General features: G+C 64.7%; 43 protein-coding genes and 1 pseudogene. 25 read left to right on the top strand and 19 right to left on the bottom strand.

Features of this window, described 5'->3' with window-relative positions; genetic code table 11:
* Nucleotides 1-120 precede the first annotated feature (120 nt).
* Entirely contained in the window at nt 121-618 is a 498-nt protein-coding gene (locus G9C89_RS23000; RefSeq protein ID WP_172152662.1) for a metal-dependent hydrolase, read from the bottom strand.
* Between the two features lie 117 nt (nt 619-735).
* Nucleotides 736-1,167 (bottom strand): hypothetical protein, encoded by a 432-nt coding sequence (locus G9C89_RS23005; RefSeq protein WP_172152664.1) that lies wholly within the window; start codon nt 1,165-1,167, stop codon nt 736-738.
* A gap of 566 nt (nt 1,168-1,733) precedes the next feature.
* On the opposite strand from G9C89_RS23005, the gene G9C89_RS23010 reads away from it, so the two are divergent.
* Nucleotides 1,734-2,465 carry a substrate-binding periplasmic protein gene (locus G9C89_RS23010; protein ID WP_172152666.1) on the top strand — a complete coding sequence of 244 codons (732 nt, stop codon included), beginning with the start codon at nt 1,734-1,736 and terminating at the stop codon, nt 2,463-2,465.
* A gap of 140 nt (nt 2,466-2,605) precedes the next feature.
* On the opposite strand, the gene G9C89_RS23015 is transcribed toward G9C89_RS23010, so the two are convergent.
* The 4 genes from G9C89_RS23015 to G9C89_RS23030 form a co-directional block, all read right to left on the bottom strand.
* Nucleotides 2,606-3,931 carry a TldD/PmbA family protein gene (locus tag G9C89_RS23015; RefSeq protein ID WP_172152668.1) on the bottom strand — a complete coding sequence of 442 codons (1,326 nt, stop codon included), beginning with the start codon at nt 3,929-3,931 and terminating at the stop codon, nt 2,606-2,608.
* The gene (locus G9C89_RS23020; RefSeq protein ID WP_172152670.1) at nt 3,931-5,373 is read right to left on the bottom strand and encodes a TldD/PmbA family protein; all 1,443 of its coding nucleotides are present in this window, start codon (nt 5,371-5,373) and stop codon (nt 3,931-3,933) included. The genes G9C89_RS23015 and G9C89_RS23020 overlap by 1 nt, the downstream gene beginning before the upstream one ends.
* A gap of 341 nt (nt 5,374-5,714) precedes the next feature.
* Nucleotides 5,715-7,094 carry an ATP-dependent RNA helicase DbpA gene (gene dbpA, locus G9C89_RS23025; RefSeq protein WP_172152672.1) on the bottom strand — a complete coding sequence of 460 codons (1,380 nt, stop codon included), beginning with the start codon at nt 7,092-7,094 and terminating at the stop codon, nt 5,715-5,717.
* 87 nt (nt 7,095-7,181) lie between these two features.
* A complete protein-coding gene (locus G9C89_RS23030; RefSeq protein WP_172152674.1) occupies nt 7,182-8,087 on the bottom strand; it encodes an acyltransferase in 906 nt (301 codons plus the stop codon).
* Nucleotides 8,088-8,367: 280 nt separating this feature from the next.
* Here G9C89_RS23030 and G9C89_RS23035 point away from each other — a divergent pair, with 280 nt between their 5' ends.
* The 6 genes and pseudogenes from G9C89_RS23035 (at nt 8,368) to G9C89_RS23060 (ending at nt 15,396) form a co-directional block, all read left to right on the top strand.
* Nucleotides 8,368-9,588, top strand: a complete 1,221-nt coding sequence (locus G9C89_RS23035; protein WP_172152676.1) for an HD-GYP domain-containing protein — start codon at nt 8,368-8,370, stop codon at nt 9,586-9,588.
* Nucleotides 9,589-9,698: 110 nt separating this feature from the next.
* Nucleotides 9,699-10,199, top strand: coding sequence for a retropepsin-like aspartic peptidase RloA2 (gene rloA2, locus G9C89_RS23040; protein ID WP_172152678.1), 501 nt, complete (start codon nt 9,699-9,701; stop codon nt 10,197-10,199).
* 136 nt (nt 10,200-10,335) lie between these two features.
* On the top strand, nt 10,336-12,369 hold the full coding sequence (locus G9C89_RS23045) for a methyl-accepting chemotaxis protein (RefSeq protein WP_172152680.1): 2,034 nt from the start codon (nt 10,336-10,338) through the stop codon (nt 12,367-12,369).
* A gap of 323 nt (nt 12,370-12,692) precedes the next feature.
* A complete protein-coding gene (gene creB, locus G9C89_RS23050) occupies nt 12,693-13,385 on the top strand; it encodes a two-component system response regulator CreB (protein ID WP_172152682.1) in 693 nt (230 codons plus the stop codon).
* Nucleotides 13,385-14,819 (top strand): annotated as a pseudogene (gene creC / locus G9C89_RS23055) (two-component system sensor histidine kinase CreC). Before creB ends, creC begins: the two are co-directional and overlap by 1 nt.
* A 142-nt stretch (nt 14,820-14,961) precedes the next feature.
* A complete protein-coding gene (locus G9C89_RS23060; RefSeq protein ID WP_172152684.1) occupies nt 14,962-15,396 on the top strand; it encodes a CBS domain-containing protein in 435 nt (144 codons plus the stop codon).
* Between the two features lie 26 nt (nt 15,397-15,422).
* Here G9C89_RS23060 and G9C89_RS23065 read toward each other — a convergent pair whose 3' ends face one another.
* Nucleotides 15,423-15,932, bottom strand: coding sequence for a DinB family protein (locus G9C89_RS23065; protein ID WP_172152686.1), 510 nt, complete (start codon nt 15,930-15,932; stop codon nt 15,423-15,425).
* Nucleotides 15,933-16,088: 156 nt separating this feature from the next.
* Here G9C89_RS23065 and G9C89_RS23070 point away from each other — a divergent pair, with 156 nt between their 5' ends.
* A complete protein-coding gene (locus G9C89_RS23070; RefSeq protein ID WP_172152688.1) occupies nt 16,089-16,238 on the top strand; it encodes a DUF3096 domain-containing protein in 150 nt (49 codons plus the stop codon).
* A gap of 37 nt (nt 16,239-16,275) precedes the next feature.
* Here the strand turns inward: G9C89_RS23070 and G9C89_RS23075 are convergent, their stop codons facing one another.
* Both G9C89_RS23075 and G9C89_RS23080 read right to left on the bottom strand, forming a co-directional pair.
* The gene (locus G9C89_RS23075) at nt 16,276-16,764 is read right to left on the bottom strand and encodes an OsmC family protein (RefSeq protein WP_172152690.1); all 489 of its coding nucleotides are present in this window, start codon (nt 16,762-16,764) and stop codon (nt 16,276-16,278) included.
* 17 nt (nt 16,765-16,781) lie between these two features.
* A complete protein-coding gene (locus G9C89_RS23080; RefSeq protein ID WP_172152692.1) occupies nt 16,782-17,117 on the bottom strand; it encodes a hypothetical protein in 336 nt (111 codons plus the stop codon).
* Between the two features lie 235 nt (nt 17,118-17,352).
* On the opposite strand from G9C89_RS23080, the gene creD reads away from it, so the two are divergent.
* Entirely contained in the window at nt 17,353-18,726 is a 1,374-nt protein-coding gene (gene creD / locus G9C89_RS23085; protein ID WP_172152694.1) for a cell envelope integrity protein CreD, read from the top strand.
* Nucleotides 18,723-19,028: a hypothetical protein gene (locus tag G9C89_RS23090; RefSeq protein WP_390623861.1), complete on the top strand. Its 306-nt coding sequence runs from the start codon at nt 18,723-18,725 to the stop codon at nt 19,026-19,028. Before creD ends, G9C89_RS23090 begins: the two co-directional genes overlap by 4 nt.
* 248 nt (nt 19,029-19,276) lie before the next feature.
* Here the strand turns inward: G9C89_RS23090 and G9C89_RS23095 are convergent, their stop codons facing one another.
* Both G9C89_RS23095 and G9C89_RS23100 read right to left on the bottom strand, forming a co-directional pair.
* Nucleotides 19,277-19,906 carry a glutathione S-transferase gene (locus G9C89_RS23095; RefSeq protein WP_172152696.1) on the bottom strand — a complete coding sequence of 210 codons (630 nt, stop codon included), beginning with the start codon at nt 19,904-19,906 and terminating at the stop codon, nt 19,277-19,279.
* Nucleotides 19,907-19,976: 70 nt separating this feature from the next.
* The gene (locus G9C89_RS23100; RefSeq protein ID WP_172152698.1) at nt 19,977-20,933 is read right to left on the bottom strand and encodes a Vgb family protein; all 957 of its coding nucleotides are present in this window, start codon (nt 20,931-20,933) and stop codon (nt 19,977-19,979) included.
* A 318-nt stretch (nt 20,934-21,251) separates the two neighbouring features.
* On the opposite strand from G9C89_RS23100, the gene G9C89_RS23105 reads away from it, so the two are divergent.
* From G9C89_RS23105 to trhP, 3 genes are all read left to right on the top strand, one after another.
* Complete coding sequence (locus G9C89_RS23105) at nt 21,252-21,518, top strand: DUF4212 domain-containing protein (RefSeq protein ID WP_172152700.1); 267 nt, start codon at nt 21,252-21,254, stop codon at nt 21,516-21,518.
* A 10-nt stretch (nt 21,519-21,528) separates the two neighbouring features.
* Entirely contained in the window at nt 21,529-23,298 is a 1,770-nt protein-coding gene (locus G9C89_RS23110) for a sodium:solute symporter family protein (RefSeq protein WP_172152702.1), read from the top strand.
* A 143-nt stretch (nt 23,299-23,441) separates the two neighbouring features.
* Entirely contained in the window at nt 23,442-24,758 is a 1,317-nt protein-coding gene (trhP, locus tag G9C89_RS23115) for a prephenate-dependent tRNA uridine(34) hydroxylase TrhP (protein WP_172152704.1), read from the top strand.
* 184 nt (nt 24,759-24,942) lie between these two features.
* Here the strand turns inward: trhP and G9C89_RS23120 are convergent, their stop codons facing one another.
* The 5 genes from G9C89_RS23120 to G9C89_RS23140 all read right to left on the bottom strand — a co-directional run bounded on the left by G9C89_RS23120 (nt 24,943) and on the right by G9C89_RS23140 (nt 32,252).
* The gene (locus G9C89_RS23120; RefSeq protein ID WP_172152706.1) at nt 24,943-26,601 is read right to left on the bottom strand and encodes a cation acetate symporter; all 1,659 of its coding nucleotides are present in this window, start codon (nt 26,599-26,601) and stop codon (nt 24,943-24,945) included.
* Entirely contained in the window at nt 26,598-26,912 is a 315-nt protein-coding gene (locus G9C89_RS23125; protein WP_172152708.1) for a DUF485 domain-containing protein, read from the bottom strand. Before G9C89_RS23125 ends, G9C89_RS23120 begins: the two co-directional genes overlap by 4 nt.
* Before the next feature lie 328 nt (nt 26,913-27,240).
* Complete coding sequence (locus tag G9C89_RS23130) at nt 27,241-27,948, bottom strand: 3'-5' exonuclease (protein WP_172152710.1); 708 nt, start codon at nt 27,946-27,948, stop codon at nt 27,241-27,243.
* The gene (locus G9C89_RS23135) at nt 27,945-29,876 is read right to left on the bottom strand and encodes a putative nucleotidyltransferase substrate binding domain-containing protein (protein ID WP_172152721.1); all 1,932 of its coding nucleotides are present in this window, start codon (nt 29,874-29,876) and stop codon (nt 27,945-27,947) included. Before G9C89_RS23135 ends, G9C89_RS23130 begins: the two co-directional genes overlap by 4 nt.
* Before the next feature lie 198 nt (nt 29,877-30,074).
* Nucleotides 30,075-32,252, bottom strand: a complete 2,178-nt coding sequence (locus G9C89_RS23140) for a malate synthase G (RefSeq protein ID WP_172152723.1) — start codon at nt 32,250-32,252, stop codon at nt 30,075-30,077.
* A gap of 351 nt (nt 32,253-32,603) precedes the next feature.
* On the opposite strand from G9C89_RS23140, the gene G9C89_RS23145 reads away from it, so the two are divergent.
* Both G9C89_RS23145 and G9C89_RS23150 read left to right on the top strand, forming a co-directional pair.
* On the top strand, nt 32,604-33,062 hold the full coding sequence (locus tag G9C89_RS23145) for a GNAT family N-acetyltransferase (RefSeq protein ID WP_172152725.1): 459 nt from the start codon (nt 32,604-32,606) through the stop codon (nt 33,060-33,062).
* A gap of 68 nt (nt 33,063-33,130) precedes the next feature.
* Entirely contained in the window at nt 33,131-33,649 is a 519-nt protein-coding gene (locus tag G9C89_RS23150) for a glycine cleavage system protein R (RefSeq protein WP_172152727.1), read from the top strand.
* A 285-nt stretch (nt 33,650-33,934) separates the two neighbouring features.
* Here the strand turns inward: G9C89_RS23150 and rarD are convergent, their stop codons facing one another.
* The 3 genes from rarD to G9C89_RS23165 form a co-directional block, all read right to left on the bottom strand.
* The gene (gene rarD, locus G9C89_RS23155) at nt 33,935-34,828 is read right to left on the bottom strand and encodes an EamA family transporter RarD (protein ID WP_172152729.1); all 894 of its coding nucleotides are present in this window, start codon (nt 34,826-34,828) and stop codon (nt 33,935-33,937) included.
* A gap of 269 nt (nt 34,829-35,097) precedes the next feature.
* Entirely contained in the window at nt 35,098-36,072 is a 975-nt protein-coding gene (locus G9C89_RS23160; RefSeq protein ID WP_172152739.1) for a serine/threonine protein kinase, read from the bottom strand.
* 130 nt (nt 36,073-36,202) lie between these two features.
* Nucleotides 36,203-36,937 carry a ComF family protein gene (locus tag G9C89_RS23165; RefSeq protein WP_172152741.1) on the bottom strand — a complete coding sequence of 245 codons (735 nt, stop codon included), beginning with the start codon at nt 36,935-36,937 and terminating at the stop codon, nt 36,203-36,205.
* A gap of 79 nt (nt 36,938-37,016) precedes the next feature.
* On the opposite strand from G9C89_RS23165, the gene bioB reads away from it, so the two are divergent.
* The 10 genes from bioB to G9C89_RS23215 all read left to right on the top strand — a co-directional run.
* The gene (gene bioB, locus G9C89_RS23170) at nt 37,017-38,072 is read left to right on the top strand and encodes a biotin synthase BioB (protein WP_172152743.1); all 1,056 of its coding nucleotides are present in this window, start codon (nt 37,017-37,019) and stop codon (nt 38,070-38,072) included.
* Nucleotides 38,073-38,164: 92 nt separating this feature from the next.
* On the top strand, nt 38,165-39,337 hold the full coding sequence (bioF, locus tag G9C89_RS23175) for an 8-amino-7-oxononanoate synthase (RefSeq protein WP_172152745.1): 1,173 nt from the start codon (nt 38,165-38,167) through the stop codon (nt 39,335-39,337).
* Nucleotides 39,330-40,061, top strand: coding sequence for an alpha/beta fold hydrolase (locus G9C89_RS23180; protein ID WP_172152747.1), 732 nt, complete (start codon nt 39,330-39,332; stop codon nt 40,059-40,061). Before bioF ends, G9C89_RS23180 begins: the two co-directional genes overlap by 8 nt.
* Before the next feature lie 81 nt (nt 40,062-40,142).
* Nucleotides 40,143-40,946: a malonyl-ACP O-methyltransferase BioC gene (gene bioC / locus G9C89_RS23185; protein ID WP_172152749.1), complete on the top strand. Its 804-nt coding sequence runs from the start codon at nt 40,143-40,145 to the stop codon at nt 40,944-40,946.
* A gap of 1 nt (nt 40,947) precedes the next feature.
* Nucleotides 40,948-41,637: a dethiobiotin synthase gene (gene bioD / locus G9C89_RS23190; protein ID WP_172152751.1), complete on the top strand. Its 690-nt coding sequence runs from the start codon at nt 40,948-40,950 to the stop codon at nt 41,635-41,637.
* Between the two features lie 96 nt (nt 41,638-41,733).
* The gene (locus tag G9C89_RS23195; RefSeq protein ID WP_172152753.1) at nt 41,734-42,033 is read left to right on the top strand and encodes a hypothetical protein; all 300 of its coding nucleotides are present in this window, start codon (nt 41,734-41,736) and stop codon (nt 42,031-42,033) included.
* Nucleotides 42,034-42,087: 54 nt separating this feature from the next.
* Nucleotides 42,088-42,843 carry a putative metalloprotease CJM1_0395 family protein gene (locus G9C89_RS23200; protein WP_172152755.1) on the top strand — a complete coding sequence of 252 codons (756 nt, stop codon included), beginning with the start codon at nt 42,088-42,090 and terminating at the stop codon, nt 42,841-42,843.
* Between the two features lie 426 nt (nt 42,844-43,269).
* Complete coding sequence (locus tag G9C89_RS23205; RefSeq protein WP_172152757.1) at nt 43,270-45,075, top strand: phenylacyl-CoA dehydrogenase; 1,806 nt, start codon at nt 43,270-43,272, stop codon at nt 45,073-45,075.
* Nucleotides 45,076-45,397: 322 nt separating this feature from the next.
* Nucleotides 45,398-47,194, top strand: a complete 1,797-nt coding sequence (locus G9C89_RS23210; protein ID WP_172152759.1) for an acyl-CoA dehydrogenase C-terminal domain-containing protein — start codon at nt 45,398-45,400, stop codon at nt 47,192-47,194.
* Nucleotides 47,195-47,364: 170 nt separating this feature from the next.
* The coding region (locus tag G9C89_RS23215; protein ID WP_172152761.1) for an acyl-CoA dehydrogenase family protein at nt 47,365-48,569 on the top strand (1,205 nt) is incomplete at its 3' end.

Raw genomic sequence — 48,569 nt, forward strand, 5'->3', positions numbered from 1 at the left:
CAGAATGGCCAGGGCGATAAAGCCCAAAACAGGCCGGATATACGCATGCAACCGCGCTGACGACAGATGCAAAAGAAAGGCTTTACTCACTACTTGTGGGGAGAGTCCATATACGCATTCTTAGGGGGCGGGCTTGGAGCGCCATAAATAAATAGCCCAAGAAAATGCCAGTATTTCTAGGGCGAACGACCAATGCAAAATGAAGTTTAGCCACCAAGGTTTATACATAGCCTCAACGGTGAAAAGAGCATAGGGCTGATCTATTGCCGGAGCAAACCACCAGATGTCACCTACTATTGAGTCGAGCAACATGTGAATGAAACCGTTGATTGAAAAAATTAACGCGAGTGCTGCGCCTGATTTCTTGTATGCGAATCTGAACCAGATACTCGAGGCTGCAAGCATAGCAAGCCATAGGGCTGGATAGTGTGGCCAGTATGTGTGATGGTGGTTCTGTCTATTGTCAATTAAGTAAAAATAGAACATGTCGAGGTCTGGTGCGGTTGCGCCAAGCACTCCTACCAAGACAAAGAGTTTTGTTGGAACGCCTGTGTCTGCAAACTGCTTAAGCAGCAATTTCGCGGCAACATACCCTGCTGGTAAATGACCAATGAACATAAATACCCTAACGATTAAGCTAAGGGGCCGGCTTCGGCGGTCCCAATGAATGAAATGAGCGTCTTCAGCACTTTGTTAGCAGTGTGAATGTTCTGGATTGTAACGACGCAATGTTTTTCATCTGAATTTTCGTGTGGCTGCGAGAAGTATTAGAATAAATGATGATAACCACAAGTAGAACGCTGGACCGTAATTAGCGATATGTTCAGGTGTGCCGTCCTCGCTCCAGATATTTCTGTAAAGTAACGATGTTACTGCCAGCGCAAGAGCGATTTTGGCGGATGTGATGCAGGTAGGTTGATTATTTATATATAAAATTATTGTTGCAATAAATGCAGGATTTGCGTACCAAGCTACTGCGTAGTCAAAAATTCCCGCCCAGCCTAGTATCAAGATTTTCCATCCATAATATGGAGCATTTTTCTCTATCAAAGGATCGCCAGTGTAGTTATAAACAAACTCCGTATAAAGTGCCGGTAAAAACATGGATGTTAAATACACTGCTACTGCAGTGATCAGGATAAATGTATTTTTATGTGTGATTGGCATGACGGTGATCCACTAGCAGTAAATAGACGTAATTCTTTGTTATCGAATAACGAAGAGTTCTAGATAAGTCCACCCGCAAGCGAACGACGCCTTTCATAAAATCCTTAAAGATCAATCCATTACCTGTAATGGCAGTAAACAGTAGGTGATTGCATGGTCCCGTGATTTCACGTAACCGATACGCTGTGGATAAGCGCTGTCTGACCAGTTTCCCGTTGGCGTGCCGCGAAAACACTGCGCAACGCCGAACAGGGGCGTTATCGTGGGGCGCTGCTGTGGTAAGCCTGGGCCATTCGGGTGATGGGCAACGCATACCAAGCTCCCTTTGGTAACGGCGGGTGAGCAGGATGGCACCGGGCCAGCTAAGGTGTTTTGACCTTATAGCATTTGTCGTATAAGCAGCAATCCGTCTTTCTCCTGCCCTGTGTGCAGCCGGTATACCAGTTGATGGTTATCCCCGGCTCCGCCCCCGGGGTGGTTCAGTACGGCGATAACCAATAGGGCTGGCAGACCCGCCGGGCGGCGGGATGACCAGTCTGCAATCGTTGCCTTGTGGACAGCCCGTCATGAATGGATTGCGTGCGTTGTGCTTGTCGCTTGTGTTGCTGCCGCTGGGTGTGGCGGCCGATACCCTGCGTCTGGTGGCCGACCCCTGGCCGCCGTTCACTGACCAGACCCTGCTGAATAACGGGGTGGCGTCCGATCTGGTGAGCAGTGCGCTGGGCCGTGCCGGTTATGCCACGGAGTATGCGCAGGTGCCCTGGGAGCGAGCGGTGCGGGGCTTGCAGCGCAGCGACTACGATGTGCTGATCAATGCCTGGTACAGCGAGGAGCGCGCCAGCTACGGTTACTTTTCCGCGCCTTTTCTGCTCAATCGCATCCGCCTGCTGCGGCGCAAGGGCAGCGCCATCCAGTTCGAGCAACTGGCCGATCTGTATCCCCAGCGCATCGCGGTGGTGCGTGGCTATGCCTATTCCGCCGAGTTCAACAGTGACCCGCGGCTGCGCAAGGTGGGTGTCGGCAGTTTCGCCAGCGCCGCGCGCATGCTGCAGGCCAAGCGGGTCGAGTTGACCCTGGAGGACGAGTTCGTCGCCCGTTATCACCTGGCCCGCGAGTTGAGCGGCATCCGCGATGAGCTGGAGTTTCTGCCGCGGCCGTTGAGCGAGAACGGCCTGCATATCCTGATCCGCCGCAGCCATCCGCAGCATCAGGCGATCGCCGAGGCGTTCAACCGGGCCATCGCCGCCATGCGCGCCGATGGCAGTTATGCGGCGATTCTCCAGCAGCATGGGCTGTAGTGGGCTGTTGAAGACTCCCTGTTAAAGGGACTTGCCTGCTGCCTCTTGGTGAATCGCCAGCAAGCTGGTTCCTACAGGTTCGGCCACGCATCGGCGAGCAGGAGGGGTGGCCAGGGCAACGATTAGCGCGAGGCAGCAGGCTACAGCGTCAAAGTCAGGCGCCGGAGCAGGGCGCCGGGGAGCAAGGTCGAGCCGTTGTGGCGCTGCCGGTAGGTGCTGGTGGACAGGCTCAGCTCGCGCTCGCGGGTCAGGGCTTCGAGCTGGCTGCCGAGCAGGTCGTAGAGGCTGTCGTCGAAACGCATGCTGGCGAGTGGCGCCTGCAGCTTGCCGTCCTCGACCCAGAAGGTGGCGAAGCGGGTCATGCCGGTCAGGCGTGCGGCCGGGCGGTCGGAGTAGTTGAGGTACCAGAGGTTGCCGATGTACAGGCCGCTGCCGAGGCGGGCGAGGATCTCCTCCTGCTCCAGGCTGCCGGCGGCCATGGCCAGCGCTTGCGGGCTTTCCCAGGGGCTGGCGCCGTTGGCCGGCAGGCCGTATTCGGCGGCGCTGCGGGCGCTGACCAGTTGCTCGCCGGGCTGGCCGGCGCGGATCAGCTGCAGGTCGCGGCGCGGGTAGCCTTCGCTGGAGAAGGGCGGGGCCAGTGAGGCGCTGACCTGTTCCTGCAGGTGCAGCAACGGGCTGAGGCTGGCGGCGCCGGCGTGCAGGCGTTGCAGCGGGCTGTCCTTGTCGGCCAGGGCCTGGGCGGAGAAGCCGCCCCAGCCGAGCAGTTCGATGATTTCCTGCAGGGCGGCGGGCGCCAGGTAGGCGCGGTAGCGGCCGGGCGCCAGGGTGCGCAGCGGCCGGCCGAGGTAGGCCAGTTGTTCGCGCGCCAGCTGCATGCGCCGGGCGAAGGCCTCGGCCTGCCAGGTCTGGCCGGCGTACTGCGCCTTGACGGCCTGGCCGTTGGCGTGGAACAGGCTCCAGTCGAAGTTGAAGCTGCTCGCCTGGTGCCAGCCGAAGGCACCGCTGGAGCTGGCGAAGCCGCGGCTGAGCGGGCCGGCGGCGTAGAAGCCGACCAGATCCAGGCCGTGCGCGGCCTGGCCGATCTGCTCGACCACCGCGGCGCTGTCCGGCAGCGGCTGGAGTTGCAGCACCCGACTGTGCCAGGCCTCGCGGTTGAGCTGCAGGTAAGGATCGGCCGGCAGCAGCGGCAGGGTCTGGCGCAGCTGCGTCAGGGCGTCGGCCAGGCGCTGGCGGTCGACCTGCACCGCGCCGCCGAGGGTGACCTGCAACTCGGCATGGCGGCCGTCGCGGATCAGTTGCAGGGTCAGGCTGGCCTGCTGCACATGGCCGGCCTGGCGCACCTTGCCCTGGTTGAAGCGGATGAACTCGGAGGACTCGGCGCTGTAGCCGAGGCTGAATTCTTCGCCGGCGCCCAGGGCGCCGCGCAGCCATGCGGCCAGGGCTTCGAACTGGCTGAGGGGACTCATCAGGCTGCTCCGCCGAATACGTCGACCTGGCTGAATACGCAGGCCGGGGTGGCGTGGCCGACCCGCACCACCTGGTTCGGTTCGCCCTTGCCGCAGTGCGGGGTTCCGAGCACCTCGCGGGTGCTGGCGTCGCCGACGGCCGCGAGCGAGCGCCAGAACTGGCTGGAGATGCCGCGGTAGTTGGGGTTCTTGACCACGCCACGCAGTTGGCCGTGCTCGATCAGCTGGCCCCATTCGCAGCCGAACTGGAATTTGTTGCGCGCGTCGTCGATCGACCAGGAACGGTTGCTGGCCATCAGGATGCCGTGCTCGATGCCGCCGATCAGTTGCTGAAGATTCTGTTCGCCCGGTTCGATATTGAGGTTGGCCATGCGGTCGATCGGCGGACGGTTCCAGCTGCTGGCGCGGCTGCTGGCCACGCCCCCCAGGCCGCTGCGCCACTGCGACAGCGCCCCACCGAGGGGGCGCAGCAGCAGGCCGTCGCGGATCAGGTACTCGCGGCTGGCCGGGCTGCCGTCGTCGTCGTGGGCGTAGCTGGCCAGCTCCTCGGGGATGTGCGGGTCGAAGGTCACGTTGAGCAGGCTGGAGCCGTATTGCAGCTGGCCGAAGTCACCGGTCTTGACGAAGCTGGTGCCGGCGAAGTTGCGCTCGTCGCCGAGGATGCGGTCCAGCTCCAGCGGGTGGCCGATGGATTCGTGCAGTTGCAGGATCATCTGGTCCGGCATCAGCAACAGGTCGCGCGGGCCAGTCGGCGCATTGGGCGCCAGCAGCAGTTGCAGGGCCTGGTCGGCGACCTGCGGTGCGGCGCCGATCAGGCCCAGGCGCTCGATCACCCCGGCGCCGCCCTGCTGGCCGAGGTGGGCGCCGCCGAGGTTGCGGGTCTGGCTGTCCTGGCCGTCGTAGGCGGTGACGCTGAGGTGCGGATAGACGAAACGCTGGGCCTGGCGCAACTCGGCGCCGCTGTTGTTGAGGTAGAGCTGCTCGACCTGGGTCAGGTCGAGGGCGACCCGCCAATTGACCAGGCGCGGGTCGCTGGGTACGGCGGCGGACTCGGCGGCGAGCAACTGGTAGCAGGCGGCGAGCGAGGGGAAATCGTCCTCCAGGCCGGGCGAGCGATACTCGCCGCGTTCGCTGGAGGGCGCCAGTGCCTGCAGCTCGAGCAAGGCCTGCGGGGCGATCCGCCGGGCCAGCGCGGTAGCCCGCTGCAGCGCGGCCTGCAGGCCCTGGCGCGACAGGTCGCTGGTCGCCGCGTAGGCCTCGACCCCGGCGACTCGCACACTGAGCATCGCGCCCTGGTCACGGCTGAAGCGCGGCGGTTCGGCCACCAGCTTGCGCATCGCCAGGTGCTGGTGGTCTTCGCGCACATAGCGCAGCGACCAGTGCTCGGCGTCGCTGTGCAGGGCGGCGAAGTGCTGCTTGAGTGTGGCGAAGGCCTCGAACATATGGCGGCTCCTGTGTTGGGCACCCGCGCTAAGCGGGGCTGGAGGATGCCGGCGACAACCGACCGCAGGCATCATGATTGCCCAGGGACGGGGTATGCGACAAGCGGAGCGGTGGGGCAGCGGGTTACTGGATCAGGGAGCAACGGCAAGAGCATCGCCCCGAGGTCGGGCCTCCTACAGGTACGTGGGTATCGCCGGGCTCTTGTGGGAGGCGCGCCCCGCGGCGAATGCAGGCCGCAGGGCTGCTGCTTTGGGGCCGGGAGCAAAGGCAAGAGCAGCGCCCCGGGGTCGGGCCTCCTACAGGTGTGCGGGTATCGCCACGGCGTGGCGTGGCGAGTGCCTTACAGCGAGCGCACGCGCAGTGTGCGGCCTTTGATCTTGCCTTCGCTCAGGCGTTTCAGGGCCTGTTGGGCCATGCTGCGTTCGACTGCGACATAGGCCTGGAAGTCGAAGATGGCGATCTTGCCGACTTGGCTGCCGGGGATGCCGGCATCGCCGGTGAGGGCGCCGAGGATGTCGCCGGGGCGGACTTTGTCCTTGCGTCCGCCGCTGATGCACAGGGTGATCATCGGCGGTTGCAGGGGTTCGCCGGCCTTGGCCTTGAGGCTGTTCAGCGGGTGCCAGTTGAGCGGGCTCTTCTGCAGGGTCTCGATGGCCTGGGCGCGATGGCCTTCGGCTGGGGCGACCAGGCTCATGGCCATGCCTTTCTCGCCGGCGCGGCCGGTGCGACCGACGCGGTGGATGTGGATTTCCGAGTCGCGCGCCAGTTCGACGTTGATCACCATGTCCAGGGCGTCGATGTCCAGGCCGCGGGCGGCGACATCGGTGGCCACCAGTACCGACAGGCTGCGGTTGGCGAACATCGCCAGCACCTGGTCGCGGTCGCGTTGTTCCAGGTCGCCATTCAGCGCCGCGGCGGAAATGCCGTTGGCGGCGAGATGATCGACCACTTCCTGGCACTGCTGCTTGGTGAAGCAGAAGGCTACGCAGGATTCGGGACGGAAGCTGGCGAGCAGCTTGACCACCGCGTCCATGCGCTGCTCCGGGGCGATCTCGTAGAAACGCTGCTCGATCTGCGCGTCGTCGTGCATGGCCTCGGCCTTGACCTGCTGCGGGTTGCGCATGAAGGCCGCGGACAACTGCTTGATGCCGGCCGGGTAGGTGGCGGAGAACAGCAGGGTCTGCCGCTTGCTCGGGGTCTGGCCGATGATGTCGGCGATGCTGTCGTAGAAGCCCATGTCGAGCATGCGGTCGGCTTCGTCGAGCACCAGGGTGTTGAGGCCGTCGAGCTTCAGGGTGCCCTTGGCCAGGTGCTGCTGGATGCGTCCCGGGGTGCCGACGATGATCTGCGCGCCGTGCTCCAGCGAGCCGATCTGCGGGCCGAAAGGCACGCCGCCACACAGGGTCAGCACCTTGATGTTGTCGGCGCCGCGGGCCAGGCGGCGGATTTCCTTGGCCACCTGGTCGGCCAGTTCGCGGGTCGGGCACATGACCAGCGCCTGGCAGCCGAAGTAGCGCGGATTGAGCGGGTTGAGCAGGCCGATGCCGAAGGCGGCGGTCTTGCCGCTGCCGGTCTTGGCCTGGGCGATCAGGTCCATGCCCTTGAGCATCACCGGCAGGCTCTGCGCTTGAATCGGCGTCATCGCGGTGTAACCGAGCGACTCGAGGTTCGCCAGCATGGAGGCGGACAGCGGCAGTGAGGAGAAAGCGGTGTTGGTCACGGTTCAGGCCTGCAAATCGAAATGACGCGCAGTGTAGCAGGCGGCGACGCCGGCGTTACTGCTGGTGCGACCGGGGGCAGCGTCGCCTCAACCGCTCGCGGGGCCGTGCAGTTCGGCGCGCAGGGCGCCGATGCGCGCGTCCTTGGCTTGCCACAGGCGGCTGACCCAGCCCTGCAGGAAGTCGCGGAACTGTGCATCGTTCTGGTAATCACCCTGCCACAGCGCCGGGTCGAGGGCGTGGGTCTGGATATCGATGATGACTTTCGGCACCCGGCCGCAGAGCAGATCCCAGAAACCGGGGATCTGCTCGCTCGGGTAGACCAGGGTGACGTCCAGCAGCGCATCCAGTTGCTCGCCCAGCGCGGCGAGGACGAAGGCCACGCCGCCGGCCTTGGGCTTGAGCAGGTAGCGGTAGGGCGAGCCTTGCGCGGCGTGCTTGGCCGGGGTGAAACGGGTGCCCTCGAGGTAGTTGACCACGGTCACCGGCAGCTCCTTGAACTTCTCGCAGGCACGCCGGGTGATGGTCAGGTCTTCGCCTGCCCGCTCCGGGTGCCTGGTCAGGAACGCCTTGGAGTAGCGCTTCATGAACGGGTAATCCAGGGCCCAGAAGGCCAGGCCGAGCAACGGCACCCAGATCAGCTGGCGCTTGAGGAAGAACTTGAAATAGGGCGCCTTGCGGTTGAACGCCTGGATCAGGGCCGGGATATCCACCCAGGACTGGTGGTTGCTGATCACCAGGTAGGAGGTGTCCTGGCGCAGTTCGGCGCCGCCGCGGATGTCCCAGACGGTCGGCAGCAGGCCGGCGAAGATCAGCTTGTTCAGCTCGGCCCAAGTTTCCGCCACCCACATCACCCCGCGCGAACTGGCGGCCTTCAGGGCCTTGCCGGGCAGGAGGAACTTGCCCAGGGCGATCAGCAGCAGCGGGCCGATCAGGCTCAGGGTGTTGAGCAGCAACAGCAGGGTGACGCTCAGTCCGGTCAGCAGGTGGCGCATGGGTACTCCTTGTGGTGCGCGGGCAGCGGCCATGATAGGCAGGCATGGCCTGGGCTCCAAGCCGAGAACTTGCGGAAAACGCTCGCCTGCTGCGATGCCTCCAGACGTCCGCTGCGGAGTTGCGCTGCGAGCGCCCGGAGGCGGCCGCGTGGCGGCGCTCGGTATTTTCACGGCCGCTGAGCGCGTGGGTGGAGGAAAAATAGCCGAATGATGTCAGTATGCCACTGTCGTGGATGGCTTATGCTTAGCGGGTTCATTCATTGCCGTCATGGTCACCGCCGTGCTTAAGCGCATTTCCGTCACCGAGTTGCTCGAGGGTATGTACATCCATGAGCTGTGCGGTTCATGGATGGAGCATCCGTTCTGGAAGACTCGCTTTCTCCTGAGCAACCCCAAGGATCTGCAGCGCCTTCGCGACAGTGGCATCCGCGAGTTGTGGATCGACACCAGCAAGGGCCTGGATCTGCCGAGCGGGCAAACGGTCGAGCAGGTGGCGGAGGAAACCGCAGCGGTATTGCTCGCGGTCGTACCTGTGGTGCAAGGCAAGCGCGCCGCGCTGGAGGAGGAAGTCGCCCGTGCCGCCAAGCTCTGCGACAGCGCCAAGAAGGCGGTGATGCAGATGTTCGGCGATGCCCGCATGGGCCGGGCGATTGACGTCGCCCATGTGGCCGAATTGGTCGATGACATTGCCGCCTCGGCATTGCGCCAGCCACATGCCCTGATCAGCCTGGCCCGGCTCAAGCACGCCGACGAATACACCTATATGCATTCGGTCGCGGTCTGCGCGCTGATGATCGCCCTGGCGCGCCAACTCGACCTGGCCGAGGACGAGGTGCGCGAGGCGGGGATGGCCGGGTTGCTGCATGACATCGGCAAGATGCGCATTCCGTTGGCCCTGCTGAACAAGCCAAGCAAATTGAGCGACAGCGAGTTCGCCACCATGCGCCGCCATCCCAGGGAGGGCGTGCGGATTCTGCTCGACAGCCGCCAGGTCAGCGCGCTGGTGCTGGACGTGTGCCTGCATCATCACGAAAAGATTGACGGTAGCGGCTATCCACATCACCTGGCCGGTGAGCAGATCAGTCTGTTCGCCCGCATGGGCGCGGTCTGCGACGTGTATGACGCGATTACCTCGAACCGTCCGTACAAGGCTGGGTGGGGGCCGGCCGAGTCGATCCACAAGATGGCGGAGTGGAGCAAGGGGCATTTCGATGAGCGGGTGTTCCAGTCGTTTGTCCGGGCCGTCGGTATCTACCCGACCGGTTCGCTGGTGCGCCTGCAGAGCGGCCGCCTCGGTGTGGTGCTGGAGCAACACGCCACTTCGTTGCTGATGCCCAGGGTCAAGGTGTTCTTCTCGGCCCAGTCGAAAGCGCCGATTGCCGAGGAAATAGTCGACCTGGCCGAGTGGGTCGGTCGCGACAAGATCCTCAGCCGCGAGTCCGCCGCCGACTGGGGGTTTCGCCACCTGGATGAGTTGTGGACGGGCTTGCCCGCCAGATAACGGAGCGTTTTTTCACAAGCTCTGAGCGTAGCGCCGACCGACATCCGGTCGAACCATCCGCCGCCGAGCCGGTCGGAGTTCCTGACGTTTTTACGGAGCACTGACAGGTTATGAAGATTGTTGCTGCACTATTGGCCCTGGTCGCTTTGCCGGCGATGGCCAATCAACCGGCGCTCTACGGGCGCTACGAATACATCGAATTGCCGCAAGTCGGGCAAACCCTGAAAGCCAAGATGGACACCGGCGCGGTGACCGCCTCGCTGTCGGCCAAGGATATCGAGCAGTTCCAGCGCGACGGTGAGGATTGGGTGCGTTTCCGTCTGGCCACCGAGAATGCCGACGACACCCTGTTCGAGCAGCGCCTGACCCGCATCAGCGAAATCAAGAGCCGCGCCGAAGAGCAGGGATCGGCTAGCAGCCCGGCGCTGGCCAAGCGTCCGGTGGTCGATATGCAACTCTGCCTGGGTAACCAGCTGCGCACCGTCGAGGTCAACCTCACCGATCGCAGTCACTTCGATTATCCGTTGTTGATCGGCACCAGCGCCTTGCGTGATTTCGGCGTGGCGATCAATCCGGCGCAGCGCTACACCGCCAATCAGCCGCAGTGCTGAAACGTTATTGACCTATGCTGCAAGCAGCCGTCCGCGCTGCTTGCCTGACCTGAGAGTAGCCCGGCGTAATTCTTGCTAGATGACGTTCTTTGCCACACCTGCTGCCAGGTGTGAATGGACTCGTTGAGGTGTCGTTATGACTGGAGTACTCAAGCCGGGTGTGCGCGTATTGGAGCGTTTCAGCTTCGCGCGTAAATTTCAGCTGCTGTTTGTATTGTTCGTCCTTCCGCTGGGCTATGCGCTGTGGGTGATCACTAGCGATCACCTGGCCCGCCTGACGCTGATCGACCATGAGCTACAAGGCATGCACGGGGTGCAGGCGCTGGGTTCGGTGCAGCGTGAGGTGATCGCCCAGCGCACCTTGCTGGCGCGCTGGAAGGGCACCGATAAACCGGCCGAGGCGCTGCTGGAACAACGCGCGAGCGGTCTCGATCAGGCGCTGGAGCAGGCCGCGACGCAGCTGGCGAGTGCCCCGTCGAGCACTCAGGCACGTGAGCAATTGGCGGGGTTGCAAGCGCTGCGCGCCGAGCTGAGTGTGGCGGCGCTGGGCAAGATGGCGCTACCGGATGCCCTGGAGCGTTACCAAAAGACCCTGTTGCACCTGATGGCGCTGCGGGAGCAGGTGGCCACCGACAGCGGTTTGATCCTCGATCCGAACCTCGACACCTACCTGATGATGGAGCAGCTGACCTTCACCCTGCCACGTTTGCAGGAGCGCCTCGGCAGCTTCGCCAGCCAGGGTTATGGGGCGGTGTTCTCGGCGCATTTCACCCTGCAAAGCCGCGTCCTGATCCGCGATTTGCGCCGCAGCCTGGACGAGTCGCGCGGCCAGTTGGTCAAGGCGCGCGCCACCATTGGCCAGCAGACCGCGCAGGCGTCGATGGGCGATTTGCAGGCGTCATTCGTCGAGGCCGAGCAAGCTTTCGACACCTTTCTGCGCGAGATCGATCGCGACATGTTCGAGGCCAGCCCCATGGCCTTGAGTCCGCAACAGTTCATCGAGCGGGTAGACGCCTTGCAGGCGCAGTTGGCGGGTCTGCAGCAGGCGTTGTACCAGCAGTTCGCCCAGAGCCTGGGCGACTACCGCCAGCAGGCGCAGCGCGATATGTGGCAGGTGATCACCGTGTTCGGCGTACTGACCCTGTTGGCGCTCTACGTGCTGTTCTGCCTGAATGCCTCGATTCGGCGCAGCACCGCCGGCATCATCGAGGCCGCGCAGGGCCTGCGTGACGGCGACTTGCGCGTGCACATGCAAGTGCATGGCGCAGACGATCTGGCGAGCATCGCCACCGCGCTGAATGCCGCGGTCGCCCAGTTGCGCGGTTCGCTGCAGGGTGTCGATCAGGAAAGCCAGAGCCTCGACGGCACCGTGCAGTTGCTCAGCAGCCAGGCGCAGAGCGCGCTGACGGCGGTGGAGCAGCAGCAGGGGCAGATGAGCCAGATCGCCACCGCCGCCACGCAGATGGCCGCCACCGCGCAAAGCGTGGCGCAAAGCTGCGAGGAGGCCGCGGTGGAAGCCGGGCAGACCCGCGAGATCGCCAACCAGAGCAACCAGCGTAGCGTGCGCACCAGCGCCAGCATGCGTCAGCTCAGCAGCCGCCTGGGCGACAGCGCCTCGACCCTGCAGCAACTGCGCATGCAAACCGAGCAGATCACCCGGGTGGTCGATGTGATCAAGGGCATCGCCGAACAGACCAACCTGCTGGCGCTCAACGCCGCCATCGAGGCCGCGCGTGCCGGCGAGCAGGGTCGCGGCTTCGCCGTGGTCGCCGACGAGGTGCGTTCGCTGTCGCAACGCACGCAGAACTCCACCGCGGAAATCGCCCAGACCGTCGCCGACCTGCACCGGGTGGTCGGCCAGTCCGTCAGCCTGATGGAGGAGGCCGTGCGTCAGGCCGAGGGCGATGTCGGCAGCGTGCTGGCCATGGGCGAGGACCTGGCCGGGATCGTCGAGTCGGTGCAGCGGGTCAGCGACCGCCTGGCGCAGATCGCCACCGCCGCCGAACAGCAGGCCGCCACTGCGGACGAAGTCAGCGGCAATATCCAGCAGGTCGATCAGGGCGCCAGCGCCATGCTCGACGGCGCCCAGGCGGTGAGCGATGCCGCCGAGCAGCTGCGCCGCGGCAGCCAGATGCTGGCGCAGAATACCGGGCGCTTCCGGTTGGGTTGAAGGCCCGCTAAAGGGCTTTCGTAGGATGGGTCGGGCCGCGCAGGTTGAGCGCAGCGATACCCATGCTGTCGGGTTAGGCGCATGTCCGGATGTTACGGGTTACGCGGATATGAACGCGGCGTAACCCACCATTGCGCATGACATGCCATCGCGTTGGTGGGTTACGCGGCGCTCGGCTTGCGCGCAGGCCACAGGTCCAGTGGCTTGCGCCGCTAACCCACCCTTGTATCTCGACTATTGCATGCGCCATTCCCTGTACGGCTTGACGCTACGCCCGCCCTGTCGCAGGCTGCCGGCCGTGACCGCCCGTGTGCAGGACGCCCATGCCGTACATTCTGATCGTCGAAGATGAAGCCGCGATTGCCGACACCCTGGTCTACGCCCTGCAGGCCGAGGGTTTCACCACCTGCTGGTTGGGCCTGGGCGGCGTGGCGCTGGAGCGGTTGGCGGGCGAGCCGTTCGACCTGGTGATTCTCGATGTCGGCCTGCCGGATATTGGCGGTTTCGAAGTCTGCAAGCGCTTGCGGCGTTTTTCCGAGGTGCCGGTGATCTTCCTCACCGCCCGTAGCGAGGAGATCGACCGGGTGGTGGGCCTGGAGATCGGCGCCGACGACTATGTGGTCAAGCCCTTTAGCCCGCGCGAAGTAGCCGCGCGGGTCAAGGCCATCCTCAAGCGCACGGCCCCGCGTCCGCTCGCTGGCGAGGGCCGGCCCGCCGTCGCGGCGACGCTGCGCATCGACGGGCAACGCTATCAGGCCCACTATCACGGTCAGTTGCTCAGCCTGACTCGCCACGAATTCCGCCTGCTGCAGACGCTGCACGGCCAGCCCGAAAGGGTGTTCAGCCGCGAGCAGCTGCTCGATGCCCTCGGCGTGGCGGCCGACGCCGGGTACGAACGCAGCATCGACAGCCATATCAAGAGCCTGCGCGCCAAGCTGCGCCAGGTGGCCGCCGCAGCCGAGCCGATCCAGACCCACCGCGGCCTGGGCTACAGCTATTCGCCGAGGCATGCCTGATGCCATTGGGCGTGCGCATCTTCCTGGTCTATTTCCTCTTCGTCGGCCTGGCCGGCTGGTTCGTGCTGAGCACGGTGATGGAAGAGATCCGCCCCGGCGTGCGCCAGTCCACCGAGGAAACCCTGGTCGACACCGCCAACCTGCTGGCGGAAATCCTCCGCGACGAGGTCAAGGCCGGCAGCCTGCAGCAGGGCCGCCTGCCCGGGTTGCTCCAGGCCTACGGCCAGCGCCAGCCCCGGGCGAGCATCTGGGGCGTGGAAAAGACCCGGGTCAACCACCGCATCTACGTCACCGACGCCAAGGGCAGGGTCCTGCTCGACTCCACGGGGGCGGCGGTGGGCCAGGACTACTCGCGCTGGAACGACGTGCTGCTGACCCTGCGCGGCGAATACGGCGCGCGCTCGACCCGGGAAGACCCGAACGATCCCGACTCCTCGGTGATGTACGTGGCCGCGCCGATCATGGATGGCGAACGGATCATCGGCGTGGTCTCGGTGGCCAAGCCCAACCGCACCCTGCAGCCCTATATCGAGCGTTCCGAGCAGCGTCTGGCCTGGCTCGGCGGCGGTCTGATCGTGCTCGGCTTGTTGATCGGCGCACTGCTGTCCTGGTGGCTCAGCGCCGCGCTGCGCAAGCTGACCCGCTATGCCCAGGCGGTCAGCGCCGGCGAGCGCGCCGAGTTGCCCAGCGTGCGCGGTGGTGAGCTGGCGCAACTGGCCCAGGCCATCGAACGCATGCGCACCGAGCTGGAAGGCAAGGCCTATGTCGAGCGCTATGTGCACACCCGTGACCCACGAACTGAAAAGTCCCCTGGCGGCCATCCGCGGCGCCGCCGAACTGCTCGACGGCGAGATGCCGGGCGAGCAGCGCCAGCGCTTCGTCGCCAATATCGGCCAGGAGAGCGCGCGCATCCAGCAACTGATCGAACGCCTGCTGCACCTGGCCCAGGTGGAGCAGCGCCAGGGCCTGGAAGAGCAGGTGGCGGTGCCGCTGCGGGCGCTGGTCGAGGCCCTGCTGCAGGCGCAGATGGCGCGTATCGAGGCGGCGGGCTTGCGCATCGACAACCTGATCGATGCCGAGCTATGTGTCCGCGGCGAGGCCTTCCTGCTGCGCCAGGCCCTGGCCAACCTGCTGGACAACGCCCTCGACTTCACCCCGCTTGGCGGGGCGATCCGCTTCAGTGCCAAGGCCACGGGCAGCCAGATCGAGCTGCTGCTGTTCAACCAGGGCGAGCCGATTCCCGACTACGCCCTGGCCCGCCTGTGCGAGCGCTTCTACTCCCTGCCGCGCCCCGGCAGCGGGCGCAAAAGCACCGGTTTGGGCCTGAACTTCGTGCAGGAGGTGGTGCAGCTGCATGGCGGTGAGCTGAGCGTCGGCAATGTCGAGGGCGGCGTACAGGCCAGCCTGCGCCTGCCGGCCCGCGGCGCCATCTAAACTATCGTTTGCCGCCGGTAACGCTAGTTGCATCGGCGTCGCCTAGGTGCTCTGATCCTCTTGGCGGGCTGGCTACTATCTTCAAGGCAGCCGGCCTGCGCGTTATTCTCAATTGCAAGAACACCGGACAGGGAGCCACTGCATGAAAACAGTCGCCGAGATACTCAGAGTCAAGCCGCATGCCGCCGTTTATAGCGTCAGCCCCGATACCACGGTGCTCGAGGCGGTCAAGCTGCTGGCCGAGAAGGGCATAGGTGCGCTGCTGGTGCTGGAGAAGGGCCGCCTGGTGGGGATCGTCAGCGAGCGTGATTACGCGCGCAAGGTCGAATTGCTGCAGCGCTCGGCGTTTAGCGCCAAGGTCAGCGAAATCATGACCGCCGAGGTAATCACGGTGGGGCCGCGGGACAGCATGCAGTTTTGCATGCAACTGATGACCGACCGCCATCTGCGCCATTTGCCGGTCTTGGCCGAAGGCGAGCTGATCGGCCTGCTGTCGATCGGTGACCTGGTCAAACACACCATCGCCGAACAGGCCGACCTGATCCAGCAACTGGAGCAGTACATCCGCGGCGAATAACCACCGTCGGGCCGCCCCACCGCCGCTCAGCGCGCGTGGCGGCGCTCGGGCTCGCGCTGATGCAGGAAACGCGTGTAGATATCCCGCGGCGGCGCAATCGACAGCTGCGCCATGATCCGGCCCACCGCGCCGCGGTGGTAGCCACCGTGGCTGACGATATGCGCCAGCATCTCTTCGCGGCTCATGCAGCCGGCATCGCCGTCGACAAAGCCGAAGGCGATGCGCTCGCGCAACTGTTCGGCGCTTAATCCCGCCACGTAGTCCAGATACCAGCGGTCGGTGGCCTGCACCGCCTGGTAGAGCGCATCGAGTGTCGGCGTCTCGGCGGTATTGCTGGCGCTGTAGCCGTGCTGCAGGCCCTGCAGGTTGGCGACGAAGATGCGGTCGACCACATAAATGTGATTGAGGATACGCAGGGCGGCTTGCAGTTCGCTCCGATGAGTCTCGGGATCAAGCCGCTGCAACTCGGCGAACAACTCATGGTTGGCCCAGGCTTTGTACTGAAATAGTGAGGTCAGCAGGGTGCAGGTGCTCATGCGGGTCCTTAAGCAAGTCGAGGGTTAACAGGCTGTTAAAGTCGGCCAGGCAATTTAGCAGTCGGGTAGCGGGCATTGCAGTTGTGTCGAGGCTTAGCGTCCATACTGAGCGTGAGGCATAAACAACCCGTTGAATTACTCGCCAGGAAAAACGCCATGAACCTCGCCCTGACTCCCCTGATTTCCCTGATCGCCGGCATCCTGATTCTGCTGGTGCCGCGCCTGCTGAATTACATCGTGGCCATCTATCTGATCGTGATCGGTCTGGTCGGCATCTTCGGCGGCAACTTCAACCTGCGTTTCTAGCCGGTCAGTTTGACCCTGCTGGCGGCTTGAGCTCGTCTCAAGATCCGCCGGCTTCGTCATGGCGCGGCTCGCAGCGCACTTCGGTCCGTACCGAGTTGGCGATAAAGCATTCCTCGTGGGCCTGGTGATGCATCTGCGCGATCTGCTCGCGGCTGGGCAGGCACGTGCCGGAGAACTGCACGGCGGGGCGCGGGGTGACCCGGGCGATAAACAGCTTGCCGGCGGCATTGGCGCTCATCTGGCCGCGCGCCTGATCGTGGTAGCGATCTACGCAAAAGCCCTGTTTGCCGGCGATGGCGAGAAACCAGAGCATATGGCAGCTGGACAGCGAGGCGACGAAGGCCTCTTCCGGGTCCACCGCCGCCGCATCCGAAAACGGTACGGGCACCACATGGGGCGATGAGGAGCCCGCCACTTCCACGCCGCCATCGAAGCGCAGCAGGTGCCTTCTGCTGTAGCGGTTGTCGAGAAAGTTCTGTTCGCCGCGTTGCCAGAGCACTTCGGCGCCATAGTCAGAGTGGGACATGCGGGTTCCTCAAGGGCTCAGCCCTGGACATTGAAGGCTGGGTGGTAGGTGACGGTGGCCCGGGGCAGGGCGGTGCCGAAGGCCTGCGCCATAAAGTACTGCGGCGGCACAGCCTCCAGCCGCAGGTCGGGTTCGGCCTTGAGGCCGAAGTGCCCGTAATAGGTCGGTTCCCCCAGAACCACGCCAGCCTGTTCGGCCATCAGGGAAACCGTCAGCTGGCCAACGCGGCGCAGGGCCTCGACGATGTACTGCTCGCTATGGCTGCTATGCGCTGCATGCAGGAAGGCGGCGCGGGTCAGCGCCTCGATGCCGGCGCTATCCGCGTGGCTTTGCGGACGAATACTCAAGGTCATGGCCTGGGCCTCCAGTACGGCGGCTTGGGCGTGGCGCAGGGGTTGTCTGGGTTCATCGGCCGGTCATCCTTGCTGGCTGGGGAGTCACGGCAAGCTAACCCGTTAGCCGGTCGCTGTCCACGGGCGCCTGGGCCCGTTGCCCGGACTCTCCATCGAGTCTCCATCTGCCCTGCATAAAACCACCATGCGGACTGCCCAGACTCTCCCTCACCTTAACCGCATCGGAGCGTGCACCATGAACCGTATCCTGGGTTTCAAGCTGGGCACCATCGCCTTGCTGATCCTGCTGTTGCTGATCCCCCTATCGATGATCGGCGGGCTGGTCAGCGAGCGGCAGTATCAGCGCGAGGCGGTATTGCAGGACATCGCCCGCAGTTCCAGTTATCGCCAGCAGATCACCGGACCTGTCCTGGTCCAGCCCTACACCAAGGTCTGGCAGGAGTGGAAAACCCACGCCAAGACCGGTGTGCGTTATCTGCAGGAGCAGCAATATAGCGGGCGCCTGTACTTTCTGCCGGAGCGTTTCGTGCTCAATGGCCAGGTGAGCACCGAGGAGCGCGCGCGGGGCATTTACAAGGCGTTGTTGTACCGCAGCGATAACCAGATCAGCGGCGCCTTCAAGCTACCGGCGCGCCTGGGCCTGGGCGATGAGCTGGGGCTGTATCGCTTCGACACGCCGTTCCTGGCGGTAGGTATCAGCGATATCCGTGGCATCGGCAATGACCTGCAATTGCGCCTGAATGGCACGACCCTGGGCTTCGCTCCGGGCAGTGGCGACCCGCGTTTCGGTGCCGGTGTGCATGCGCCTTTGCCGGCGCTGGATAGCCAGGGCGGGCAATTGCTGGAGTTCGCCTTCGACCTCAAGCTGCAGGGCACCGAGCAGCTGAGCATCACTCCGGTGGGCCGCGACAGCAGGGTCGAGCTGAGCGCCGACTGGCCGCACCCGAGCTTTGTCGGCGAGTACCTGCCGAGCAGCCGCGAGGTGTCGGCCCAGGGCTTCAAGGCGCATTGGCAAACCAGCTTCTTCGCCACCAATCTGCAGGAAGCGCTGCAGGATTGCGTGCACAAGGACAGTTGTCAGGGGCTGGCGGCGCGTAACTTCGGCGTGAGCTTTGTCGACCCGGTGGACCAGTACCTGAAGACCGAGCGGGCGATCAAATATGCCCTGTTGTTCATCGGCCTGACCTTCGCCGTGTTCTTCCTGTTCGAAGTGCTCAAGCGCATGGCGGTGCACCCGGTGCAGTACGCCCTGGTGGGCATGGCTCTGGCGCTGTTCTATCTGCTGTTGCTGTCGCTGTCCGAGCACCTGAGCTTCGCCAGGGCTTACGCCATTTCGGCGCTGGCCTGCGTGTCCCTGATCGGTTTCTACATCAGCCATGTGCTGCACAGCTGGTTGCGCGGCGGGGCTTTCGGGGGGCTGCTGGCGGCGCTCTATGGCCTGCTGTTCGCCCTGCTCGGCGCCGAGGACTATGCCCTGCTGATGGGCTCGCTGCTGGTCTTCGGGGTGCTGGCTGGCGTGATGGTGCTGACCCGCAAGCTCGACTGGTACGGCGTCGGTAAGAGCCCGTCGTCCAGCCCTGGCTGTGCCACTCCGGGGAGCCAAGCATGATGCGATTATTCGTGCGCTTTTCTGCCTGTCTGGCTTTGGGCCTGGTGGTCGCCGTACTGATGCTGCTGGGGCTGATGTTCGCCGGTCAGTTCAACCTGATCGAGGGCCTGCTGCTGTCGGGCAAACCCTTGGCGCAGTTGAGCCTGATCGTGCTGCCCGAGACGTTCTGGCGCGCGCTGACCGGCCTGGCAGACGCCCCGCAGAACCCTGCGCTGCAGTCCTTTCTCAGTCTGTGCGCGGGACTCGGGCAGGTCGCTCTGCTGCTGGCCGGTGGCTTCTTTCGCTGGTGGTACTGGCGATGAGCGGGCATATCGGCTTGCGCGAGGAGGCGCGTGCCGGGCATCTGCTGGCGCGACGGATCGCCCGGTTGTTCGCCCCGGCGCAGGGAGCTGGGCAGGCGTCGGGAAAAACGCTGGTAGACGGTGGCCCGCCGCGCACTGGGTAGGGAGCCAGCTTGCTGTGGTTCGGCACTCCGACGATGCTTTTATGCTGTTTGCACGCCCGGATCGCCAGCAAGCTGGCTCCTACGAAGAATGGCCCGCCGCCGGGCTTAAACCGGCGGCTGGGTGGCCAGCAGCGACGGTCGCTGGCTGACCTCGGCATACCAGTCGGCCAGTTGCGGATAGCGCTGCCGCCAGTTGGATTCGGGCTGGCGAAAATCCAGGTAGCCGAGGGCGCAGGCGACACCGATCGCGGCGATATCGAAGTGGCAGGCCAGTTCGGCGATGGCTTCGGCTTCCAGTTGCGCCAGGGCGCGTTCGATCTTCTCCTGCTGGGCGGTCAACCAGTCGTCCCAGCGCTTTTCTTCGGGGCGCAGGAAGGTCTCGTAACGGATCAGTATCGCCGCATCGAGCATCGCATCGGCCAGCGAGGCGAGGGTCAGGCGGCGCCAGCGCGCCGGCCCCTGCAACGGGATCAGCGGGTCGCCGACGTGTTGCTGGTCGAGGTAATCGAGAATCACCCGGCTGTCGTGCAGCACGCTGCCGTCGGCCAGGCGCAACGCCGGAATCTTGCCGGCCGGGTTCTGTGCATTTACCGCCGCGCTCGGGCTGGTCGGGCTCAGTTGCACCTCCTGCAGGGCGACCCGGTCGAGCTGGCCGGTCTCGTGCAGCAGGACCATGACCTTGCGCACGAAGGGTGAGGTGGGCGAGTGGAACAGGGTCATGCTTGGGCTGGACATGCGGCCTCCTTGACAGGCTATCGATCGCGATCCTTGCAAGCCTACTGCGTTCGCTCTGCGACTGCATGGCTCAGTAACGAATCACCACCAGCCTGTCGGTACCCGACTCGGCTCCCCAGGCTTCGCCGGGGCGGCCGAGCATCTGCCGTACGTTGGCGTCGGGCCGGTCGCTGGGGAAGCTCTGGAAGCGTTCCCGGAGCGGATCGAAAAGCACGATGGCATTGGCCGCGAAATCCGTCAGCCAGACCTGATCCCGCTCATCGACATATACCGAATAGGCCCGCGGGTTGTCGCCTGGCAACGGCCAGCTCTGCCATTGCCGGGCGGCGGGGTCGTAGCGACTGACCTGGCCGCTGTTCCACTCGCTGATCCACAGGCGGCCGTGCGAGTCGCTGCCGATCCGCCGCGCACCCTGGCGCTCGGTGGGCGGCTGAATCACGGTGGCCACGCCGCTGGCGGGATCGATGCGGGCGATATGGTTGCCGGCCAACGAGGCGTACCAGATGCTGCCGTCCGGGGTCGCGGCGATGCCATAGGGGCCGCGCCCGAGCGGCGCCGGCCAGACCTCGATCTGCCGGGTGGCCGGGGCGAGGCGCCCGTAGAAGCCGTTCTGCCCGGTAAACCAGAGGCGCCCTTGCGGATCGAACACGGCGGTATTCAGGTTGGCCCGGGACGCGCTGGCCGGCAGGGGAAAGACCTCGATGGCGAGGCTGCTGCCATCGACGCGGACGATGGCGTTGAGTCCGCTGTCGGTGACCCAGGCCGCCCCCTGGCCATCGACGATTACCCCATGCGGCGCCGAACCCGGGCCCAGCGGCACCTGTTCGGTCGCCCCGTTTTGCGGGTCGAGGCGGCCCAGTGCGCCCTGGCGTTGCGCGGTGTACCAGACCCGACCATCCGCGGCCGGTGCCACGTCATGCGGGCCGGCGCCCGCCGGCAGTGGGTAGTACTGCACCTGCGCGGCCTGTAGCGCGCTGGCGCAGAGGCTGAGCAGGACGATCAGGCCGAGGGTGATGGGACGGTTCATGGCAGGCTCCCGAAACAGAGGTGCATAGCGCTATGGACCCGAAAACCGGGCGAAGGTTACCGCTTGCGGGCACAACCTCGACGGCAACCGCCGATTTGCCTGCGAATCCCGGACTTGAGCGGCTGCCGCGCATTCGACCTTGGTCGGGGCGGGCGGGCCCGGCTGCGCGGATTTTGTGCCTGAATGTCGCGCCAATGGGGGCTCGCCCGCCGTCTGCAAGTGGCAGGGCGCGGGCACTCGACCAAAGTCTCACTGGCGGTCGCCACTGGGACTGCTAACTTGCAAGGGTCAAAACAACAAAAACGAGGAGCTCCTCACATGTCCGTATCTAAGCAAGAGGCCGCCAAGGCCTACTGGAAAGATAACCTGCGACTGATGTTGATCCTGCTGGCCATCTGGTTCGCAGTGTCATTCGGCGCAGGGATTCTGTTTGTCGATCAGCTTAACCATATCCAGTTCTTCGGGTTCCCTCTGGGCTTCTGGTTTGCCCAGCAGGGGTCAATCTATGTGTTCGTGGCGATGATTTTCTTCTATGTCTGGAAGATGAATCAGTACGACCGCAAACACGACGTCCACGAAGAATAAGGCGCCGAGCATGGATACCCAGACTCTGATCTATCTGTTTGTCGGCGCGACGTTTGCGCTGTATATCGGCATCGCGCTCTATACCCGTGCCGGTTCCACCAGCGAGTACTACATCGCCAGCAAGGGCGTGCACCCGATCGCCAACGGTATGGCGACAGGGGCTGACTGGATGTCGGCCGCCTCGTTCATCTCCATGGCGGGGATCATCTCCTTCGTCGGCCTCGACGGTAGCGTGTACCTGATGGGCTGGACCGGCGGTTATGTGCTGCTGGCGATGTGCCTGGCACCCTACCTGCGCAAATTCGGCAAGTTCACCGTGCCGGACTTCATCGGCGAGCGTTACTACTCGCAGACAGCCCGCCTGGTTGCCGTGGTATGCGTGATCTTCATCTCCTTCACCTACGTGGCCGGGCAGATGCGCGGCGTTGGTATCGTCTTCTCCCGTTACCTGGAAGTGGACATCAATACCGGCGTAGTGATCGGCATGTGCATCGTGTTCTTCTACTCCGTGCTTGGCGGCATGAAGGGCATCACCTACACCCAGGTGGCGCAGTACTGCGTGATGATCTTTGCCTACATGGTACCGGCGATCTACATCTCGATGATGATCACCGGCAACCCGATCCCGCAGCTGGGCTTCGGTAGCGACGTGATCGGCACCAACCAGTCGGTACTCGAGCGCCTGAATGGCCTGAGCACCGAACTGGGCTTCAACACCTACACCGATGGCAGCAAGTCGACTATCGACGTGTTCTTCATCACCATGGCGTTGATGGTCGGTACTGCCGGTCTGCCGCACGTGATCGTGCGCTTCTTCACCACCCCGACCGTGCGTGCAGCGCGTCTGTCTGCCGGTTATGCCCTGCTGTTCATCGCCATCCTCTACACCACTGCTCCGGCTATCGCCGCCTTTGCCCGGATCAACCTGCTCAGCAGCATTCCGGACACCAGCTACACCGAAGCGCCGCAGTGGGTTAAGAACTGGGAAAAATCAGGCCTGATCGCCTGGATGGACAAGAACGGTGACGGCAAGATCCAGTACGGCCCAGGTGCTCCATTCGTGGGTGCGCCAACCTTCTCCGCCGAGAAAGGGGTAAGCGGTGAGCGCGTGGTAACCAACGCCGCGACTCCGGCTGCCACCGAGCTGTACGTGGACCGCGACATCATGGTGCTGGCCAACCCGGAAATCGCCAACCTGCCAGGTTGGGTAATCGCCCTGATCGCTGCCGGTGGTCTGGCGGCTGCACTGTCGACTGCTGCCGGTTTGCTGTTGGTGATCTCCACGTCGATCTCGCATGACTTGCTCAAGAGCAGCCTGATGCCGAATATCGGCGAGAAACAGGAGCTGTTGGCTGCACGCTGCGCCGCTGGTGTGGCAGTAGTGGTGGCGGGGTTGTTCGGGATCTATCCGCCGGCCTTCGTGGCGCAGGTGGTGGCGTTCGCCTTCGGCCTGGCTGCGGCCTCGTTCTTCCCGGCCATCGTCATGGGGATTTTCTCCAAGAAGATGAACAAGGAAGGCGCAATTGCCGGCATGGTGGTCGGTCTGGCCTTCACCTTCAGCTACATCGTCTACTTCAAGTTCGTCAATCCAGCGATAGATAACGCTGAACACTGGTGGCTCGGCGTCTCCGCCGAGGGCATCGGCACCCTGGGCATGCTCCTCAACTTCGCCGTTGCAGTGCTTGTCGCCAAGGTCACCGCTGCACCGCCGGAGCATATCCAGCACATCATCGAAGACATCCGCATCCCCCGTGGTGCAGGTGCTGCGATCGATCACTGAGTGCTAAGGCGCTAAACACAACGCCCCGGAAACGGGGCGTTTTGCTGTCTGCAGGATTCCGGCTTTTTATAGATGCAGATCAAGGCCGAGCGGCCGCTGCGCCCCTAGAATCGCGACCCCCTGGATTTTCGAGTGCGCGGCATATGGCCTCTTCACCCCGTTACCCCGAACTGCTGTCCCCGGCCGGCACCCTGAAGAACATGCGCTACGCCTTCGCCTACGGCGCCGATGCGGTCTATGCCGGGCAGCCGCGCTACAGCCTGCGGGTGCGCAACAACGAGTTCGACCATGCCAACCTGGCCTTGGGTATCGCCGAGGCCCATGCCCAGGGCAAGCAGTTCTACGTGGTGGTCAATATCGCGCCGCACAACGCCAAGCTGAAGACCTTCCTCAGGGACCTGCAGCCGGTGATCGAGATGGCCCCGGACGCGCTGATCATGTCCGACCCCGGCCTGATCATGCTGGTGCGCGAACACTTCCCGCAGATGCCGATCCACCTCTCGGTGCAGGCCAATGCGGTGAACTGGGCCAGCGTCAAGTTCTGGCAGCAGCAGGGGCTCTCCAGGGTGATCCTGTCGCGCGAACTGTCGCTGGAAGAGATCGGCGAGATCAAGGACAACGCGCCGGGGATGCAGCTGGAAGTGTTCGTCCACGGCGCGCTGTGCATGGCCTATTCCGGGCGCTGCCTGCTGTCCGGCTACATCAACAAGCGCGACCCCAACCAGGGCAGCTGCACCAACGCCTGCCGCTGGCAGTACCAGGCCGAAACCGCGCAGGAGAACGAGCTGGGCGACATCGTGCGCGTCGTCGAGCCGACCCTGGGCGCCGGCGCCCCTACCGATCAGCTGTTCCTCCTCGAAGACGCCAGCCGTCCCGGCGAGCAGATGGCCGCCTACGAGGACGAGCATGGCACCTACATCATGAACTCCAAGGACCTGCGCGCGGTGCAGCACGTCGAGCGCCTGGTGCAGATGGGCGTGCACTCGCTGAAGATCGAGGGCCGGACCAAATCCCACTACTACGTGGCGCGCACCGCCCAGGTGTACCGCAAGGCGATCGACGATGCCGTGGCCGGGCGGCCGTTCGACAAGTCGTTGTTGGGCACCCTGGAATCCCTGGCCCATCGCGGCTACACCGAGGGCTTTCTGCGCCGCCACGTGCATGACGAATACCAGAATTACGAGCGCGGCAGCTCGGTTTCCGAACAGCAGCAGTTCGTCGGCGAGCTGACCGGCGAACGACGCGGCGAGCTGGCCGAAGTGCGGGTGAAGAACCGCTTCGCCGTGGGCGATGGCCTGGAGCTGATGACGCCCCAGGGCAACCTGCGCCTGCGCCTGGATGCCCTGGAGAATCGCCAGGGCCAGGCGATCGGCGTGGCGCCGGGCGACGGCCATGTGGTCTACCTGGCGCTGCCGGCCGAGGTGCAATTGGAGTACGGCTTGTTGATGCGCGATCTGTAACTGTGGCTGTAGCGGGCCCGCGTCGGCCGCAGATAGTCCAAGGCATTCCCGCCAAGGCGCCCCGCGACCCGTCGACCGTTGTGCCGGCAACGGCCCTGCAGGCGAAGGCATGGCGGGCGAGGTATCTTGCGCGCACAAAAAAGGGCAGCCCGAAGGCTGCCCAGATCATTGCGAAGGCTGTTGCTTAGTGGTTCGCCGCACCGCTGGCACCCAGGCCAGTTTGTGAGCGGACGAATTGCGGCAGGAAGCGTGCACGCTCATCGACAGCCGAAGTGGACTTGTCGGTGATGGAGAAGAACCAGATGCTGGCAAAGGCCACGATCATCGAGAACAGCGCCGGATACTCGTATGGGAAGATGGCTTGGGCATTACCCAGTACCTGTACCCATACGGTTGGGCCAAGGATCATCAGCGCCACTGCGGTCCCCAGGCCCAGCCAGCCGCCGATCATGGCGCCACGGGTGGTCAGGTTCTTCCAGTACATGCTGAGGAACAGCACCGGGAAGTTGCAGCTGGCGGCAATCGAGAACGCCAGGCCGACCATGAAGGCGATGTTCTGCTTCTCGAACGCGATACCCAGGCCGATGGCGAGTACGCCGAGGGCTACGGTGGTGATCTTCGAAACGCGCAGTTCATCCTTCTCGTTGACTTTGCCCTTCTTGATCACGCTGGCGTAGATGTCATGCGACACCGCCGAGGCACCGGCCAAGGTCAGGCCGGCAACCACCGCGAGGATGGTGGCGAAGGCCACTGCCGAGATGAAACCGAGGAACAGGCTGCCACCGACGGCATTGGCCAGGTGCACCGCGGCCATGTTGTTGCCGCCCAGCAGAGCGCCAGCCTCATCCTTGAACACCGGATTGGTGCTGACCAGCAGGATCGCGCCGAAGCCGATGATGAAGGTCAGGATGTAGAAGTAGCCGATAAAGCCGGTCGCATAGAACACGCTCTTGCGGGCTTCTTTGGCGTCGCTCACGGTGAAGAAGCGCATCAGGATGTGCGGCAGGCCGGCAGTCCCGAACATCAGCGCCAGGCCCAGGGAGATGGCGGAGATCGGGTCTTTCACCAGGCCGCCGGGGCTCATGATCGCCAAGCCCTTTTCATGCACCCTGACCGCTTCGGAGAACAGGGTGCCGAAGTCGAAGTTGACGTGCTTCATCACCATAAAGGCCATGAACGAGGCGCCGGAGAGCAGCAGCGCGGCTTTGATGATCTGCACCCAGGTAGTCGCCAGCATGCCGCCGAACAGCACGTAGAGCACCATCAGGATACCGACCAGGATCACCGCGACGTGGTAGTCGAGGCCGAACAGCAGTTGGACCAGCTTACCGGCACCGACCATTTGCGCGATCAGGTAGAACGCCACCACCACCAATGAACCGCTGGCGGACAGGGTGCGGACTTCTCTCTGCTTCAGGCGGTACGAGGCCACGTCGGCGAAGGTGTACTTGCCGAGGTTGCGCAGGCGCTCCGCAATCAGGAACAGGATGATCGGCCAGCCGACCAGGAAGCCGATCGAGTAGATCAGGCCGTCGTAGCCAGAGGTGAACACCAGGGCGGAAATACCCAGGAAAGACGCCGCCGACATGTAGTCGCCGGCAATTGCCAGGCCGTTCTGGAAGCCCGAGATTTTGCCGCCGGCGGTGTAGAAATCGGAGGTGGAGGTATTACGCTTGGAGGCCCAGTAGGTGATGCACAGCGTCGCGCCGACGAAGACCAGGAACATCACGACGGCGGACACGTTCAGCGGCTGGCGTTGCACGGCGCCGGTCAGCGCTTCGGCGGCCCATAGGGCCGGAGCGAAGGCGAACAGTCCCAGGGTGGCAAGAAGACGCGCAATCATTTTTGCACCTCATCCAGAATGGCTTGGTTCAGACCGTCGAATTCGCCGTTGGCGCGGTAGACGTAAATACCGGTCAGGATGAAGGCCGAGAGGATCAGCCCCACCCCCACTGGAATCCCCCAGGTGATGACCGAGTCCGGGCTGATCGGCTTGCCGAACAGCTGCGGATCAAAGGCGATGACCAGGATGAAGGCCACATACAGGCCGAGCATGATGGCTGAGAGTATCCAGGCGAATCGCTCGCGTTTGGATACCAGTTCTTTAAAGCGCGGACTTTTTTCAATCTGCCGGTAAATGCTGTCGTTGCTCATTTTGTTGTCCTCCGCAGCGCATGGATTGCTGGTGCGGCAACTCTACTGCGCCCATGTCCGGGCGACAGACGACCATAGTCTTGATGGAGACCATAGTCTTAGTCGCAGCAATAGCCCCCAAAACAACCAGGAGGCGCAGAGATTGTGAAAATATCGAGCAGCGTCGCGAGGCGGTCGCGGTAGGCGAGAGCTTCTCAGTGCCGGCACTGAACGGCTTGGTTAACGCGCCTGCCAACAGGCGGTCAACCACAGTTTGTTCGCAACCGCTCCTTGGTCCGGTCCGGGGGCGCCCACCGCCGGGCGTGTCGCGCGCCGATGGTGGTCGAAGTCAAATCAAATGGACTTTCTGCCGCCTGCGCCAGCCCGCCAGGCGTTGTTCCAGTGCCTGCAAGCTGTCGAGTTGCTGACGGCGGGCACGGCTGAACAGGATCAACGCCAGCTCGGCGGTGACCAGTGCGTCGGCGCTGGCGTGATGGCGCTGCTGCGCCTGGAGGCCGAAGTAGCGGGTCCAGTCGTCCAGGCCGCCGCGCGGGATCTTCGCCTGCGGGCAGAGCAGCGGCGCCAGTTCGGCGACATCGAAGAAGCGGTGGCGCAGGCTGTAGCCCAGGCTCTGCTTGAGGGCGCGCGCGAGCATGCGCTGGTCGAAACCGGCGTGGAAGGCCAGCAGCGGGCTGTCGCCGACGAACTCCATAAAGGCCAGCAAGGCTTCGGCCGGCTCGCTGCCGGCGGCGATCTGGCTGGGCGCCAGGCCGTGGATCAGCACGCTGGGGCCGACCTTGTGGTCGAGGCGTTGCAAGGTGCATTCGAACTGCTGGCCAAGGTCGATGGCGCCCCGTTCGATCACCACCGCGCCAATCGACAGCAACTGGTCGCGCTTCATGTCGAAGCCGCTGGTTTCCAGGTCGAGCACCACCAGGCGCTGCTCGCCCAGCGGCCGGTGATCGAGGCTGGCCGGCGCGGCCAGGCCGATGCGCCGATCCAGTTGCGCTTCGAGCAGGGCGGGGCCGCGGCCAGTGAACCAGGTGAACTGACTCATAGCTGGTACCTCAGCGCCAGGCTGCTTTGCAGGCGCTGGGCCTGGCGAAAGGCTTCGCGCAGGATGCGTCGGTCCAGCTGGTTGAGGCTGTCGGGATCGATCCGGTTGGAGTAGGGCCGCCCCTGCTTGGCTTGCAGCTGATGTTGCTGCATGCGTGTCTGCTGGATGAAGTGGTAGGCCTCTTCATAGGCCGCGCCGTCGAGCGTTTCGATCACGCCCTTGGCGATCAGCTCGCGCAGGCGCTCCAGGGTGTTGCAGGTCTCGACGCCATGGGCCAGGGCCAGCAGGCGGGCGCCATCGACGAAGGGGGTCAGGCCTTGCACCTTGAGGTCGAGGGTGTCTTTCTCGGCGCCCTTGCGGGCCACCACGAAATCGCGGAAACGTCCAACCGGCGGGCGCTGGCGCAGGGCATTCTCGGCCATCATGCGTTGGAACAGGCTGTTGTTGGCGACCTGCTTGAGCAGACCCTGGCGCACCAGGTCACAGCCGTGGGCATCGCCCCAGACCACCCGCAGGTCGAAGTAGATGCTCGATTTGAGCAGGTTCTCCGGGGTCGCTTCATCGATAAAACTGTTGAAGCGCCGCGTCCACTCATGGCGTGACAGGCACAGTTCCGGGTTGCCGGCCATGATGTTGCCCTTGCACAGGGTGAAACCGCATTGGGCCAGGCGCTGGTTGATCTCGACGGCCAGCGGCAGCAGGCGTCGGCGCATGTCGGCGGCGGTCACCGAGTCGGCGGCTTCGAACAGGATGCCGTTGTCCTGGTCGGTGTGCAGGGTCTGTTCGCGGCGGCCCTCGCTGCCGAAGCACAGCCAGGTGAAGGGCACGCCGGGGTCGCCGAGGTCTTCCAGGGTCAGCTCGATCACCCGGCACACGGTGTGGTCGTTGAACAGGGTGATGATGTGGGTGATCTGGGTCGAGCTGGCGCCATGGGCGAGCATGCGCTCGACCAGTTGCTGGATGTCGCTGCGCAATGCGGCCAGGGTCTCGACCGTGCCGGCATGACGGATGGTGCGGGCCAGATGGACCAGGTCGACCCGCTGCAGGGAGAACAGGTCGCGCTCGGAAACCACGCCGCACAGGCGCTCGTGTTCGACCAGGCAAATGTGGGCAATATGCCGCTCGGTCATGGCGATTGCCGCCTCGAAGGCGCTGGCGTCGGGCGGCAGGTAGAAGGGCTCGAGCGTCATCAGGCTGTCGATCGGCTGATCCAGCGAGCTGCCGTCGGCGATCACCCGGCGCAGGTCGCGCAGGGTGAAGATGCCCAGGGGTTTGAGCGCCGGATCGACGATGACGATGCAGCCGACGTGCTGCTCGTGCATCAACTGCACGGCCTTGCGTAGTGGCGTGGCCGGCGGGCAGCTGATCGGCTGGCGCATGGCCAGTTCACCCAGGCGGCTGTCCAGCGAGTACTGCGCGCCGAGGCTTTCCACCGCACGCATCTGTACCTGCTGGTTGACCTGGTCGAGCAGGCTGCTGACCCCGCGCAGGGCGAAGTCGCGAAACGGGTTGGACAGCGAGAACAGCTTGACGAAGGCCGGCTTGTTCAGCAGCAGGCAGAAGGTGTCCTCGGCCGCCAGGTGTTCGGTGCGGGTGGCGCGCTCGCCAATCAGCGCCGCCAGCGGGAAGCATTCGCCGCTGGTGATTTCGAAGGTGGTTTCCGTGCCGCGCTTGGCCGAGTGCGGACGCTCGCCATGCACATGGCCCTGCTTGACGATGTAGAAGTATTCGACCGGGCCATCAGTCGGCTTGATGATGGTCTCGCCCGCGCTGTAGAAGCGCATCTGGCAGTTTTCCACCAGGTAGGCCAGGTGGGCCATGTCCATCTGGTTGAACGGGGGATATTTCTGCAGGAACTCCACGGTGCCGTGGATGTTCTGCAACACCGCTGTCTTGCCCGCCTGGGTGTAAGCGTCCGATTTGCTCATGCCGCGCGGCCTCGAAGCAACTGTGAATGACTATGGTCTGCCGCAACGGCCAGGGTGCCCATTGGACGTAAGTCTAGAAGGCTGGTGAGCGGGCATGAAAAAGACGATGTGACCGTTATGTGTTGCGCCCAACACGGAGCGGGTACAGCCATAAAAAAACCGCCCAGGAGGGCGGTTTCTCGGTGTTGCGGCGGCGAGTTACAGGCCGTTCTTCAGCTTGAACTCGCGGCGACGGCGGTGCAGCACCGGCTCGGTGTAGCCGTTGGGCTGCTTGCCGCCTTCGACCACCAGCTCCAGGGCCGCCTGGAAGGCGATGTTGCTGTCGAAGTCCGGCGCCAGCGGGCGGTACAGCGGGTCGCCGGCGTTCTGCCGATCGACCACCGGGGCCATGCGCTTGAGGCTCTCGACCACCTGTTCCTGGGTGACCACGCCATGGCGTAGCCAGTTGGCCATGTGCTGGCTGGAGATGCGCAGGGTGGCGCGGTCTTCCATCAGGCCGATGTCGTTGATGTCCGGTACCTTGGAGCAGCCGACGCCCTGGTCGATCCAGCGCACCACGTAGCCGAGGATGCCCTGCGAGTTGTTGTCCAGTTCGTTCTGGATTTCCTCGGGCGTCCAGTTGGTGTCGGCGGCCAGCGGGATGCTCAGGATGTCGTCCAGCGACGCCGGCGCACGCTTGGCCAGTTCGGCCTGGCGGGCGAACACGTCGACCTGGTGGTAGTGCAGCACGTGCAGGGCGGCCGCGGTCGGCGAGGGGACCCAGGCGGTGTTGGCGCCGGCCAGCGGGTGGGCGATCTTCTGCTCGAGCATCGCCGCCATCAGGTCGGGCATGGCCCACATGCCCTTGCCGATCTGCGCGCGGCCCTGCAGGCCGCAGGCCAGGCCGACGTCGACGTTGTTGTCTTCGTAGGCGGCGATCCACTTCTGGCTCTTCATAGCGGCCTTGCGCACCATGGCGCCGGCTTCCATCGAGGTGTGGATCTCGTCGCCGGTGCGGTCGAGGAAGCCGGTGTTGATGAACACCACGCGCTCGGACGCCGCCTTGATGCAGGCCTTGAGGTTGACCGTGGTGCGCCGCTCTTCGTCCATGATGCCGACTTTCAGGGTGTTGCGCGGCAGGCCGAGGACGTCCTCGACGCGGCCAAACAGTTCGCTGGTGAAGGCGACTTCTTCCGGGCCGTGCATCTTCGGTTTGACGATGTAGATCGAGCCGGTGCGGGTGTTCTTGCGGCTAGTGTTGCCATTCAGGTTGTGGATGGCGATCAGGCTGGTCAGCACCCCGTCCATGATGCCTTCCGGAACCTCGAAGCCCTGGCTGTCGACGATGGCGTCGATGGTCATCAGGTGGCCGACGTTGCGGATGAACAGCAGGCTGCGCCCGTGCAGGGTCAGCTCGCCGCCGTCGGCCTGGGTGTAGACCCGGTCCGGGTTCATGGTGCGGGTGAAGGTCTCGCCGCCCTTGGACACGCTCTCGGCCAGGTCGCCTTTCATCAGGCCCAGCCAGTTGCGGTAGACCACCACCTTGTCGTCGGCATCGACCGCGGCGATCGAGTCTTCGCAGTCCATGATGGTGGTCAGCGCCGCTTCCATCAGCAGGTCCTTGACTCCGGCCGGATCGGTCTGGCCGACCGGGGTGCTGGCGTCGATCTGGATTTCGAAGTGCAGGCCGTTGTGCTTGAGCAGCACGGCGATCGGCGCCTGGGCGTCGCCCTGGAAACCGGCCAGCTGGCTGTCGTCGAGCAGGCCGCTGTTGCTGCCGCCCTTGAGGCTGACCAGCAGTTTGCCGGCTTCGATGCGGTAGCCGGTGGCGTCGACATGGGAGCCGGCGGCCAGCGGTGCAGCCTGGTCGAGAAAGGCGCGGGCGAAGGCGATGACCTTGTCACCGCGCACCTTGTTGTAGCCCTTGCCTTTCTCGGCACCGCCTGCTTCGCTGATCGCGTCGGTGCCGTAGAGGGCATCGTACAGCGAGCCCCAGCGGGCGTTGGAGGCGTTGAGGGCGAAGCGCGCGTTCATCACCGGCACTACCAGCTGCGGGCCGGCCAGACGGGCGATTTCTTCGTCGACGTTCTCGGTGCTGGCCTGGAAGTCAGCCGGCTGCGGCAGCAGGTAGCCGATTTCCTCGAGGAAGGCCTTGTAGGCCACGGCATCGAAGGTCTGACCGGCGCGGGCCTGGTGCCAGGCGTCGATCTGCGCCTGGATCTGGTCGCGCTTGGCGAGCAGGGCACGGTTTTTCGGGGCCAGTTCGTTGATCACGGCCTCAAAGCCGGTCCAGAACTTGTCGGCAGCGATGCCGGTACCGGGGATGGCTTCGTTGTTCACGAAGTCGAACAGCACTTTGGCGACCTGCAGGCCACCCACTTGAACGCGTTCAGTCATCACTTGCCTCACTCTGCTCAGCTCTTCAGCTCTACTCGATAGCCGCTTCGGACCGGGGAAAAAAGTCTTGTAGTCCAAGGCGCGGCATACTACATCAAGATTCCTGGAAAATCAGTGGGTGCGCGTCGTTGTACGACCAAGAGACGCCTTGCAGTCACGGAGAGGATTTTGTGTTCTCAAAATAGCCAATTATTGTTCCATGAAATAATTAAAACGGTACACAAAAAATACGTGGGCTGCTCGGCGGCTGTTGGTCGGGCTGCCTATACTGCGACGACGGTATCGATACCGCGGCTAAGAACTACGCCTGCTGCGATGGAGTTCCATGTGGGTTAGCGGAGGAGTGAAACGATGCGCATACACGCGGCCAGCCCGGCCGATCTCGACGATCTGGTTCAGTTGTTTGCCGGCTACCTGCAGTTTTATCAAGAAGACAAACCGCTGGCGGCGATCCGCGTTTTTCTGGCGGCGCGCCTGAGTAGCGGTGACTCCCAGCTGTTTCTGGCGCGTGACGCGCAGGGGGGGGCGCTGGGCTTCGTCCAGCTCTACCCGTTTCAGGCTTCGCTGGCGCTGCAGCCGGCCTGGCTGTTGAGCGACCTCTATGTGCTCGAGGCCGCCAGGCGTCAGGGGGTTGGCGAAGCGCTGATGAACACCGCCCGCGCTCACGCCGAAACCACTGGCGCCTGCGGTTTGCAGTTGCAGACGGCGAAGAGCAATCTGGTCGGGCAGGCGTTGTACGAGCGGCTCGGCTATGTGCGCGACGAGCTGTTCCACACCTACTGGTTGGCCTTGCCGCCAGACGACGACTGAACGCGGAGCCGCTGTCGTGCGCCCGGCTCGCCATTACCTGACTGCTGAACATTAACGAGAGGCTTGCCATGGATCATCTGGTACTAACGGTCATCGCCAAGGATCAACCCGGGCTGGTCGAGCGGCTCGCCCAGTGCGTGGCCGACCACGGCGGCAACTGGCTGGAAAGTCGCATGTCGCGCATGGCCGGACAGTTCGCCGGGATCCTGCGCGTTGCGGTGCCGGCCAAGGCCCACGCCGAACTGGTCGAGGCGCTGCAGGGCCTGAGCGTCGAGGGTATTCGCGTGCTATTGGAGCAAGGCGGCGCCGAACCCTCTGGCAACTGGAAGTCGATTCATCTCGAGCTGGTCGGCAATGATCGTCCGGGCATCATCCGCGACATCACCCGCTTGCTCGCCGAGCACGGGGTCAATCTGGAAAGCCTGATCACCGAAGTGGCACCGGCACCGATGAGTAGCGAGTTGCTGTTCCACGCCGAAGCGCAGTTGGCGGTGCCGCTGGAATTATCCCTCGATGTGTTGCAGGCCAAGCTGGAAACCCTCGCCGACGACCTGATGGTGGAGCTCAACCTGCGCACCGATGCCTGAGAGGGCGGCGTTGTGCACATATCCACGGCTGGCGTGGGTATCGCTGTGGATAAGCTGGGGAACCCCGGCGCTCTGGCTAGAGCCCCGCGGCTCTCCGGGTGCTGGTTAAAAAAGCAGCTATTTCAATAACTTGTGCACACAGGCCGGGGATGCTTCTGTGGATAAGGTCGGGATGGATGGCTGCAGCCCAGGATTGACGCGGCATGCAGGTGGCTGAGCGTTTTTTGTACAGTGCAGCGCCGCTATAGGAGCGGGGGGACTCGGCGTCCCCCCGCTCCTGCGGGGTCAGGCTTGCCCGCGCTTGCGCAGGGTCAGCCAGGCATCGACGCTGTAGAGCGCCAGGCCGGCCCAGATGCAGATAAAGGCCAGCAGCTTGCTCGGGTCGAAACGCTCGCCGAACACCGCTACCGCCAGAACCAGCACCAGGGTCGGTGCGATGTATTGCAGAAAGCCCAGGGTGGTGTAGGGCAGGTGGCGCGCGGCGGCGTTGAAGCACACCAGCGGGATCAGGGTGATGGGCCCGGCCGCGATCAACCAGAGGGCTTCGGGCGTACTCCAGAATTCGCCCTGGCTGCTCATCGCCGCCGGGTGCCAGAGCAGCCAGCCGATCGCCAATGGCAACAGCAGCCAGGTTTCCACCACCAGGCCGGGCAGCGCGGCGACCGGTGCCTGTTTGCGGATCAGACCGTAGAAGCCGAAGGTCAGCGCCAGCACCAGCGACACCCAGGGCAGGCTGCCGACCTGCCACACCTGCTGCGCGACGCCCACGGCGGCCAGGCCGACTGCCAGCCATTGCAGGCGGCGCAGGCGTTCGCCGAGCAGCAGCATGCCGAGCAGCACATTGACCAGAGGGTTGATGTAGTAGCCGAGTGCGGCTTCGAGCATGCGCTCGTTGTTCACTGCCCAGACATACACCAGCCAGTTGCTGGCGATCAGCAGGCCACAGAGCGCCAGTACGGCCAGGCGTTTGGGATTGTCATGCAGCTCGCGCAGCCAGCCCGGGTGTTTCCACACCAGCAACAGCGCAGCGCCGAAGACTGCCGACCAGAGCGCACGGTGGACGATGATTTCCAGCGCGGGGACGTTCTGGATGGCTTTGAAATACAGCGGGAACAGGCCCCAGATGATGTAGGCGGTCAGGCCGAGAATGTACCCGCGGCGCGGGTTGGCGGTGGCCATGCAGAATCCTTGCTTGGGCGGTAACGAAGGCCGTGGATTCTAGTCGCGACGCTCGACACTTGTCTGCATGCTCAGGTTTTTTCTGCCAGGAGAAAAGTGGACTTGCGTAAGAAAGGCGTTACAGCGCGCCGACGTCTCAGGGTTTACCTGTAGGAATCGGAGGACGCCAAGTCCTTGCTGTGGTTCGGCACTCCGACGAGACTCCTGCGGCGTCCCGGATCGCCGAGACGTCGGACCGCAGCAAGCTGGCTCCTACAGGGCGCGGCTGCTCAGAACAGCCTGAGCGGCTCCTCGTCCAGCGCGGCCAATTGCTCGCGCAGCACCAGCACCTGTTCGCCCCAATAACGTTCGGTGCCGAACCAGGGGAAGCTGTGGGGGAACGCCGGGTCGTCCCAGCGGCGTGCCAGCCAGGCGCTGTAGTGCATCAGGCGCAGGGAACGCAGGCCCTCGATCAGCGGCAGTTCGCGCGGGTTGAAATCGTGGAACTCCTGGTAACCGTCCATCAGCTCGGACAGCTGGCTGAGGCGTTCATGGCGTTCGCCGGCCAGCATCATCCACAGGTCCTGCACGGCGGGACCCATGCGGCAGTCGTCGAGGTCGACCATATGGAAGGTGTCGTCGCGGCACAGCAGGTTGCCGGGGTGGCAGTCGCCATGCAGACGGATCGCCTGCACCGGGTTGTTGGCGAACAGGGCATCGAGGCGTTTGAGCAGGTCGCGGGCCACCGACTCGTAAGCCGGCAGCAGGCTGCGCGGAATGAAGTTGCCCTCGAGCAGGGTGGCCAGCGAGGCGTGGCCGAAGTTCTCCACCTGCAGGCTTTCCCGGTGGACGAAGGGTCGCAGCGAACCGACCGCATGCAGGCGGCCGAGCAACTGGCCGAGGCGATAGAGTTGCTCCAGATTGCCCGGCTCCGGCGCGCGGCCGCCGCGGCGCGGGAACAGGGTGAAGCGGAAACCGGCGTGCTCGAACAGGGTTTCGCCGTCGCGCACCAGCGGCGCCACCACCGGCACCTCGCACTCGGCCAGTTCGAAGGTGAAGCTGTGCTCCTCGCGAATCGCCGCGTCGGTCCAGCGTTGCGGCCGGTAGAACTTGGCGATCAGCGGCGTTTCGTCCTCGATGCCCACCTGGTAGACGCGGTTCTCGTAGCTGTTGAGCGCCAATATGCGGGCATCGCTGAGGTAGCCAATGCTTTCCACGGCATCCAGCACCAGGTCGGGGGTCAGTGCGGCAAATGGGTGGGACATGGTCGGCTCCGGTCTCTGGGCCGAAGAGTGTAGCGCTTCTGCATGGCCGGGTGGCTGCTGCCGACCCTACGCGGCGATCAGCGTAGCCCCGTCGCCTGGATGCAATCCGGGGGGAGTGGCCGAGTCTGCGTCAGTCCCCGGGTTTCGGTGTGCGCGCCAGGCAATAGATGTCGACCCGTGCCGCGCCGGCCTGTTTCAGCAGCCGCGCCAGGCTCTCGGCGGTGGCGCCGGTGGTTAGCACGTCGTCGACCAGGGCCAGGTGCAGGCCGCTGACGGCGCTCGCAGGCGCCAGGGCAAAGGCGCGGCGCAGGTTGCGTTTGCGGGTGGCGGCGTCCAGTTGCTGCTGCGCCGGGGTGTCGATAACCCGTTGCAGCCAGTGGTGCTGCAACGGCAACTGCAACTGTTCGCTCAGCCACTGGGCGAGCAGCGCCGCCTGGTTGAAGCCGCGCTGGCGTTGCCGGCGCTCGGCCAGCGGCACGGGCAGCAGCAGGTCGGGCCTGGCCAGGCCTTCGTCGAAGGCATGCAGCAGGTGGTGTGACAACAGCTCGCCGAGCAGACGTCCCAGTGGCCACTTGGCCTGATGCTTGAAGCGGGTGATCAGGTTGTCGACGGGGAAGGCGTAGCGCCAGGGCGCCTCGACCCGGTCGAAGCGTGGTGCCCGTCGCAGACAGCCGCCGCAGGTCAGGCCGGCGTGCGGCAGCGGCAGAGCGCAGACCTGGCAGCGGGCGCCGAGCCACGGCAGTTCGCTTTCACAGCTGACGCAGAGGCTGTGTGCGCTGTCGGCAGGCTCGTCGCAGAGCAGACAGAGTTGTTTGATTTTTAACCAGTTGTAAACCTGTAGTTGCTCATCTGGTTGACAGCGCATAAGGCTTCCTTAAATATGCCGGACATCCGTGTCGTGCTGGCTGACTTTAGCAGCCGCTACAACTAACAAGGAATCACCAATGAGCGCCACCACCGCTGCCCACTTGCGTCACGATTGGACCCTCACCGAGGTCAAGGCGCTCTTCGAACAACCCTTCAACGACCTATTGTTCCAGGCGCAGACTGTGCACCGCGCGCATTTCGATGCCAACCGCGTGCAGGTCTCGACCCTGCTGTCGATCAAGACCGGCGCCTGCCCGGAAGATTGCAAGTACTGCCCGCAGTCCGGCCACTACAACACCGGCCTGGAAAAGGAAAAACTGCTGGAAGTGCAGAAGGTGCTGGAGGCAGCCGCCGAGGCCAAGGCCATCGGTTCCACCCGCTTCTGCATGGGCGCGGCCTGGAAGCACCCGTCGGCCAAGGACATGCCCTACGTGCTGCAGATGGTCAAAGGCGTGCGCGCCATGGGCCTGGAAACCTGCATGACCCTGGGCAAGCTCGACAAGGAGCAGACCGCGGCTCTGGCCGAGGCCGGCCTCGATTACTACAACCACAACCTGGACACCTCGCCGGAGTTCTACGGCAACATCATCACCACCCGCACCTACGCCGAGCGCCTGGAAACCCTGGCCTACGTGCGCGATGCGGGGATGAAGATCTGCTCCGGCGGCATTCTCGGCATGGGCGAGTCGCTGGACGACCGCGCCGGCCTGCTGATCCAACTGGCCAACCTGCCGGAGCATCCCGAGTCGGTGCCGATCAACATGCTGGTCAAGGTCAAGGGCACGCCGCTGGCCGACGAGCAGGATGTCGACCCCTTCGACTTCATCCGCATGCTCGCCGTGGCGCGGATCATGATGCCGCAATCGCATGTGCGCCTGTCCGCCGGCCGCGAGGCGATGAACGAGCAGATGCAGGCCCTGGCCTTCTTCGCCGGCGCCAACTCGATCTTCTACGGCGAGAAGCTGCTGACCACCGCCAACCCCCAGGCCGGCAAGGACATGCAGTTGTTCGCCCGTCTCGGCATCAAGCCGGAAGAGCGCGAAGAGCACGCCGACGAAGTGCATCAGGCGGCGATCGAGCAAGCCCTGGCCGAGCAGCGTGATTCCAGCTTGTTCTATAACGCCGCGGTCTAACCCTTTCAAACCTGTAGGAGCCAGCTTGCTGGCGATCTCGCTTGCCGTTGATCGCGAGCAAGCTCGCTCCTACAAAAGCCAACCGGGCTGCCATGAGCTTCGATCTCGCCACTCGCCTCGCCGAACGCCGCGCCGCCAGTCTCTACCGGCAGCGGCCCTTGCTCGACTCGCCACAAGGGCCGCTGGTCAAGGTCGACGGCCGCGAGCTGTTGGCCTTCTGCTCCAACGACTACCTCGGCCTGGCCAATCACCCGCAGGTGATCGAGGCGTGGCGCGCCGGCGCGCTGCGCTGGGGGGTCGGCGGCGGCGCCTCGCACCTGGTGATCGGTCACAGCACTCCCCACCACGAGCTGGAGGAGGCCCTGGCCGAATTCACCGGGCGGCCGCGAGCGCTGCTGTTTTCCACCGGCTACATGGCCAACCTCGGCGCGGTCACCGCGCTGCTGGGCCAGGGTGATACGGTGCTGGAAGACCGCCTCAATCACGCCTCCCTGCTGGATGCCGGTTTGCTCAGCGGTGCGCGCTTCTCGCGCTATCTGCACAACGATGCCGCCAGCTTGGCCAACCGCCTGGACAAGGCCGGCGGCAATACCCTGGTGGTGACCGACGGCGTGTTCAGCATGGACGGCGATCTGGCCGACCTGCCGGCGCTGTGTGCGGTGGCCAAGGCCAAGGGGGCCTGGGTGATGGTCGACGACGCCCACGGTTTCGGCCCGCTGGGCGCCACGGGCGGCGGCATCGTCGAGCATTTCGGCCTGGGCGCGGATGACGTGCAGGTACTGGTTGGCACCCTGGGCAAGGCCTTCGGCACCGCCGGCGCCTTCGTCGTCGGCAGTGAAGAACTGATCGAAACCCTGGTGCAGTTCGCCCGGCCGTATATCTACACCACCAGCCAGCCGCCGGCCCTGGCCTGCGCCACCCTGAAGAGCCTGGAATTGCTGCGCAGCGAGGATTGGCGGCGCGTGCACTTGAATGCGCTGATCAAACGCTTCCGTGAAGGTGCCCGGGCGATTGGTCTGGAGTTGATGGACAGCGCCACGCCGATCCAGCCGATCCTGATCGGTGACAGCGCTCGGGCCATGCGCTTGTCGCAACTGCTGCGCGAGCGCGGCTTGCTGGTCACCGCGATTCGTCCGCCGACGGTGCCGGTCGGCAGTGCGCGCCTGCGCGTCACCCTGTCGGCGGCGCACAGCAGTGCCCAGCTCGAACTGCTGCTGGAGGCCTTGGCCGAGTGCTGGCCGCTACTGGAGAGCAGCGATGCGTGACCACCTGATTCTGCTGCCCGGCTGGGGCCTTGGCAGTGCCCCGCTGGAACCGCTGGCCGACGCCCTGCGCGGACTCGACGCGCGCCTGCGGGTCGAGATCGAGCCCTTGCCGTTGCTGGATTCCAGCGACCCCGCCGACTGGCTGGACGAACTCGATGCGAATCTGCCCCAGGACGCCTGGCTCGGTGGCTGGTCGCTCGGTGGCATGCTCGCCAGCGAACTGGCGGCGCGGCGCGGCGAGCGCTGCGCCGGCCTGCTGACCCTGGCCAGCAATCTGTGTTTCGTCGCCGAGCCGACCTGGCCCAGCGCGATGGCGGTTGAGACCTTCGGCGTATTTCGTCAGGGCTGCGCGGCCGATGCACGTGCCACCCTGAAGCGTTTTGCCCTGCTCTGCACCCAGGGGGCGGCGGATCCGCGCGGGCTGTCGCGACTGCTGCTGGGCGCGGCGCCGCAGGTTCATGCAGAGAGTCTGCTGGCCGGGCTGGATGTGCTGGCTGCGCTGGATACCCGCGGCGCCTTGCAGGACTTTGTCGGCCCGCAACTGCATCTGTTTGCCGGCGGCGATGCGCTGGTGCCGCCCGCAGTGGCGGCCGCGCTGCTGGCGTTGCTGGCGGATGTCGAGGTCGGCCTGATCGACGCGGCCAGCCACGCCTTTCCGTTGGAGCGTCCCCATGAAGTGGCGGCGGCGATCCAGGCTTTCCTGCACGAGGCCGGCGATGATTGACGCAACCCGTAGGGTGCGCTGTGCGCACCAATGGCGTCGGATCTATGGTGCGCACGGCGCACCCTACGCCGAGGTCTGGACATGAGCGAGCTGTTTCAAACCGGCGGCCTGCCGGACAAGCGCCAGGTGGCGGCGTCCTTTTCCCGCGCGGCCGACAGCTACGACAGCGTCGCGGCCCTGCAGCGCAAGGTCGGCAGCGCGTTGCTGGCGCGCTTGCCGGCCACTCCGAGCCCGCAACGCTGGCTCGACCTGGGCTGTGGCACCGGCCATTTCAGTCGTGCCCTGGGCGAGCGCTACGGCGCCGCCGAGGGTGTGGCCCTGGATATTGCCGAGGGCATGCTGCGCCACGCCCGGCCATTGGGCGGCGCGCAGCAGTTTGTCGTCGGCGATGCCGAGCGTCTGCCGCTGCGCGACGCGTCCTGCGACCTGCTGTTTTCCAGCCTGGCGTTGCAATGGTGTGCGGACTTTGCCGCGGTGCTCGGCGAAGCCCGGCGGGTATTGCGCCCGGGCGGGGTGCTGGCCTTCAGCAGCCTGTGCGTCGGTACCCTGCAGGAATTACGCGATAGTTGGCAGGCGGTGGACGGCTTCGTCCACGTCAACCGCTTCCGCCGCTTCGGCGATTACCGGCAGCTCTGCGCGGGCAGCGGCCTGCAGGTGCTCAGCCTGGAAACCCAGGCCGAGGTGCTGCACTACCCCGATCTGCGCAGTCTGACCCATGAACTCAAGGCATTGGGCGCGCACAACCTCAACCTCGGTCGCCCGGGCGGCCTCACCGGGCGGGCGCGCATGCTGGCACTGCTTGCCGGCTACGAGCGATTCCGCCAGGCGCAAGGACTGCCGGCGAGCTATCAGGTGGTCTACGGCATTTTGCGCAAAGAGAATTGAGATGACTGCAGCCTTCTTCGTCACCGGCACCGACACCGAAGTCGGCAAGACCACTATTGCCGCCGGCTTGCTGCATGCCGCGCGCATGGCCGGGCTGTCGACTGCCGCCGCCAAACCGGTAGCCTCCGGTTGCAGCAAGACGCCCGCCGGCCTGCGCAACGGCGACGCCCTGGCCCTGCTTGGCGAATGCAGCCTGGCGCTGCGCTACGAGGAGGTCAATCCACTGGCCTTTGCCCCCGCTATCGCCCCGCATCTGGCGGCGCGCGAGGCCGGCGTGCTGCTGGATCTGGACGCGCTGCGCGGGCCGGTGCAGGCGATTCTCGACAAGGGCGCGGATTTCACCGTGGTCGAAGGCGCTGGCGGCTGGCGCGTGCCGCTGGCCGGTCAGGCCGCGTTGTCGGATCTGGCGATCAGCCTGGATCTGCCGGTGATTCTGGTGGTCGGGGTGCGCCTGGGTTGCATCAATCACGCCGTGCTGACCGCCGAGGCGATTGCCCGCGACGGCCTGACCCTGGCCGGCTGGGTGGCCAACGTGGTCGATCCCAAGACGTCGCGTCTGGAGGAGAACCTGGCGACCCTCGCCGAGCGCTTGCCGGCGCCTTGTCTGGGGCGGGTGCCGCGCCTGGCGAAGGCGACGCCGGCGGCGGTGGCGGAGCGTCTCGATCTGGCGCTGCTGGGGCTGGAGCTATAAGCACGTCACCCGCCATAGCCGTTTGCCAGTACGTGTCAGGCGCATTTTCTGCTTCAATGCAGGGCATCGATGGAGTTCACCTGCGGGAGCTGGTTTATGGAAATCTCCGCTAACGCCTTCAGTTCAGGCATCAGCACCATTCAGTCGGGGCAACGCCGCGTCGATCAGGCCGCCGCCGAGATCGCCAGCAGTACCGTCGCCGCGCCGTCACAGTCGGCGCAGACGCCCGCGCCGAATCAAGTCAATCCAGCGCCCGAGGCGGCCGGACAAGGCCGTGCGGACCTGGCTGAGAGCCTGGTGGCGTTGCGTGTAGGCCAGCACGAGGCGCAAGCCGGTGCGCGCGTGGTGCGTACCGCCGACGAAGTACTGGGCACGCTGATCGATACCAAGGCCTGAGGGTCCCCGGTCGCTGACGCGGGCTACAACACATGCGCGACAAGGAGGTACGGCATGCAGATCGGCGCGGTATCAAGCTATCTTGCGCCTGCAGCGTCGTCACTGCCGGTTCGGCCGGTTGCGTCGGCCGCCTCGGCCCTGACCCGCGCCGCCCTGGCGCCTGCCAGGCCTTCCCCCGCCCCCAACGATGCACGAGCCGCGTCTGCCCGCGAAGAGGCGGATCGGTCCTCCGAATCCTCGACCCAGTCCGCTGGCAAGCAGGACAAGGCCGAAACCAGCCCACAGCAACAGCGCCTCGAGCAACTGGAAATCGCCGAACTGGCCACTCGCGACCGCGACGTGCGCGCCCACGAACAGGCCCATGCGGCGGTCGGCGGCAGCTATGCCGGCGCCCCGAGCTACACCTACACGCACGGCCCGGATGGCCAGCGCTATGCCGTAGCGGGTGAGGTCAGTATCGACACCAGCGCCGTGGCGAACGATCCGCAAGCCACCCTGAGCAAGATGGAGATCATCGTGCGCGCGGCCCTGGCGCCGGCCGAACCCTCCGCCCAGGATCTGCATATAGCGGCGCAAGCCCAGGCACAGATGGTGCAGGCGCGTGTCGAACTGGCCGAACTGCGACTCGGTGAAACCGCAGCAGGGCCAGCCGAGCGCGCACAACCGAGCGAGGCGGCCGAGCCTGCGTCGCGCGGCGACGATCCTGAGGCGTCACGCCAATCGTCGCATTCGTCTGCAGCCGATCTCGATCTGTATCGGCGCACCGCCGCATTGCCGGACTCTGCGCCGCTGATCGACCTGCTGGGCTGAGCGGTTGCGAAAAACGCTCGTCCACTGCGACCGGCTCCAGGCGCCCTGGCTCCAACCAATTTCCTCGAGTGATCCGCGACCCGCAGGGTGTCACTCGCCGCAGGCAGTGCACCATGGTTGCCCGGCGCCGCACAACGCTGGCGGGTTGTCGCTGCGAATGGAACGGAACGCCGACTGGACCGTCCCACGTGCTGCGCCTGATCGCGAACGCCCGGAGGCGGCCCGGCAACGGCGCTTGGTATTTGCCCAACCTCCGATCGCCGGTCCCGCGGCGCTTGACAAGGCGGGGGCGTAAACGTATGTTTCAAACAGTTGTTTGATTGCTTGGCGGTCAAGACGTTGCCAGGCAGTCGGGAGCGATCCTCCAAACGACCGCTTATTCGGTCACCCAAACACACTAAGAGTCCACCGCAGAGGTTAACCGCTATGCCTGACTACAAGGCCCCCTTGCGTGATATTCGCTTCGTCCGCGACGAACTGCTCGGCTATGAAGCGCATTATCAGAGCCTGCCTGGCTGCCAAGATGCTACCCCGGACATGGTCGACGCCATCCTCGAAGAGGGCGCCAAGTTCTGTGAGCAGGTGCTGGCACCGCTGAACCGTGTGGGTGACACCGAAGGTTGCACCTGGAGCGAGTCCGGCGTTAAGACCCCGACCGGCTTCAAGGAAGCCTACAAGCAGTTCGTCGAGGGCGGCTGGCCAAGCCTGGCGCATGACGTCGACCACGGCGGCCAGGGCCTGCCGGAGTCGCTGGGTCTGGTGGTCAGCGAAATGGTCGGTACCGCCAACTGGTCCTGGGGCATGTACCCCGGCCTGTCCCATGGCGCGATGAACACCATTGCCGAGCACGGCACCGACGAGCAGAAGCATGCTTACCTGACCAAGCTGGTCTCCGGCGAGTGGACCGGCACCATGTGCCTGACCGAGCCGCATTGCGGTACCGACCTGGGCATGCTGCGCACCAAGGCCGAGCCCCAGGCCGATGGCAGCTACAAGGTTTCCGGCACCAAGATCTTCATTTCCGCTGGCGAACATGACATGGCCGACAACATCGTCCATATCGTGCTGGCCCGCCTGCCCGATGCACCGCAGGGCACCAAGGGCATCTCGCTGTTCATCGTGCCCAAGTTCCTGCCGAACGCCGATGGCGCAGCCGGTGAGCGCAATGCCGTGTCCTGTGGTTCGCTCGAACACAAGATGGGCATCCACGGCAACGCCACCTGCGTGATGAACTTCGACGGCGCTACCGGTTACCTGATCGGCCCGGCGAACAAAGGCCTGAACTGCATGTTCACCTTTATGAACACTGCCCGCCTGGGTACCGCGCTGCAAGGCCTGGCCCACGCCGAGATCGGCTTCCAGGGTGGCCTGAAATACGCTCGCGAGCGCCTGCAGATGCGTTCCCTGACTGGCCCGAAAGCGCCGGACAAGGCCGCCGACCCGATCATCGTGCACCCCGACGTACGGCGCATGCTGCTGACCATGAAGGCCTTCGCCGAAGGCAATCGCGCCATGGTCTACTTCACCGCCAAGCAGGTCGACATCGTCAAGTACAGCCAGGACGAAGCCGAGAAGAAGCAGGCCGACGCACTGCTGGCCTTCCTCACTCCGATCGCCAAGGCGTTCATGACCGAAGTCGGCTTCGAAGCGGCCAACCACGGCGTGCAGATCTATGGCGGCCACGGCTTTATCGCCGAGTGGGGCATGGAGCAGAACGTGCGCGACAGCCGCATTTCCATGCTGTACGAAGGCACCACCGGCATCCAGGCCCTCGACCTGCTCGGGCGCAAGGTGCTGCAGACCCAGGGCGAAGCACTGAAAGGCTTCACCAAGATCGTGCACAAGTTCTGCCAGGCCAATGAAGGCAACGAGGCGGTCAAGGCCTTCGTCGAGCCCTTGGCCCAGTTGAACAAGGAATGGGGCGAGCTGACCATGAAGGTCGGCATGGCGGCGATGAAGGATCGCGAAGAAGTCGGCGCGGCGTCGGTGGACTACCTGATGTACTCCGGTTACGTCTGCCTGGCCTATTTCTGGGCCGACATGGCGCGCCTGGCGGCCGAGAAGATCGCTGCCGGTACTGCCGACGAAGCCTTCTACAAGGCCAAGCTGCAGACTGCACGGTTCTACTACGCGCGCATCCTGCCGCGTACCCGCAGCCACGTGGCCAGCATGTTGTCCGGCGCCGGCAACCTGATGGACATGCACGAAGACGACTTCGCCCTGGGCTACTAAGCCCTACCGCGATTCCGCCTGGAAAAGCCGCTACCTCTCGGGGTAGCGGCTTTTTTTCGTCTGGGGGCTTCAGCCCACCGCGGCCCCGATTTAGCGCTGCTCGGCTGGAGCGAGTCTCGCCCCGCCGCATCGACATGCGCCAGCCTGCATACGCGCAACACCTTACTCAGGCACGTGCAGCCAGCGTCTCCCGCTGGCCGCGTACCGGCTGTTTATGACGGCGCATTCAGCGGGCGTACGGTTGTTGTGGAGCCGCCCGCTTCGGCAGTAGCGTAGGGGTTATCGACCCGCGCCTTGCGCGCCTGCCTGACGGAGAACGACCATGCCCGAGTACAAGGCCCCTCTGCGCGATACGCGCTTTTTGATCGACGAAGTCTTCGACTTTCCCACCAGCTACGCCGCGCTTGGCGCCGCCGATGCGACCCCGGACATGGTCGGTGCGATTCTCGAGGAAGGTGCCAAGTTCTGCGAGCAGGTGCTGGCGCCACTCAACCGTTCCGGCGACGAAGAAGAATGCCAGTTCGACAATGGTGTGGTGACCACGCCCAAGGGCTTCAAGGAAGCCTTCGCCCGGTACGGCGAGGGCGGCTGGATGAGCCTGGCCGCCGACCCGGCTTACGGCGGTCAGGGGCTGCCGCACTCGCTCGGTTTGCTGATCAGTGAGATGGTCGCTGCCAGCAACACCTCCTGGGGCATGTACCCGGGTCTGACCCAGGGCGCGATGTCGGCGATCCATGCCCACGGCACGGAAGAGCAGAAGCAGACCTACCTGACCCGGATGACCGAAGGCCGCTGGACCGGCACCATGTGCCTGACCGAAGCCCATTGCGGCACCGACCTGGGCATCATCAAGACCCGCGCCGTGCCCCAGGCCGACGGCAGCTATGCGGTCAGCGGCAGCAAGATCTTCATCTCCGCCGGCGAGCACGACATGAGCGAAAACATCGTCCATCTGGTGCTGGCCAAACTGCCGGACGCGCCGGCCGGGACCAAGGGCATCTCGCTGTTTATCGTGCCCAAGTTCCTTCCCGCCGGCGATGGCGCGGTGGGCGAGCGCAATGCAGTGTCCTGCGGCTCGATCGAGCACAAGATGGGCATCAAGGCCTCGGCCACCTGCGTGATCAACTTCGACGGCGCCACCGGCTACCTGATCGGCGAGGCCAACAAGGGCCTCAACTGCATGTTCACCATGATGAACCATGCCCGCCTGGGTACCGGCATGCAGGGCCTGTGTCTCGGTGAGGCCAGCTACCAGGGCGCGCTCAAGTACGCCAACGAGCGCCTGCAGATGCGCGCCCTGACCGGGCCGAAGGCGCCGGACAAGCCGGCCGACCCGATCATCGTGCACCCCGATGTACGGCGCATGCTGCTGACCATGAAGGCGTTCAACGAGGGCAACCGTGCCCTGGCCTACTTCACCGCGCAGCTGCTCGATGTGGCTCACCTCGGCACCAGCGCCGAGCAGCGCCTTGATGCGGAAAACCTGCTGGCCTTGCTCACCCCGATCTGCAAGGCCTTCATGACCGACACCGGCCTGGAGGTGACCAACCACGGCATGCAGATCTTCGGCGGCCATGGCTATATCCGCGAGTGGGGCATGGAGCAGCTGGTCCGCGATTGCCGCATCGCGCCGATCTACGAAGGCACCAATGGTATCCAGGCCCTCGACCTGCTCGGGCGCAAGGTGCTCGGCAGCCAGGGCAAGCTGCTGCGCGGCTTCACCAAGATCGTCCACCAGTTCTGCGCGGCCCAGGCCGAGCACCCGCAGCTCAAGGGCTACGTGGCGCAGTTGGCGAGCCTGAACCAGCAGTGGGGCGAGCTGACCCAGAAGATCGGCCTGGCGGCGCTGAAGAATCCCGACGAGGTCGGCGCCGCGTCGGTGGATTACCTGATGTATTCCGGCTACATCATCCTGGCCTACTTCTGGCTGCGCATGGCCGTGGTCGCCCAGGACAAGCTCGACGCGGGCGCCGGCGAGGCGGCCTTCTACCAGGCCAAGCTGGCCACCTGCGCGTTCTACTTCAAGCGCCTGCTGCCGCGTACCGCCGCCCACCTGGCTGCGGCCGAGGCCGGCAGCGAGTGCATGATGAGCCTGCCGGCCGAGCATTTCGGCGTCTGATCGACGCTTGACGTCCGGAAAAAGCCCGCCAGTTGGCGGGCTTTTGCCATCTGTGAGTTGGCAATCAATAGGAGACCTGTCGGTCACAACACGACCCTATGTGTCTGAAATGTTGCTCGGTTAAACTCCAAAGCTTGATTTAACCCTGTTGCTTCGTTCGAGGATTTTCCATGGCTGACTACCAAGCCCCCCTGCGCGACATGCGCTTCGTGCTCAACGAAGTATTCGAAGTCTCCAAGCTGTGGACCCAGTTGCCGGCCCTGGCCGAGGTGGTGGATGAAGACACCGCCAGCGCCATTCTCGAGGAAGCCGGCAAGGTCACCGCCGGCATCATCGCACCGCTCAATCGCAGCGGCGACGAGGAAGGCTGTGCCTGGGACAACGGCGCGGTGAAGACCCCGGCCGGTTTCCCCGAGGCCTACCAGACCTACGCCGCAGGCGGTTGGGTCGGTGTCGGCGGCGACCCGCAGTTCGGCGGCATGGGCATGCCCAAGGCGATCTCCGCGCAAGTGGAAGAGATGGTCAACTCGGCCAACCTGTCGTTCGGCCTGTACCCGATGCTGACCGCCGGCGCCTGCCTGTCGCTCAACGCCCACGCCAGTGAAGAGCTGAAGGAAAAATACCTGCCGAACATGTACGCCGGCACCTGGGCCGGTTCCATGTGCCTGACCGAGCCGCACGCCGGCACCGACTTAGGGATAATCCGCACCAAGGCCGAGCCCCAGGCCGACGGCAGCTACAAGATCAGCGGCACCAAGATCTTCATCACCGGCGGCGAGCACGACCTGAGCGAGAACATCATCCACCTGGTGCTGGCCAAGCTGCCCGACGCGCCGGCCGGGCCCAAGGGCATCTCGCTGTTCCTGGTGCCCAAGTTCATGGTCGGCGCCGACGGCCGCCTGGGCGAGCGCAATGCGCTGTCCTGTGGCTCGATCGAGCACAAGATGGGCATCAAGGCCTCGGCCACCTGCGTGATGAACTTCGACGGTGCCACTGGCTGGATCGTCGATGCGCCGAACAAGGGCCTGGCGGCGATGTTCACCATGATGAACTACGAGCGCCTGGGCGTCGGCATCCAGGGCCTGGCCCTGGGCGAGCGTTCCTACCAGAACGCCGTCGAGTACGCCCGCGAGCGCATCCAGAGCCGCGCGCCGACCGGCCCGCAGGCCAAGGACAAGGCCGCCGACCCGATCATCGTGCACCCGGACGTGCGGCGCATGCTGCTGACCATGAAGGCGCTGAACGAAGGCGGTCGCGCCTTCTCCAGCTACGTCGCCATGCAGCTCGACACCGCCAAGTTCAGCGAGGACCCGGCCACGCGCAAGCGCGCCGAAGAGCTGGTGGCGCTGCTGACCCCGGTGGCCAAGGCCTTCCT

Origin of the sequence: Pseudomonas tumuqii (genome assembly GCF_013184545.1) — a bacterium.
Classification (GTDB): domain Bacteria; phylum Pseudomonadota; class Gammaproteobacteria; order Pseudomonadales; family Pseudomonadaceae; genus Aquipseudomonas; species Aquipseudomonas tumuqii.

Excerpts from the sequence above, each read along its gene's own strand:
- G9C89_RS23165 (WP_172152741.1), bottom strand. The coding sequence starts at position 36,937 with ATGCGCTGTCAACCAGATGAGCAACTACAGGTTTACAACTGGTTAAAA.
- G9C89_RS23110 (WP_172152702.1), top strand. The coding sequence starts at position 21,529 with ATGGATACCCAGACTCTGATCTATCTGTTTGTCGGCGCGACGTTTGCG.
- G9C89_RS23180 (WP_172152747.1), top strand. The coding sequence starts at position 39,330 with ATGCGTGACCACCTGATTCTGCTGCCCGGCTGGGGCCTTGGCAGTGCC.
- bioB (WP_172152743.1), top strand. The coding sequence starts at position 37,017 with ATGAGCGCCACCACCGCTGCCCACTTGCGTCACGATTGGACCCTCACC.
- G9C89_RS23120 (WP_172152706.1), bottom strand. The coding sequence starts at position 26,601 with ATGATTGCGCGTCTTCTTGCCACCCTGGGACTGTTCGCCTTCGCTCCG.
- G9C89_RS23065 (WP_172152686.1), bottom strand. The coding sequence starts at position 15,932 with ATGAGCACCTGCACCCTGCTGACCTCACTATTTCAGTACAAAGCCTGG.
- G9C89_RS23200 (WP_172152755.1), top strand. The coding sequence starts at position 42,088 with ATGCAGATCGGCGCGGTATCAAGCTATCTTGCGCCTGCAGCGTCGTCA.
- G9C89_RS23135 (WP_172152721.1), bottom strand. The coding sequence starts at position 29,876 with ATGAGCAAATCGGACGCTTACACCCAGGCGGGCAAGACAGCGGTGTTG.
- bioC (WP_172152749.1), top strand. The coding sequence starts at position 40,143 with ATGAGCGAGCTGTTTCAAACCGGCGGCCTGCCGGACAAGCGCCAGGTG.
- G9C89_RS23045 (WP_172152680.1), top strand. The coding sequence starts at position 10,336 with ATGACTGGAGTACTCAAGCCGGGTGTGCGCGTATTGGAGCGTTTCAGC.
- G9C89_RS23210 (WP_172152759.1), top strand. The coding sequence starts at position 45,398 with ATGCCCGAGTACAAGGCCCCTCTGCGCGATACGCGCTTTTTGATCGAC.
- G9C89_RS23020 (WP_172152670.1), bottom strand. The coding sequence starts at position 5,373 with ATGTTCGAGGCCTTCGCCACACTCAAGCAGCACTTCGCCGCCCTGCAC.
- G9C89_RS23205 (WP_172152757.1), top strand. The coding sequence starts at position 43,270 with ATGCCTGACTACAAGGCCCCCTTGCGTGATATTCGCTTCGTCCGCGAC.
- G9C89_RS23000 (WP_172152662.1), bottom strand. The coding sequence starts at position 618 with ATGTTCATTGGTCATTTACCAGCAGGGTATGTTGCCGCGAAATTGCTG.
- G9C89_RS23060 (WP_172152684.1), top strand. The coding sequence starts at position 14,962 with ATGAAAACAGTCGCCGAGATACTCAGAGTCAAGCCGCATGCCGCCGTT.
- G9C89_RS23150 (WP_172152727.1), top strand. The coding sequence starts at position 33,131 with ATGGATCATCTGGTACTAACGGTCATCGCCAAGGATCAACCCGGGCTG.
- rarD (WP_172152729.1), bottom strand. The coding sequence starts at position 34,828 with ATGGCCACCGCCAACCCGCGCCGCGGGTACATTCTCGGCCTGACCGCC.
- G9C89_RS23100 (WP_172152698.1), bottom strand. The coding sequence starts at position 20,933 with ATGAACCGTCCCATCACCCTCGGCCTGATCGTCCTGCTCAGCCTCTGC.
- G9C89_RS23145 (WP_172152725.1), top strand. The coding sequence starts at position 32,604 with ATGCGCATACACGCGGCCAGCCCGGCCGATCTCGACGATCTGGTTCAG.
- G9C89_RS23090 (WP_390623861.1), top strand. The coding sequence starts at position 18,723 with ATGATGCGATTATTCGTGCGCTTTTCTGCCTGTCTGGCTTTGGGCCTG.
- G9C89_RS23095 (WP_172152696.1), bottom strand. The coding sequence starts at position 19,906 with ATGTCCAGCCCAAGCATGACCCTGTTCCACTCGCCCACCTCACCCTTC.
- G9C89_RS23160 (WP_172152739.1), bottom strand. The coding sequence starts at position 36,072 with ATGTCCCACCCATTTGCCGCACTGACCCCCGACCTGGTGCTGGATGCC.
- trhP (WP_172152704.1), top strand. The coding sequence starts at position 23,442 with ATGGCCTCTTCACCCCGTTACCCCGAACTGCTGTCCCCGGCCGGCACC.
- G9C89_RS23075 (WP_172152690.1), bottom strand. The coding sequence starts at position 16,764 with ATGTCCCACTCTGACTATGGCGCCGAAGTGCTCTGGCAACGCGGCGAA.
- G9C89_RS23005 (WP_172152664.1), bottom strand. The coding sequence starts at position 1,167 with ATGCCAATCACACATAAAAATACATTTATCCTGATCACTGCAGTAGCA.
- G9C89_RS23140 (WP_172152723.1), bottom strand. The coding sequence starts at position 32,252 with ATGACTGAACGCGTTCAAGTGGGTGGCCTGCAGGTCGCCAAAGTGCTG.
- bioD (WP_172152751.1), top strand. The coding sequence starts at position 40,948 with ATGACTGCAGCCTTCTTCGTCACCGGCACCGACACCGAAGTCGGCAAG.
- G9C89_RS23105 (WP_172152700.1), top strand. The coding sequence starts at position 21,252 with ATGTCCGTATCTAAGCAAGAGGCCGCCAAGGCCTACTGGAAAGATAAC.
- G9C89_RS23125 (WP_172152708.1), bottom strand. The coding sequence starts at position 26,912 with ATGAGCAACGACAGCATTTACCGGCAGATTGAAAAAAGTCCGCGCTTT.
- G9C89_RS23015 (WP_172152668.1), bottom strand. The coding sequence starts at position 3,931 with ATGAGTCCCCTCAGCCAGTTCGAAGCCCTGGCCGCATGGCTGCGCGGC.
- G9C89_RS23080 (WP_172152692.1), bottom strand. The coding sequence starts at position 17,117 with ATGACCTTGAGTATTCGTCCGCAAAGCCACGCGGATAGCGCCGGCATC.
- creD (WP_172152694.1), top strand. The coding sequence starts at position 17,353 with ATGAACCGTATCCTGGGTTTCAAGCTGGGCACCATCGCCTTGCTGATC.
- creB (WP_172152682.1), top strand. The coding sequence starts at position 12,693 with ATGCCGTACATTCTGATCGTCGAAGATGAAGCCGCGATTGCCGACACC.
- rloA2 (WP_172152678.1), top strand. The coding sequence starts at position 9,699 with ATGAAGATTGTTGCTGCACTATTGGCCCTGGTCGCTTTGCCGGCGATG.
- bioF (WP_172152745.1), top strand. The coding sequence starts at position 38,165 with ATGAGCTTCGATCTCGCCACTCGCCTCGCCGAACGCCGCGCCGCCAGT.
- G9C89_RS23030 (WP_172152674.1), bottom strand. The coding sequence starts at position 8,087 with ATGCGCCACCTGCTGACCGGACTGAGCGTCACCCTGCTGTTGCTGCTC.
- G9C89_RS23010 (WP_172152666.1), top strand. The coding sequence starts at position 1,734 with ATGAATGGATTGCGTGCGTTGTGCTTGTCGCTTGTGTTGCTGCCGCTG.
- G9C89_RS23130 (WP_172152710.1), bottom strand. The coding sequence starts at position 27,948 with ATGAGTCAGTTCACCTGGTTCACTGGCCGCGGCCCCGCCCTGCTCGAA.
- G9C89_RS23070 (WP_172152688.1), top strand. The coding sequence starts at position 16,089 with ATGAACCTCGCCCTGACTCCCCTGATTTCCCTGATCGCCGGCATCCTG.
- G9C89_RS23195 (WP_172152753.1), top strand. The coding sequence starts at position 41,734 with ATGGAAATCTCCGCTAACGCCTTCAGTTCAGGCATCAGCACCATTCAG.